General features: G+C 32.2%; 60 protein-coding genes (1 of these 60 running past the window's edge). 43 read left to right on the top strand and 17 right to left on the bottom strand.

Annotation, left to right across the window (positions count from 1 at the left end; translation table 11 throughout):
- The 5 genes from KLA_RS11710 to KLA_RS11690 all read left to right on the top strand — a co-directional run.
- Nucleotides 1–354, top strand: the 3' end of a protein-coding gene (locus tag KLA_RS11710) for a TonB-dependent receptor (protein WP_013620468.1). It extends 2472 nt beyond the left edge of the window; 354 of the gene's 2826 nt are visible here — the last part of the coding sequence; the start codon falls outside the window, past its left edge; its stop codon occupies nt 352–354.
- Between the two features lie 93 nt (nt 355–447).
- Entirely contained in the window at nt 448–2823 is a 2376-nt protein-coding gene (locus KLA_RS18250) for a hypothetical protein (protein WP_200868410.1), read from the top strand.
- A 202-nt stretch (nt 2824–3025) separates the two neighbouring features.
- Complete coding sequence (locus tag KLA_RS11700) at nt 3026–3337, top strand: T9SS type A sorting domain-containing protein (RefSeq protein ID WP_013620470.1); 312 nt, start codon at nt 3026–3028, stop codon at nt 3335–3337.
- 160 nt (nt 3338–3497) lie between these two features.
- On the top strand, nt 3498–3830 hold the full coding sequence (locus KLA_RS11695) for a T9SS type A sorting domain-containing protein (protein ID WP_013620471.1): 333 nt from the start codon (nt 3498–3500) through the stop codon (nt 3828–3830).
- A gap of 102 nt (nt 3831–3932) precedes the next feature.
- Complete coding sequence (locus tag KLA_RS11690; protein WP_034646127.1) at nt 3933–4910, top strand: acyltransferase; 978 nt, start codon at nt 3933–3935, stop codon at nt 4908–4910.
- A 1-nt stretch (nt 4911) separates the two neighbouring features.
- Here KLA_RS11690 and KLA_RS11685 read toward each other — a convergent pair whose 3' ends face one another.
- Nucleotides 4912–5451, bottom strand: coding sequence for a hypothetical protein (locus KLA_RS11685; protein ID WP_141103726.1), 540 nt, complete (start codon nt 5449–5451; stop codon nt 4912–4914).
- Nucleotides 5452–5503: 52 nt separating this feature from the next.
- The gene (locus KLA_RS11680; protein WP_034646072.1) at nt 5504–6067 is read right to left on the bottom strand and encodes a DNA-3-methyladenine glycosylase I; all 564 of its coding nucleotides are present in this window, start codon (nt 6065–6067) and stop codon (nt 5504–5506) included.
- 152 nt (nt 6068–6219) lie between these two features.
- On the opposite strand from KLA_RS11680, the gene KLA_RS11675 reads away from it, so the two are divergent.
- The 6 genes from KLA_RS11675 (at nt 6220) to KLA_RS11655 (ending at nt 13346) form a co-directional block, all read left to right on the top strand.
- Nucleotides 6220–6858, top strand: coding sequence for a hypothetical protein (locus KLA_RS11675; RefSeq protein ID WP_034646070.1), 639 nt, complete (start codon nt 6220–6222; stop codon nt 6856–6858).
- Between the two features lie 458 nt (nt 6859–7316).
- Entirely contained in the window at nt 7317–7925 is a 609-nt protein-coding gene (locus KLA_RS18105; RefSeq protein ID WP_161633465.1) for a sensor histidine kinase, read from the top strand.
- Nucleotides 7925–8629, top strand: coding sequence for a LytR/AlgR family response regulator transcription factor (locus KLA_RS11665; RefSeq protein ID WP_034646066.1), 705 nt, complete (start codon nt 7925–7927; stop codon nt 8627–8629). The genes KLA_RS18105 and KLA_RS11665 overlap by 1 nt, the downstream gene beginning before the upstream one ends.
- Nucleotides 8630–8757: 128 nt before the next feature.
- Nucleotides 8758–9660, top strand: a complete 903-nt coding sequence (locus KLA_RS18345) for a TonB-dependent receptor (protein ID WP_235183559.1) — start codon at nt 8758–8760, stop codon at nt 9658–9660.
- Nucleotides 9661–9987: 327 nt separating this feature from the next.
- On the top strand, nt 9988–11919 hold the full coding sequence (locus KLA_RS18340) for a hypothetical protein (protein WP_235183557.1): 1932 nt from the start codon (nt 9988–9990) through the stop codon (nt 11917–11919).
- Nucleotides 11920–11993: 74 nt separating this feature from the next.
- Nucleotides 11994–13346, top strand: coding sequence for an alkaline phosphatase family protein (locus tag KLA_RS11655; protein ID WP_034646064.1), 1353 nt, complete (start codon nt 11994–11996; stop codon nt 13344–13346).
- On the opposite strand, the gene KLA_RS11650 is transcribed toward KLA_RS11655, so the two are convergent.
- Nucleotides 13316–13900 carry a Crp/Fnr family transcriptional regulator gene (locus KLA_RS11650; RefSeq protein ID WP_235183555.1) on the bottom strand — a complete coding sequence of 195 codons (585 nt, stop codon included), beginning with the start codon at nt 13898–13900 and terminating at the stop codon, nt 13316–13318. The genes KLA_RS11655 and KLA_RS11650 overlap by 31 nt on opposite strands.
- 290 nt (nt 13901–14190) lie before the next feature.
- Between KLA_RS11650 and KLA_RS11645 the strand changes: the two genes are divergently transcribed.
- Entirely contained in the window at nt 14191–14820 is a 630-nt protein-coding gene (locus KLA_RS11645; RefSeq protein WP_034646060.1) for a thioredoxin family protein, read from the top strand.
- Here KLA_RS11645 and KLA_RS11640 read toward each other — a convergent pair.
- The 5 genes from KLA_RS11640 to KLA_RS11620 all read right to left on the bottom strand — a co-directional run bounded on the left by KLA_RS11640 (nt 14803) and on the right by KLA_RS11620 (nt 18290).
- Nucleotides 14803–15528: a hypothetical protein gene (locus KLA_RS11640; protein WP_013620479.1), complete on the bottom strand. Its 726-nt coding sequence runs from the start codon at nt 15526–15528 to the stop codon at nt 14803–14805. The genes KLA_RS11645 and KLA_RS11640 overlap by 18 nt on opposite strands.
- Before the next feature lie 62 nt (nt 15529–15590).
- A complete protein-coding gene (gene truB, locus KLA_RS11635) occupies nt 15591–16301 on the bottom strand; it encodes a tRNA pseudouridine(55) synthase TruB (RefSeq protein WP_034646058.1) in 711 nt (236 codons plus the stop codon).
- 10 nt (nt 16302–16311) lie between these two features.
- The gene (locus tag KLA_RS11630) at nt 16312–17097 is read right to left on the bottom strand and encodes an undecaprenyl-diphosphate phosphatase (protein ID WP_013620481.1); all 786 of its coding nucleotides are present in this window, start codon (nt 17095–17097) and stop codon (nt 16312–16314) included.
- Nucleotides 17098–17100: 3 nt separating this feature from the next.
- Nucleotides 17101–17367 (bottom strand): DUF3098 domain-containing protein, encoded by a 267-nt coding sequence (locus tag KLA_RS11625; RefSeq protein ID WP_013620482.1) that lies wholly within the window; start codon nt 17365–17367, stop codon nt 17101–17103.
- 44 nt (nt 17368–17411) lie between these two features.
- A complete protein-coding gene (locus KLA_RS11620) occupies nt 17412–18290 on the bottom strand; it encodes a cell division protein FtsX (RefSeq protein WP_034646055.1) in 879 nt (292 codons plus the stop codon).
- A 160-nt stretch (nt 18291–18450) separates the two neighbouring features.
- Here KLA_RS11620 and KLA_RS11615 point away from each other — a divergent pair, with 160 nt between their 5' ends.
- The 4 genes from KLA_RS11615 (at nt 18451) to KLA_RS11600 (ending at nt 24252) form a co-directional block, all read left to right on the top strand.
- Entirely contained in the window at nt 18451–19008 is a 558-nt protein-coding gene (locus KLA_RS11615; protein ID WP_034646053.1) for a porin family protein, read from the top strand.
- 125 nt (nt 19009–19133) lie between these two features.
- Nucleotides 19134–22199, top strand: a complete 3066-nt coding sequence (locus KLA_RS11610; protein ID WP_034646051.1) for a leucine--tRNA ligase — start codon at nt 19134–19136, stop codon at nt 22197–22199.
- Nucleotides 22200–22362: 163 nt separating this feature from the next.
- Nucleotides 22363–23463: an alanine dehydrogenase gene (gene ald, locus KLA_RS11605; protein WP_034646050.1), complete on the top strand. Its 1101-nt coding sequence runs from the start codon at nt 22363–22365 to the stop codon at nt 23461–23463.
- 90 nt (nt 23464–23553) lie between these two features.
- On the top strand, nt 23554–24252 hold the full coding sequence (locus tag KLA_RS11600) for a zinc metallopeptidase (protein ID WP_013620487.1): 699 nt from the start codon (nt 23554–23556) through the stop codon (nt 24250–24252).
- Nucleotides 24253–24396: 144 nt separating this feature from the next.
- Here KLA_RS11600 and KLA_RS11595 read toward each other — a convergent pair whose 3' ends face one another.
- The 6 genes from KLA_RS11595 to KLA_RS11570 form a co-directional block, all read right to left on the bottom strand.
- A complete protein-coding gene (locus KLA_RS11595; protein WP_034646048.1) occupies nt 24397–25374 on the bottom strand; it encodes a transporter in 978 nt (325 codons plus the stop codon).
- Between the two features lie 3 nt (nt 25375–25377).
- Nucleotides 25378–26406, bottom strand: a complete 1029-nt coding sequence (locus tag KLA_RS11590) for a cytochrome-c peroxidase (protein ID WP_034646045.1) — start codon at nt 26404–26406, stop codon at nt 25378–25380.
- Nucleotides 26407–26489: 83 nt separating this feature from the next.
- The gene (locus KLA_RS11585; RefSeq protein ID WP_034646044.1) at nt 26490–27320 is read right to left on the bottom strand and encodes an MbnP family protein; all 831 of its coding nucleotides are present in this window, start codon (nt 27318–27320) and stop codon (nt 26490–26492) included.
- A 236-nt stretch (nt 27321–27556) separates the two neighbouring features.
- Nucleotides 27557–27916, bottom strand: a complete 360-nt coding sequence (locus KLA_RS11580; RefSeq protein ID WP_141103727.1) for a hypothetical protein — start codon at nt 27914–27916, stop codon at nt 27557–27559.
- A 59-nt stretch (nt 27917–27975) separates the two neighbouring features.
- The gene (locus KLA_RS11575) at nt 27976–28446 is read right to left on the bottom strand and encodes an Lrp/AsnC ligand binding domain-containing protein (RefSeq protein WP_013620492.1); all 471 of its coding nucleotides are present in this window, start codon (nt 28444–28446) and stop codon (nt 27976–27978) included.
- A gap of 48 nt (nt 28447–28494) precedes the next feature.
- A complete protein-coding gene (locus KLA_RS11570) occupies nt 28495–29868 on the bottom strand; it encodes a saccharopine dehydrogenase family protein (protein ID WP_034646041.1) in 1374 nt (457 codons plus the stop codon).
- A gap of 79 nt (nt 29869–29947) precedes the next feature.
- Here KLA_RS11570 and KLA_RS11565 point away from each other — a divergent pair, with 79 nt between their 5' ends.
- From KLA_RS11565 to KLA_RS11485, 17 genes are all read left to right on the top strand, one after another.
- Nucleotides 29948–30334 (top strand): DUF423 domain-containing protein, encoded by a 387-nt coding sequence (locus KLA_RS11565; RefSeq protein WP_034646039.1) that lies wholly within the window; start codon nt 29948–29950, stop codon nt 30332–30334.
- Between the two features lie 68 nt (nt 30335–30402).
- Nucleotides 30403–32019, top strand: a complete 1617-nt coding sequence (gene pckA, locus KLA_RS11560) for a phosphoenolpyruvate carboxykinase (ATP) (protein ID WP_034646038.1) — start codon at nt 30403–30405, stop codon at nt 32017–32019.
- Nucleotides 32020–32305: 286 nt separating this feature from the next.
- Nucleotides 32306–32887, top strand: a complete 582-nt coding sequence (locus KLA_RS11555; RefSeq protein ID WP_034646035.1) for a Crp/Fnr family transcriptional regulator — start codon at nt 32306–32308, stop codon at nt 32885–32887.
- A gap of 68 nt (nt 32888–32955) precedes the next feature.
- On the top strand, nt 32956–33822 hold the full coding sequence (locus KLA_RS11550) for an alpha/beta hydrolase family protein (protein WP_013620496.1): 867 nt from the start codon (nt 32956–32958) through the stop codon (nt 33820–33822).
- 638 nt (nt 33823–34460) lie between these two features.
- On the top strand, nt 34461–35735 hold the full coding sequence (locus KLA_RS11545) for a hypothetical protein (protein WP_034646033.1): 1275 nt from the start codon (nt 34461–34463) through the stop codon (nt 35733–35735).
- A 288-nt stretch (nt 35736–36023) separates the two neighbouring features.
- Nucleotides 36024–36347, top strand: a complete 324-nt coding sequence (locus KLA_RS11540; protein WP_034646031.1) for a hypothetical protein — start codon at nt 36024–36026, stop codon at nt 36345–36347.
- 48 nt (nt 36348–36395) lie between these two features.
- Nucleotides 36396–36908: a helix-turn-helix domain-containing protein gene (locus tag KLA_RS11535; protein ID WP_034646029.1), complete on the top strand. Its 513-nt coding sequence runs from the start codon at nt 36396–36398 to the stop codon at nt 36906–36908.
- 85 nt (nt 36909–36993) lie between these two features.
- Entirely contained in the window at nt 36994–38166 is a 1173-nt protein-coding gene (locus tag KLA_RS11530; RefSeq protein WP_034646027.1) for an MFS transporter, read from the top strand.
- Between the two features lie 133 nt (nt 38167–38299).
- Complete coding sequence (locus KLA_RS11525) at nt 38300–38893, top strand: peroxiredoxin-like family protein (RefSeq protein ID WP_235183554.1); 594 nt, start codon at nt 38300–38302, stop codon at nt 38891–38893.
- A gap of 23 nt (nt 38894–38916) precedes the next feature.
- Nucleotides 38917–39306 carry a DoxX family protein gene (locus KLA_RS11520; protein ID WP_034646025.1) on the top strand — a complete coding sequence of 130 codons (390 nt, stop codon included), beginning with the start codon at nt 38917–38919 and terminating at the stop codon, nt 39304–39306.
- Between the two features lie 165 nt (nt 39307–39471).
- Complete coding sequence (locus KLA_RS11515) at nt 39472–40290, top strand: hypothetical protein (RefSeq protein ID WP_034646023.1); 819 nt, start codon at nt 39472–39474, stop codon at nt 40288–40290.
- 144 nt (nt 40291–40434) lie between these two features.
- Nucleotides 40435–41172 (top strand): hypothetical protein, encoded by a 738-nt coding sequence (locus KLA_RS11510; protein ID WP_034646021.1) that lies wholly within the window; start codon nt 40435–40437, stop codon nt 41170–41172.
- A gap of 145 nt (nt 41173–41317) precedes the next feature.
- A complete protein-coding gene (locus KLA_RS11505; RefSeq protein ID WP_034646019.1) occupies nt 41318–42046 on the top strand; it encodes a hypothetical protein in 729 nt (242 codons plus the stop codon).
- Nucleotides 42047–42083: 37 nt separating this feature from the next.
- Nucleotides 42084–42506 carry a hypothetical protein gene (locus KLA_RS11500; protein ID WP_034646017.1) on the top strand — a complete coding sequence of 141 codons (423 nt, stop codon included), beginning with the start codon at nt 42084–42086 and terminating at the stop codon, nt 42504–42506.
- 6 nt (nt 42507–42512) lie between these two features.
- Nucleotides 42513–43157 carry a hypothetical protein gene (locus KLA_RS11495; protein ID WP_034646015.1) on the top strand — a complete coding sequence of 215 codons (645 nt, stop codon included), beginning with the start codon at nt 42513–42515 and terminating at the stop codon, nt 43155–43157.
- 21 nt (nt 43158–43178) lie between these two features.
- Complete coding sequence (locus tag KLA_RS11490) at nt 43179–44693, top strand: hypothetical protein (RefSeq protein ID WP_034646013.1); 1515 nt, start codon at nt 43179–43181, stop codon at nt 44691–44693.
- Between the two features lie 186 nt (nt 44694–44879).
- A complete protein-coding gene (locus tag KLA_RS11485) occupies nt 44880–45458 on the top strand; it encodes a hypothetical protein (protein WP_034646011.1) in 579 nt (192 codons plus the stop codon).
- 49 nt (nt 45459–45507) lie between these two features.
- Here the strand turns inward: KLA_RS11485 and KLA_RS11480 are convergent, their stop codons facing one another.
- On the bottom strand, nt 45508–46044 hold the full coding sequence (locus KLA_RS11480; protein WP_235183553.1) for an MCP four helix bundle domain-containing protein: 537 nt from the start codon (nt 46042–46044) through the stop codon (nt 45508–45510).
- A gap of 407 nt (nt 46045–46451) precedes the next feature.
- Here KLA_RS11480 and KLA_RS11475 point away from each other — a divergent pair, with 407 nt between their 5' ends.
- From KLA_RS11475 to KLA_RS11460, 4 genes are all read left to right on the top strand, one after another.
- A complete protein-coding gene (locus tag KLA_RS11475; RefSeq protein ID WP_034646007.1) occupies nt 46452–46739 on the top strand; it encodes a hypothetical protein in 288 nt (95 codons plus the stop codon).
- Between the two features lie 100 nt (nt 46740–46839).
- Complete coding sequence (locus KLA_RS11470) at nt 46840–47679, top strand: hypothetical protein (protein ID WP_034646005.1); 840 nt, start codon at nt 46840–46842, stop codon at nt 47677–47679.
- A gap of 16 nt (nt 47680–47695) precedes the next feature.
- The gene (locus KLA_RS11465) at nt 47696–48073 is read left to right on the top strand and encodes a DUF2200 domain-containing protein (RefSeq protein WP_013620514.1); all 378 of its coding nucleotides are present in this window, start codon (nt 47696–47698) and stop codon (nt 48071–48073) included.
- 100 nt (nt 48074–48173) lie between these two features.
- On the top strand, nt 48174–48860 hold the full coding sequence (locus KLA_RS11460) for a GNAT family N-acetyltransferase (protein ID WP_034646003.1): 687 nt from the start codon (nt 48174–48176) through the stop codon (nt 48858–48860).
- Nucleotides 48861–48871: 11 nt separating this feature from the next.
- On the opposite strand, the gene KLA_RS11455 is transcribed toward KLA_RS11460, so the two are convergent.
- Nucleotides 48872–49246 carry a Fur family transcriptional regulator gene (locus KLA_RS11455; protein WP_034646001.1) on the bottom strand — a complete coding sequence of 125 codons (375 nt, stop codon included), beginning with the start codon at nt 49244–49246 and terminating at the stop codon, nt 48872–48874.
- An 82-nt stretch (nt 49247–49328) separates the two neighbouring features.
- Between KLA_RS11455 and KLA_RS11450 the strand changes: the two genes are divergently transcribed.
- The 5 genes from KLA_RS11450 to KLA_RS11430 all read left to right on the top strand — a co-directional run bounded on the left by KLA_RS11450 (nt 49329) and on the right by KLA_RS11430 (nt 53819).
- Nucleotides 49329–50330, top strand: coding sequence for an NAD(P)/FAD-dependent oxidoreductase (locus tag KLA_RS11450; protein WP_084470720.1), 1002 nt, complete (start codon nt 49329–49331; stop codon nt 50328–50330).
- 184 nt (nt 50331–50514) lie between these two features.
- Nucleotides 50515–51267 carry a hypothetical protein gene (locus KLA_RS11445; RefSeq protein WP_034645998.1) on the top strand — a complete coding sequence of 251 codons (753 nt, stop codon included), beginning with the start codon at nt 50515–50517 and terminating at the stop codon, nt 51265–51267.
- A 41-nt stretch (nt 51268–51308) separates the two neighbouring features.
- Nucleotides 51309–52352, top strand: a complete 1044-nt coding sequence (locus KLA_RS11440) for an ATP-grasp domain-containing protein (protein ID WP_034645995.1) — start codon at nt 51309–51311, stop codon at nt 52350–52352.
- A 60-nt stretch (nt 52353–52412) separates the two neighbouring features.
- Entirely contained in the window at nt 52413–52946 is a 534-nt protein-coding gene (locus tag KLA_RS11435; protein ID WP_034645993.1) for a DUF4269 domain-containing protein, read from the top strand.
- Between the two features lie 78 nt (nt 52947–53024).
- The gene (locus tag KLA_RS11430; RefSeq protein ID WP_013620521.1) at nt 53025–53819 is read left to right on the top strand and encodes a CPBP family intramembrane glutamic endopeptidase; all 795 of its coding nucleotides are present in this window, start codon (nt 53025–53027) and stop codon (nt 53817–53819) included.
- 7 nt (nt 53820–53826) lie between these two features.
- Here the strand turns inward: KLA_RS11430 and KLA_RS11425 are convergent, their stop codons facing one another.
- On the bottom strand, nt 53827–56127 hold the full coding sequence (locus tag KLA_RS11425; RefSeq protein WP_034645991.1) for a DNA topoisomerase 3: 2301 nt from the start codon (nt 56125–56127) through the stop codon (nt 53827–53829).
- 351 nt (nt 56128–56478) lie between these two features.
- Between KLA_RS11425 and KLA_RS11420 the strand changes: the two genes are divergently transcribed.
- Nucleotides 56479–57594: a P1 family peptidase gene (locus KLA_RS11420; RefSeq protein WP_051456097.1), complete on the top strand. Its 1116-nt coding sequence runs from the start codon at nt 56479–56481 to the stop codon at nt 57592–57594.
- Nucleotides 57595–57671 lie beyond the last annotated feature (77 nt).

Below are 57671 nucleotides of genomic sequence, written 5' to 3'. Positions count from 1 at the left end.
TCTAATGAGGAAGACGGCTTAACTGGAGCGTCTGATTTGTTACTAAACGGAGACATTAGCTTTTCTAAAGACTACAGTAAAAACAAAAACATTACAACTACAATTGCTTACAACTATTTTTCAGACAGAATATACGCTTTAGGAGTACAAGGAAAAGGCAACTTGGTTGATAAAGGTTTTGGTTCTTTAGATTTTATAGCAAAAGCACAACTAAATGAAAACATTAGAATTGGACTTTCTGCTAAAAATATATTAAACCCTTCTGTAGAAAGATTCCAAGACGAACAAGATGTTACAGTACTATCTTACAAAAGAGGTGCTAACGTAAAACTTTCTTTGTCATATAACTTTTAATTAATAGTATAGTTACACTTATATAAAACTGAGTTAACAACTGGTTAACAACCAAAGTCTTAATTCGCATTAAATTATTAAACAAACGGAAAAATGAAAAAAACTTTCTTAAAATTTATGATGATCGCTTCAGTTCTTGGAACTGTAATGGTATCATGTAGTAGTGATGACGACTCTGGCGACAAAAATACTTGCTCTGACGGCATACAAAATGGAGATGAAACAGGAGTTGACTGTGGAGGATCTTCTTGTCAACCATGTGCTTCTACAGCATTAGAAGGAGAAATTAGCGATGAATTAACCTTAGATGCTTCATTAGAATACGAATTAAAAGGTAAATTAGAAATATTAGATGGTGGTAAATTAACAATACCTGCTGGTACTGTAATTAAAGCTACTGGTGGTACAGCATCATATATAGCTGTTGCTCAAGGAGGTCAAATATTTATAAATGGTACAGCTAGTGATCCAGTAGTTATGACTTCTGGTGAAGCTTCTCCTGCTCCTGGTAACTGGGGTGGTTTAGTTGTTTGTGGTAAAGCGCCAACAAACAAAGGTACTGCTGTTACTTCTGAAGTTGCAGATTTAACTTATGGTGGTACTGTTACTGATGATAATTCTGGTGTTATAAAATACCTACGTATAGAATACACAGGTGCAACTTTTACTAATGATAAAGAATTTAACGGTTTATCTTTATTTGGTGTTGGTTCTGAGACTACTGTAGAGTATGTACAGTCTTACAACGGTAACGATGATGGTATTGAGTTCTTTGGTGGTACTGTTACTGGTAAATACTTAGTGTCTACTAACTCTGGTGATGACGGTATTGACTTTGCTGACGGATGGAATGGTAACGGAGAATTTTGGTATATCTCTGGAGCTGCTTTTGCTGGTATAGAAGGTTCTAACCTTGCAGAAGAGCCAGTTGGTGTAGATCCTGTAACTACAACTACATTAAGCAACATTACTGTTGTTGGTCCTGTTACAGAAGGTGCTCTTTACTACAAAGAAGGTGGCGGAAACTTCACAATAGATAACTTTTACACTGCTGGTACAGACTTAGGTGTTAAAGTTAAAAGTACAGATACTCCTGCAGCAACAAGAATTGAAGCTGAAGCTTTAAAAATTACTAACATGCAGTTTGCAAGTGTAGCAGATGGTTTTGAAAAAACAGATTACACTGGTGCTAACCAATCTTTTATATCTGAAGGTATTGCAACTGGTGCTGGTAATGGTGCTGCTGCTCCTGACTGGGCTGCTGGTTGGACAAGAGGTTTAGATAACAGCGGTGTTACAGAATCTAACTTAGAAGGTACAATTACTTCTGCTGTTTCTTTACAAGCAGACGTAAAATACTTACTTACTAGTAAATTAGAAATATTAGATGGTGGTGAGTTAACTATACCTGCTGGTACTGTTATTGAAGCTACAGGACAAACTAGCTCTTACATTGCAGTTGCTCAAGGTGGTAAAATATTTGTAAATGGTACTGCTACAGAGCCAGTAGTTATGACTTCTGGTGAGGCTTCTCCTGCTCCTGGTAACTGGGGTGGTTTAGTTGTTTGTGGTAAAGCTCCAACAAACAAAGGTACTGCTGTTACTTCTGAAGTTGCAGATTTAACTTATGGTGGTACTGTTGCAGATGATAATTCTGGTTCTATTACTTACTTACGTTTAGAGTACACTGGCGCAACTTTTACAAACTCTAAAGAGTTTAACGGCTTATCTTTATTTGGTGTTGGTTCTGGTACTACTGTAGAGTATGTACAGTCTTACAACGGTGGTGATGACGGTATTGAATTCTTTGGTGGTACTGTAACAGGTAAATACTTAGTGTCTACAAACTCTGGTGATGACGGTATTGAATTCTTTGGTGGTACTGTAACAGGTAAATACTTAGTGTCTACTAACTCTGGTGATGACGGTATTGACTTTGCTGACGGCTGGAATGGTAATGGAGATTTCTGGTATATCTCTGGAGCTGCTTTTGCTGGTTCTGGTGATGACGGTATTGACTTTGCTGACGGATGGAATGGTAACGGAGAATTTTGGTATATCTCTGGAGCTGCTTTTGCTGGCATAGAAGGTTCTAACCTTGCAGAAGAGCCAGTTGGTGTAGATCCTGTAACTACAACTACATTAAGCAACATTACTGTTGTTGGTCCTGTTACAGAAGGTGCACTTTACTACAAAGAAGGTGGTGGAAAATTCACAATTGATAACTTATACACTTCCGGAATTGATTTAGGAATTAAAGTTAAAAGTACAGATGCTCCTGCAGCAACAAGAATTGAAGCTGGTGATTTAGTTATTACTAACATCCAATTTGACGCTAAAGCAACTGGATTTGTTGAAACTGATTACACAGGTGCTAAGCAAGACTTCTACACAGAAGGTACTGCAACTGGTGCTGGTAATGGCGCTGCTACTCCTGACTGGGCTACTGGTTGGACAGTTGGTTTATAAGCCATAAAAACATACATTAAAATGAACCGCCTAAACTAAGTTTAGGCGGTTTTTTTTATACATTAAACAGTTGCAACAAATTATGATGTTTTTTCTTTCATTTGTTAAAGTTTTTTCTTTTTATCGAAAATGTTAAATTTATTGTAACGTAAAAAGTTTCAGTTTAGTATATTTGTAGTATATTTATTGCATACAGCTATATATGAAACACTTATACCTTGTCTTATTCTTTGTATTTTCTACGGTGGTTGCTTTTGGGCAAGATGCCAAGAATAGCTCTGATATAGAAGGTTTAAAGCTTTACCCAAACCCTGTAACTAGTGGAAAAATATACATTAGTACTAAGAAAAATGCCCCTAAAAAAATATTAATTTTTGATGTTTTAGGAAATAAAGCACTAGAAACTAAATTAATTGGCAAAGAGTTAAATTTATCTAATTTAGATGCAGGTGTATACGTAATTCGCGTTTTTGAAAAAGACAAAGTTGCAACTCGCAAACTAATTATAAAATAAGTACTTGCAGTTTATCCGAGCAACGTACTTTTTCAAAATTTATTTCTTAACAAACAAAAAAAGGTGATTTAACCTACAAATAATCCTTTTTCACAACAATAAATATTTTTAAGTATTTACTTAACATACATTTACAGAGCTAATCCCAAATCAGCAAAAAATGAAGAAAATCTACATTTTGTTTTTAATGACATTTTGCTTGCTAGTTTCTGCCCAAGAAAAGGTGGTTAACTTGCCTATGCAAAATAGCAATATTCCCCAAATTGCAGATTTTAAACTATATCCAAACCCGGTAGCAGACAGAACCGTTTACATTACAACTAAAGAAAACAAAGCTAAAGATATTGTTGTTTATAATATTTTTGGTGAAGTAGTTTTAAAACAACGGTTAATTGCTAAACAATTAAATATCTCTAAGTTAATTCCTGGGATGTATTTAATGCAAGTAACAGAAAATAAAAAAACAGTGACACGCAAATTAGTCGTGAAATAAAAATTAAGCCCAAACAACCACATAAAGGCCCTAACAATATGTTAGGGCTTTTTGTTTTTTACAACTAAGTAGTTGCTTACTTTTGCAGTATTATTTGCAACAATGAATACAGAAACTATTTTTAACATAAAAACTAAAGAGGATTTTAATACTGCTGCGCTAGCTGTATTTAATTTTCAGTATAAAAACAATTTAGTTTACAGTGAGTTTTGCAACCATTTAAATAAAAATAGTCACAACGTAAACCATTTTACAGATATTCCGTTTTTACCTATTCAGTTTTTTAAAACCAAAAAAGTACTTGTAAAAAACACTACGCCAGAAGTTACATTTAGCAGTAGTGGCACAACTGGCACTGTAACAAGCAAACATTATGTTTCTAACGTACAAGTGTATATAGATAGTTACTTAAAAGGTTTTAAATATTTTTACGGAGACATTAAAAAATATTGCGTTTTAGCGCTATTACCATCATATTTAGAGCGCAAAGGTTCTTCTTTAATTTATATGGCAGATGACCTTATTAAAAAAAGTGAACACCCAGATAGTGGCTTTTACTTACATAATATTAACGCTCTTGTTTCTAAATTAAAATTACTAGAAGAAAACGGCACACAAGTACTTTTAATTGGTGTTTCTTTTGCCTTGTTAGATATGGCAGAGCAATACAATTTACATCTTAAAAATACCATTATAATGGAAACTGGTGGTATGAAAGGTAGAAGAAAAGAACTAATTAGAGAAGAACTACACCAAGAGTTAAAAAATGGGTTTGGTGTTACAGAAATACATTCTGAGTACGGAATGACCGAGTTACTTTCTCAAGCTTATTCTAAAGGAAACGGTATTTTTAATACACCACCTTGGATGAAAATTTTAACTAGAGATCCAGAAGACCCATTAACACTCCAAAAGAATGGAAAAACAGGAGGGATAAATGTAATTGACTTAGCAAATGTAAACTCTTGCGCTTTTATTGCTACTCAAGATTTAGGTAAAGTACACACAAACCAAAGCTTTGAAATTATTGGTAGGTTTGACAATTCTGATATTAGAGGTTGTAATTTACTGGTTTTGTAAATTAATATAAAACCCTATCATAATTTGCTGGCAGCATATTTCTTTCTTTTACAAAAGATCCTGATGCCGTAAACCAGAATTCTTTTAGAACTTTTTTACCATCTTTTCTCCCCTTAACAATAAGTCTGTATTGCATATTAGGCTCCATTAAATTCATAAATGCACTTTTAAGTACAGAAGCTTCATCTTCCTTAGATTGTACTGGATATTGCTGATACATTCTTATAATTTTAAATTTATCATAAGAATACACCAATTGGTTATTTATAGCCGTAAAAGCTTCAAACGGAAAATCTACTTGCTTTATTCTAAACCCAATATTTTGTAAATCTCCATTGTTAGAATACTGCATTTGGTAGTGGAGCTTAACCTTTTTAAACTTGGTAGTATACACAACTTCTTGCGGACCAACTTCCTTGTAGTATTTTATTTTTTTAACATCATCACCTAGTTTTTCCTTAGTATATAAAACCTCTGGGAACTGAGATTTTAAAATTCTGTGTTCTCTTTCTATTTTATTTTGCGCTACAATTGTTATCACACAGAAAAAAAGTAGAACAACAGAGAAACCAATCTTTTTTAATCTAAACATACTACACTTCATTATATCTAAAACAACTAATTTCATGATCATTAACCATACCTGTTGCCTGCATAAACGCATAAACAACCGTACTACCTACAAATTTAAATCCTCTTTTTTTTAAGTCTTTACTTATAGCGTCAGACAAAGGCGTGTTTGCAGGCCCTTCTTTATAATTAGTTAACGCATTTTTTATTGGCTTGTTGTTTACAAAGCTCCATATGTAAGCACTAAAACTACCAAACTCTTTTTGTATTTTAATATAAGCAGCTGCATTGGTTATAGCAGAGTTCACTTTTAGCTTATTTCTAATAATACCTGCATCTTGTAACAAAGCATCTATTTTATCTTGTTTGTAATTTACAATTTTTTTATAATCGAAATTATCAAAGGCTTTTCTAAAATTTTCTCGCTTACGTAAAATTGTTATCCAACTTAACCCAGCCTGAAAAGTTTCTAAAATTAAAAACTCAAATAACAATTTATCATCCTTTACAGGAGTTCCCCACTCTTTGTCATGATATGCCTCATACAAATCATCTCCTACACACCAACCACATCTGTGTTTTTCCATAATTTTAATTAGTTATATACTCTAAAGGTATGTAAGTTTAGCAAAAGTTCTGTTATTTAATTTGTTTGGCATTAGTTAAGTCTTGTTTATCGAAACGAGTTGTTATTAATTGTATTTTCTTTTTATTTAGCATAAAATCTAAAACAACTATTATGCAAAGTAAAAAGTTTTTAATTATTTTATTATTGGTTTTATTCAACTCTTGCATTATAAAATCAATACATCCTTTTTATATTTCTCAAGCAATTACTTTTGAAAAATCTTTTATTGGAGTATGGAACGACACTAAGAATGGGAAATGGGAAATTACATCACTAAAGTCGGAATTTAAAAAAGATAAAGAACCTAAATCACAGGAAGACTTAAAAATATATAACCAATACAAAAATGGATATTTTATTAAGTATACTGAAAATAATAAAGAAGCATCATTTATTGGAATAACTTTTAAAATTAATAAGGAGCTTTTTATTGACTTTAATCTATTTGAATATAACAGTGAAAAATTAAATAGTCTCGCCAAACTTTCTGTAATTGAAACCCACACTTTAGCAAAAGTTGACATACAGAAAAATGGAACTGTTAATTTAAAATGGCTAGATGAAGATGTAATAACAGATCTTTTAGAAAAAGAACAATTACACCTTAAGTATGAAAAAATAGGTATTCAAGAAAATCTTATTTTAACAGGATCATCTGACCAGTTGTTCAAATTTTTAAAAAAATATTCGGAATCAGATATCAAAGACAAATGGAAAACTAGTAATGAATGTGTTCTTAAAAAAGAATAATGAGTATTTATAGCACCAATTTTACACGTATAAAGAATCACAACCCATTGTTATTTAATATAGTGGTTTGGGCTTTGTGCTATAGTGTATTGATTTTTATTTTCAGTAAAGGAAATTCACCTATAAAAATAGATTTTATTTACACCTTTGGATTTCTAGTATCAGTAGCTATTCCTAGCTTAATAAACTTATATCTGTTAATTCCTTTTTTTTTAAAAAAAGAAAAGTATCTCTATTTCTTTTTACTTTTTATACTTACTATATTTTTGTTTGCAAGACTTAACACTCTTTTTTTAGAATCTATATTAGATTACCTTTTTTCCTCTTATTTTTTTATTTCCTATGACACAAAAATAGGCGTTACTAGTATTTTCTTTATCTTACTAACAACCACAACATTATTAAAATTATCTGAAGATTGGTTTTATTTTAATAAACAACTAAATAAACGTTTGTTAATGAAAAACAATCATATACAAATGCAACTTACTTCATTAAGATCTCAAATTAATCCACATTTTCTATTTAATTCTTTAAATGTTATATACGCATTAGCTCTAGATAAAAAAGATGAAACGCAAGATGCTATAATACAATTATCTGATATTTTAAGATATGTTATTTATGACTCTAGTTCAAAAAAAAACTCTCTACAAGATGAAATTACATTACTTAAAAACTATATAAACTTTAATAAATTAAGAACCCAAAACATTAAAAATGTAGAATTGAATATAAGTGTAGAAGATAATAATTTTATGTTATATCCAATGTTGCTACTACCACTAGTAGAAAATAGCTTTAAACACAGCATTACAAAGAACACCAATAACTCATTTATTAACATACAACTTAAACAGGAAAAAGAAGTTTTTGAATTTTGTATTGAAAATAATAAATCAACAAAAGAAGAGTCTATACCTAACAAATATTCTGGTATTGGCTTAAAAAACATTAAAGACAGCTTAAAGTTAATTTATCCAGAGGAACATAAGTTTATTATAACTGAAAATGAAAAAACTTTTAAAGTAAGCTTATCACTAACCACGTCTAAACCAAAAACCTAATGAATATTAAATGTTTAATTATTGATGACGAACCATCCTCACAACAAGTTTTAAAAAAGTATATAAGTAATATAAATTTTTTAGAACTTATTAGCGTGTGTAATAATGCAAACCAGGCAATAAAAGAGCTAAAAATTAACTCTAACATAGACTTACTATTTTTAGATATTAATATGCCAATAATATCTGGATTAACTTTTTATAAATCATTACAAAACCCACCTAAAGTTATTTTTACAACAGCTTATTCTGATTATGCCATAGATGGTTTTGAGCTTAATGCCACAGACTACTTGCTAAAACCTTTTTCTTTTGATAGATTTTTAACCGCCGTTAACAAGCTAGATATTAAAAAAAACAAAATAGCAATTAATGATTTTATCATAATTAAATCTAACAAAGTATTACATAAAGTACTCCCTAACAATATTATTTTTATTGAAGCATCTGGAGACTATGTTAAAGTACATTTAGAAAAAGAATGCATTGTTACAAATATGACTTTCACAAATTTTATAGAGTCACTACCAACTAACTTATTTATAAGAACACATAAATCATTTGCCATTAATTTAGACGTAATTAAAAGTATATCTGGCAACCAAATTATTACAAATAACCACAAAATACCCATAGGGCAAAAATACAAATCTAGTTTTTTTGAGTTTTTAGAAAAAACCTCTAAATCATCTATTATAAGTTAGCTAAAAACCTTCCTATATTACCAAAATTTAAAGTTAAAGTTAAGTCTACCTTTAATGTTAAAAACTAACATTTTTCAGTTTGTTGCTGCCACTACTTTTGCAGCCAATTAAATAACAAACTATAAAAAATGGAAACAAAATACAAGAATTACTTACGGGTAATAGCTTTATTTATTTTACTAGGAACCTCACTTAACTCCTATGCACAAGCTACAAATGCAACTATTAAGGGCTCTGTAAAAGATAATATTGGAGCACCTCTTATGGGCGCAGAAATTGTGATAAAAGATATTTCTACAGGCTTTATCTCTGGTACATTAACAAATGAAAATGGCGATTTTAAATTTCAACAACTCCCATTAGGCGGACCATATAAGGTTACGGCAAAATACCTAGGTTTTTCAGAATCTGTTAGAGAAGGCATTATGCTTAATTTAAGTGATGCAGTTACTATTAATTTTGAACTACAAGAGTCTTCTACAACATTAAATGAAGTTGTAGTATCATCTAACAGTTTATCTAAAAGAATTGAACAAATTGGTGCTTCTACTAAAATTGGCGCAACGCAAATTAAAAAACTTGCTACAGAAGGAAGAAACTTTACTGGTTTAACTAGTTTATCTCCACTACAAGGTGGCGGAAGCTATAATTTAAGCGGACAAAGAGGAACTTCTACCAATGTAACTATTGATGGTACAAATGCAAGAAACCAACTAACTGCTGGCGACATTGGTAGCGGACCGTACACAATATCACAAGAAGCTATTAGAGAATTTGAAGTTTCTACTAATGATTATAATGTTACACAAGGTAGGCAAGCCGGAGGATCTATTTCTGCTGTAACCAAATCTGGCACTAATGAATTTAAAGGTAGTACTTTCTTTTACCACAGAGCAGATGGTCTACAAAGTAAATACAACATTCAAGGTCAAGAGCGTACTGCAGATTTTTACAATTCTCAGTATGGTGTTAGCTTAGGCGGACCAATAATTAAAGACAAGCTTCATTTTTTTGCTGTTTATGAAAGGTAAGATGCTGGGGAACCAAGATATATTGCTGATATACAAAGTACAGATGATGAAAACAGATTAGGCATAACACAAGACAATTTAGACCGCTATTTAAGTATTGGTAGAAACTCTTATGGCTTAGGTGACCAACAACAAATAGGTCAGTTTGACCGTGAAACAGAAGCAAATAACCTTTTTATTCGTTTAGATTGGCAAATAAATGATAAGCATAGACTTACACTACGTAACTTATACAACAAATGGGACAATCCTTTTAGTGTTAGTGATAACTCTAGTATAGAATTAGCAGAAACATATTCAGATTTTGCATCTAAAGAAAATAGTACTATGCTTTCTTTACGTTCTATGTTTAGCCCTACTGTAACTAATGAGTTTAAGTTTCAGTACCAGCACGCAGAAAGAGCTTATACACCTAGCTCACAACTGCCGTCATCTAATATACCAAGAGCAATAGTACAAGTAACTTCTGTTTTACCAAACGGTAACAACAGCACTAAAAGTGTACAGTTAGGTGGGCAACGTTATTCTCCTGAAACTAATGTAGAAAACCAAATACAGTTTACAAATACTACCTACATTAATACAGATAATGCAAACTTTACTTTTGGTACAGATAACATGATTACCTCATTAGAGACATTACTTTCTAACGAGCAAAATGGTCGTTTTTATTTTGATTCTTTAGATGATTTTGAGAATTTAACTCCTTCTAGATATGCTAGAGAAGTACCTTTACAAGGTTTACCAATTGTTAAACAAACCGTTTTAGATTTATCTTTATTTGCACAAGTAGATTTTGATATTACTCCAGATTTAAACTTGGTAGCCGGTGTACGTTGGGATGCCACTAAATTTTTAGATGCTGCAGAATACAATCCGGTAGTAGACCAAGAGCTAGGTATACGTACAAATGAAAAATTAGACGATTACAATAACATACAGCCTAGGTTTCAGCTTACATACAACTTAAAAGGAGAAAATAAAGATGTGTTTAAATTAGGAGGAGGCGTTTTTTCTGCTCAACCTCACTACTACGCACAAGTAAACAACATTCAAAATAGTGGTACACTTTTAGGCGCTATAGATGTTACTGGTAGCAATGTTCCTACGCCAGATTTTCCATCGTACAGAAACAACCCTAACACTGTACCCGGTGTACCTGCTGGTGTTACTCCTTTTTCTACAATAAATGCTGTGGGTAAAGATTTTGAAGTTCCAACAACATACAAAGCTAACTTAAGTTATACTCACTTTTTTGGCAGCAAATACAGCCTTGGTTTTAATGCTTTGTTTAGTCATACTAAAAACAACTACACATACCAAGAAGCCAATTTAGTTAAAGAACCTTATTTTGTTACAGAACAAGGAAGAGAGGTTTTTGTACCTGCAAATACAATTACAGAAAACGGATCTACAGACTGGAAAAACTCTAGAATATCTGACCAAGTTGGTAGAACTTTGGTAATGACTTCTGATGGTGTGTTAGACAATCTTGCTTTTGTATTAGAGGGTTCTGCGCAAATTGGTAAAGATGGTTACCTAAACGCAAGTGTTACTTTTAATAGATCTAAAGACAACTCATCTTACAACTGCTGTGTTGCCAACACCTCTACTTTTTTACCAGTATCTGGAGATCCTAGAGATTTAAATTATGGTTTTGCAGATAACCATTTTGATACTAAACTGGTTGTAAACGGTGCTACACCTACCTGGAAAGGTTTTACATTAGGCGCAAAAGTAATTGGCCAAGGAGGTACTAGATACACTTTTAAAGTAAACAGCAATACTAGTGCTAACGGTGACTTTAACTTAAGTAATGATGTTGCTTACATTTTTGATCCAAATGACCCAAGCACTCCTCAATCTATTATAGATAGCTATAACCAAATATTAAATGACCCAGAAACTCCAGATGGTTTTAAAGAATACCTTAAAGATAGTTATGGTGGTTTTGCTGAGCGTAACGGTGGAAAAAATCCTTTTTCTGCTGTAGTAGATTTAAGATTGCAAAAACGTTTTGAAACTAAAAACAAAAAACAAGGTTTAGAACTATCTATGGATATTTTCAACTTTGCTAATATGCTAAATAAAGATTGGGGACAGTCTCACAACTTTGGAAATAGAAATTTAATGAGAATAACTGGTTTTGATCAAACAAACCAAAACTATGATTATTCTGTACAAACTTCTAGCGGAACAGAACCTATAAACGGAACTCCTTGGAGATTACAATTAGGAGCTAGATATACCTTTAATTAAGAATTTTAATTTTTGTTTAATAGTGGAAGGGTTTGCTGATTAAATTAAGCAAACCCTTCATTTTAAAAAATGATATGAAAAAAATTATATACATACTAAGCCTTATAATTACCGCTCAAATTTGCGAGGCTCAAGAAAAACAAATCACAGAACATGTAATCTTAATTTCTGTAGATGGTTTTAGACCAGATTTTTATTTAGAAGAAAAATGGCCTGCTCCTAATTTAAAAAAAATGGCTAAAGAAGGGGTTTCTGCTAAAGGAGTTAGAGGTATTTTTCCTTCTGTAACATACCCATCACACACTACATTAATTACAGGTGCTTACCCAAAAGAACATGGTATTTACTACAATAGTCCTTTTGAAGACAAAGGGCAAACTGGCCGTTGGTACTGGGAAAACAACCTTATAAAAACAAAAACACTTTGGACCGCTGTTAAAGAAGCTAACAAAACAAGCGCTAGCTTTCTTTGGCCTGTGTCTGTAGGCGCAGATGTAAACTATAACATACCAGAATACTGGTATTTAAAAGGAGGCTACGGTAGCATTAAACCTATGCGTGATTTTGAAACTCCTAAAGGTTTTTTAGCTGAAATGGAAGAAGAAGTACTGGGAAAATTAAATAAGAATACATTTAATGGCGATTATTTAAATAGAGAAGATAGAATTGGAGAGATGGCTGCTTATACGCTTGAAAAATATAAGCCAAACTTTATTTCTATTCATTTGTTTGCTGTAGATCATTTTCAGCATGAGCAAGGCAGAGATGGCGAAAAAGTATACACTTCTATTGCAGCAGTAGATAGGGCTATTGGTAAAATTATGGAAGCCTCTAAAAGAGCAGGTATAGAAGATAAAACAACATTTATTATTACTGGCGATCACGGTTTTGTAGATATACATTCTGCATTAAACCCTAACATTTGGTTGGTTGAGGAAGGTTTAATGGAAGATAAAAAAGATAGAGGAAATTGGAAAGCTGCTTTTCATACATCCGGAGCTTCTGCTTTTTTAATGGTAAAGGATAAAAAAGACAAAAAAACTATTGAAAAAGTCCGCAATAAACTAAATAATTTACCTGATAATATTAAAAAATTATTTAGAGTGGTAAATAGAGAAGAACTAGATAAAATTGGTGCAGACCCAAATGCTGTATTAGCTTTAGCTCCAATACCTGGCATTGCAATGTCTTCTAGAACTAATGGCAACATACTATCTCCTAGAAGAGGAGGTACACACGGTTTTTTTCCAGATTTTAAAGAAATAGAAACTGGTTTTGTTGCTTTTGGAGCAGGTATTAACAAAGGTAAAACCATAGAAAAAATGGGATTAGAAGATGTGGCTCCTGTAATTAGCCAGTTACTTAAACTAAATTTTACCGCAAAAGACGGTATTCTTTACCCTGGAATTTTATCTAAAGTAAACTGATTATTTTTTAAAGCATTAGCAATAGTTTGTCGGGTGGCTCCAATAAGGTCACCCTTATCTTTTTGTGTTAGCAAACAATGTATATTGTGTACTTTACCTTTTACATCCAAAACATCTATAGTATAAACGGTTTTTAAAAAATTTAATTTACCTATTATAGAACGCTCATTTACTTTACATAATTTTTTTTCTGCTAAGCACCACCTCTTAGTTAAGTAAGCAAAAAACCATTCAGCTGCTTCTGGATTCCCCTTTACTTCATTTTTAAAAAAATTTAAATCATAACACCTAACTTTTACATCCACTAAGGTTTTAGCATACTCAGAAAACTGACCGTTTAGGTACTTTAAATTACCAAAAAAATCTCCCGTATGTATAATATCATAAGCATACTCACCTCCTTTTTCAGAATACCCCCCTAACTTAACAGCTCCTGAAACAATTTCATAAATATAATTTTCAACTATTGGTGGCTGGTATATGTAGGTATTTTTGTTGTAAATAATTTCGGTAACAAAATTTCCTAGCGTATCATCACCTATTTTTTTTTTCAAAAATTCATACAACAAAAATTTTTTTTGACTTCTAAAATCCGGACGTAAAACCTGCATAAAAATTTATTTATTTTTTAAAAAATCAAATCTATTTTTTCTATGTTAGAAATCTATTATTTAAAGTTTAAGTTTACTCTACTATGTTAAATAATTGTAACACAACACTGTTAAACTTATCCTAACAACATACATTGTAAGTTTTTATAATTTTCTACTACCAATATGACGATTATCATCTTATATAAATAGTTTACAACCTATTTTTGAAAAACAAAAGAACAAGTTTAGTTATGAGTACAACAAATACATTAAACAGCAGTGTAACATCGCTTATTACAGAAGCTATTTCTACTGCAAGCACATATACAGAGTACAGAGAACAAATGCGCAATTTAGTAGCTAACAACAAGTCTACAGGTGTGTTACATACAGATGCTTTAGCAAACTATACGATGCTAAATGACAAACGCATGAAGCGGTTAGATAAAACAACAAAGCTACCCGATGCTACTATTAGCAAAATAAAACAAGTAACTGCTAAAACAACGTGGTTGGTTTTAACAGAGAGTTGGTGCGGAGATGCTGCACAGTCTATGCCTGTAATGCAAAAATTTGCAGAACAGAATTCTAAGATTGATGTAAAAGTGATTCTTAGAGATGAAAATCTAGAGCTGATGAATCATTTTTTATACAACAACACATTATCTATACCTAGACTTATTGCTTTTAATGAAGATACACAAGAAGTTATAGGTGATTGGGGGCCAAGACCAAGTAAACTAACTAAAATTGTTGAAAATTTTAAAGCTAAAAACGGAAGTTTAACTCCGGAGTTTAAACAAGAGCTACAAGTGTGGTACAATAAAGATAAAGGAAATACTATTATTGAAGATCTTACACAATTACTTGCCTTGAAATAGGTAAGTAATTGTTCCTTTTTGGCGCTCCTTAGATGCGTTGCTAAATTTAGACTTTAATGCATATTCAATAGCATTATCTACCAAACAACCATTACTTGTACCAGAACTTTTTTTATTAAATTCTGCATCTATTACATTGCCTAAATTATCTACTACTATATTTATAACCACTTTACCTCCTTCTATACAAGTGTATGTTGGTGGTGGCAAATCATAAGCGCTTCTTTTTACTAATGAAAAAGAAATAGACGTTTTACGTTTTGCTAAGTTATGAGAAACCTCATCTTTTTTAGCGTCTTTTTCACCTAACTTTTGTTTGGCTTCTTTTCGTTTTTTTGCTAATTCTTTTAAACTGGCTGCGTAACCATTTTCAGAACTCACCAATTTAGAGTTAGGATCGCTTTCCGCATCAGACTTAGCCTCTTCCATTAACTCTTCAAGCGTTTTTAAAGGCTCTGGATTACCATAAGTTGGTTTTGCCTTTTCATTATACGCCATATGGCTTTTAATTTCTTGCTGCTGTGTAGGTTGTTGCTCTTCTTCTTTCTGCATCTCCTCTAACTCCTCATCTTCTTCTAGCATAGCTAATTCTACCACATACTCTTCCTTCTCCTTTGCTCCTAAATGTATATTGTATAAAGACAATATAACAATAGACATAGAAAAGAATGTGATTAAAAATGATAAGTATCTACTATCTTTAAACATATAACTTATAACCTTGTTTTTATAAAAATATTTTATTCTTAATCAAAAAAGGTGTTTTTTTACTACTCTTTTGGTTTAGGCATCCCCAATACTGTTGTATGAAAATCTGCTGGGGTTATTGCATTATCTACGTTAAAATCACCTATTTTGGTTCTTCTTAAAGCAGATAAATACCCACCACTTTGCAGTGCTTTACCAAAATCATTTGCTAAAGAGCGTATGTAGGTACCTTTACTACACACTACTCTAAACTCTATTTCTGGCAAATTAACTCTTGTAATTTCAAATTCAGTAATCTCTACCTCTCTAGATTTTACCTCTACAGCCTGCCCTTCTCTAGCGTACTCATACAAGCGTTTACCATCTTTTTTTAATGCTGAAAAAACTGGTGGCACTTGTTGTATTTTTCCAATAAAATTAGTTGTTGCTGCGTGTATTTTTTCTGTAGTTATATGTTCTGTTGGATAAATCTTTTCCACTGCGGTTTCCATATCATAAGACGGTGTGGTTGCCCCAACAGTTATGGTTCCTGTATACTCTTTTATTTGGCCTTGTAGTGTAGGTATTTTTTTGGTGAATTTACCTGTGCATATAATTAATAAACCCGTAGCTAGTGGATCTAAAGTACCAGCGTGACCAATTTTTATTTTCTTTAAATCAAATTTTCTGCGAATACCCCATTTTAAAGCGTTTACTGCCTGAAAAGATGACCAAGTTAACGGCTTATCTATAAGCAATATTTGTCCTTCTAAAAATTCTTCTTTAGTTGTCACGCTATAAAAATTAGATTATTATTAACGGGTGTACAAAGTAATGAATTGCTAATATAGCCAACCCAACTACAATACGGTAATAACCAAACATTTTAAAACCGTGTTTACTTAAATACCCTATAAATGTTTTTATGGCTAATAGTGCAACTAAAAAACCAACTACATTACCAATTATTAACAAGTTAATTTGCTCTCCTGTTAAGGTGTACCCTAGCTTATAAAAGTCGTAACTCTTTTTTAATGTTGCGCCTAACATTGTAGGTACTGCTAAAAAAAAACTAAACTCTGCCGCTACAGTTCTAGATAGTTTTTGAGACATACCACCCACTATACTTGCACCACTTCTACTAACTCCTGGTATCATAGCCAAGCACTGAAAAAAACCAATTTTTAATGCGGTTAAATACGTAATTTCTTTTTCTTCAGAGTCCGCAAACCAATGGTCTACTCGTAATAAAATAACACCACCTATTACTAAGGATATGGCTACTGTTAACGGGTTTTCTAGTAATGAGTCTATTACATCACTCAACAACAACCCTAAAACTACTGCAGGTATAAATGCTACCAATAGTTTTAAATAAAAATCTACACTCTGAAAAAAGCGCTTAAAGTAAAGTACAACTACAGATAGTATGGTTCCTAATTGTATTACTATGGTAAATAATTTTGTAAATTCTTCTTGGGCAATACCAAAAAAAGAAGAAACTATAATCATATGCCCTGTAGATGATACTGGTAAATACTCAGTTATACCTTCTACAATTGCTAAAATAATTGCTTGTAATATGTCCAAAATTTAGTTTTTCTTCTTGTGCGGATTTAACAAAATGGCATACACCTCTATGCCTAAACCTATTAGCACCAAAGTTGGTGCTAGGCGAATTCTTCTAAAATTATATATTTCAGGATTAAAAACATTAGGATCATCACTACCACCACCACTCATTAAAACAAAACCCAGTGTAAGAAAAACTAGGCCAATAGCCATAAAAATGTAATTCTTTTTCTGAAAAATAAATTCTTTTTTAGAGCTTTCTTCTGTGGTGCTATTATTTTTTTTCATTTTGTAAAAAATTTAATCCTTGTTTAATTTTTAACAGTGCAAATCTAATAATATAAATCGTCTGTCCTAAGATTTAAGAAACGTTGTGTAGCTAAAAATGTACTTATAAACGAAATTAAGACGCCTAAAACAAAAATAGCTGCAAAAAGCAACGCTAAAGTTGTTGGGTCTTTAAGCAGTGTTAACTCCGGAAAAAAATCGTTTACGTAATATATAGTCACCGCCAAACCTATCATTGCAATTAAGGCTCCCAACATACCCAATTTTATGTTTGTCCATAAAAATGGTCTACGTATAAAACGCTTTGTAGCCCCAACCATTTGCATTGTTTTTATAATAAAACGTTTAGAGTAAACAGACAGGCGTATAGAGCTGTTAATTAACAAAAATGCAATAAATGCAAATATTCCGCTAGCTACCAAAATCCATAAACTAATTTTTTTAACATTATCATTTAATAATGATATCAAAGGCTTATCATAACTAACCTCTTCTACATAGTCTTTTTCTTGTATGGCTTCTGCTATTTCTTCTATTTGCGTAGGAGATACAAAATCTGCTTTAAGTTGTACATCTATAGAGTTCTTTAAAGGATTATATCCTAAAAACTCTATAAAATTTTCACCAATAGCTTCTGTATGTTGTTCTGCAGCTTCCTCTTTAGACACAAATACTGCTTGCTTTGTATAGTCTGCCATAGCTAAACTTTTTTGCAATTGGTCTATTTCTACCTGTTTAGCCTCATCCTTCAAAAATACAGAAACCGTAATTTGCTCTTTAAAATGATCTGCCATTTTTTTGGTATTAAGCACCAACAAACCTAGCACACCTAGCAAAAACAACACTAAGGCTATACTAAGCACTACAGAAAAATAGGAGGAAATTAACTTCCTTTTTTGATAACGTTCAAAAGATTTACTCATAACTTATAACAATACGTAAAAATAGTAAAGTAATTTGTAATAATACATTTTAAAGGTATTTGTAATTAGTAATCTACAAAAAACAAGAATAAGCTTATTGTAAATTAACACTTTTTGGCATAGTAGTTGTAAAATCCTACAAAACAAAAAACATATAATTATGAAAAAAACTACCTTTTTACTTTTAGCAGCTCTTTTTGTTTATAGCAGTAATGCCATTGCTCAAAAAATAAATTATGGCGCAAAAGCAGGTTTAAATGTTTCTAATTTGTACGGCAACAATCAAGACAAAAATAGCCTTGTTACTTTTCACGCTGGTTTCTTTACTCAAATCGAAATTTCAGAAAAGCTAAATATTCAACCAGAGCTACTGTACTCTAGGCAAGGTGCAGATTTAAACAGTCTGTACAAAGCAAAATTAGACTACATATCTATTCCTATTCAATTTAAATACAACGTATTACCTAAGTTCTTTTTACAAGCCGGTCCACAGGTTTCTTTTTTAGTTTCTGATAAAGCTGTTTTTTATGACGACAATATTGGCACTTTAGATACAGATGCCAAAAGTGTAGATTTTGGTTTTAACACTGGTTTTGGACTTAATTTAGGTGCTGGTATTTTTACAGAAGCAAGGTATAATTTTGGCATTACTACAGTTGCAGAAAACCCAGATATTAAAAACGGCGTGCTACAAATTTCATTAGGCTATATCTTCTAAAAAATATCATTAAACACCTTGTTTTGCAGGGTGTTTAAGTTTTTACATACTAGTAAAAGCAATAGTAGGCTGTTTGGCTTGTAATTCTTAAATTTGCCCCATTCTAAATAGCAGAAGACAAGCATATGAACTACGATTTTAAAGAAATTGAAGCCAAATGGCAAAAATATTGGGCAGAAAACCAAACTTTTAAAGCAGAAAATAATTCTGATAAAGAAAAATTTTATGTTTTAGATATGTTCCCTTACCCGTCTGGTGCTGGGTTACACGTTGGCCACCCACTTGGGTATATTGCCAGTGATATTTATGCTCGTTACAAAAGACACCAAGGGTATAATGTTTTACACCCAATGGGGTACGATTCTTTTGGCTTACCAGCAGAACAGTATGCTATACAAACAGGGCAACACCCTGCAATTACTACCAAAACTAATATAAACAGGTACAGAGAACAACTAGATAAAATTGGTTTTTCTTTTGACTGGAGTCGTGAAGTACGTACCTCTAACCCTGATTATTACAAATGGACACAGTGGATCTTTATTCAGCTATTTAACTCTTGGTACAATAACAACACCAATAAGGCTGAAGATATTTCTACACTTGTTACTTTGTTTGAAAAAGAAGGAAACGCAACCGTAAATGCTGTTTCTGATGATGATATTAGTGTTTTTACTGCTGATGAATGGAACGCATTTGACACTAAAAAACAACAAGAAATTTTATTACAGTACAGGCTAACATACTTAGCAGAAACCGAAGTTAACTGGTGCCCTGCTTTGGGAACAGTATTGGCTAATGATGAAATTATAAACGGAGTATCAGAACGTGGCGGACATCCTGTTATTCGTAAAAAAATGACACAGTGGAGTATGCGTATTTCTGCTTACGCACAACGTTTGTTAGACGATTTAAATACCATAGACTGGCCACAACCTTTAAAAGACTCACAAACAAACTGGATTGGGAGGAGTCAAGGTGCATCTGTTACTTTTAATGTAAAAAATCATAAAGAGCAAATAGATGTTTTTACCACTCGCCCAGATACTATTTTTGGTGTTAGTTTTATGACTCTTGCTCCAGAACATGAGCTAGTAGCAACCATTACTACTCCAGAACAAAAAGCAGAAGTAGATGCTTACATACAAGCAACTGCAAAACGTAGTGAGCGCGAGCGTATGGCAGATGTAAAAACTATTTCTGGCGCATTTACGGGTGCCTATGCAGAACACCCTTTTACAAAAAAACCTATTCCTATTTGGATTGGAGATTACGTATTAGCGGGCTACGGTACCGGAGCAGTAATGGCTGTACCTTGTGGTGACCAACGCGATTATGATTTTGCTAAACATTTTAATATTCCTATTCCTAATGTTTTTGAAGGCGTAGATATATCTGAAGAAGCACACGCAGATAAAGACAAAACTATAATTACCAATTCAGATTTCCTAAACGGTTTACCGTACAAAAAAGCAATGAAACTAGCCATTTACGAGCTAGAAAAAATAGGACACGGTAAAGGTAAAATTAACTACCGCTTGCGAGATGCTGTTTTTAGCAGACAACGTTACTGGGGAGAACCTTTTCCTGTGTATTATGTAAATGGTATGCCACAAATGATAGACGCTAAACATTTACCTATTACCTTACCAGAGGTAGAAAAATACTTACCAACAGAAACTGGCGAACCACCACTAGGTAATGCTAACGTTTGGGCTTGGTGTACTAAAGAAAATAAAGTTGTAGACAATAGTAAAATTAACAATGAAACTATATTTCCGTTAGAGTTAAACACAATGCCAGGTTGGGCAGGTAGTAGTTTTTACTTTAACCGCTATATGGACCCTAATAATACAGATGCCATATTTTCTGATGATGCTATTAACTATTGGCAAGATGTAGATTTATATATTGGTGGTAGTGAGCACGCAACCGGTCACTTATTATATGCACGTTTTTGGCAGAAATTTTTGTTTGATAAAGGCGTTGTTCCTAAAAATGAGTTTGCTAAAAAACTGATTAACCAAGGAATGATTACAGGTACGAGTGCTTTTGTTTATAGAGTACTTCTTGGATTTTCAGGAGGAAAAGACTTTGGAAAAACAGAAATCGGAGAAAATTTAGATAAGGTATATTTATCATCAGCATTAATTAACGAGTTGCAACAAATATATTCAGAAAATAATTTAGATCAAGCTTTTGAAATCCCTATGAGAAGAGATGGTTTTTTAAATGATACTATTGATTTAAAAATTGAAAGCAAAGGTTTAAATTTATTTAGAGATTCTTTATTTCAGAAAACAAGTTTAAATACTGAAGAAATAACATTTGGATTAAAGTCAATTTTACCTATTCACGCAGATGTTTCTTTTGTAAATGCTTCTGATGAATTAAATATTGAAGCTTTTAAAAACTGGAGAGAAGAATATAAAGACGCTATTTTTATTGGAGAAAACGGTGAAGTTATTGATGGTGACAATGACAAATATATTGTTGGTCGTGAGGTAGAAAAAATGTCTAAATCCAAATACAATGTGGTTAGTCCAGATAGTATTTGTGAAGAATATGGCGCAGACAGCTTGCGTTTGTACGAGATGTTTTTAGGCCCACTAGAGCAATCTAAACCTTGGAACACTGCTGGTATTACAGGTACACACGGTTTCTTAAAAAAATTATGGCGTTTATATTTAGATGATAATGGCGCTAAATTTACAGATGCTGCACCAACAAAAGACAATTTAAAAACATTACACAAAACCATTAAAAAGGTTGCAGAAGACATAGAGAACTTTTCTTTTAACACATCTGTATCTACATTTATGATTTGCGTAAACGAGTTGTCTAGTCAAAAATGTACTAGCAAAGAAATTTTAGAAGCCTTAGCTATTTTAGTTTCTCCTTACGCTCCGCATATAGCAGAAGAGTTATGGCAGCAACTAGGACACAACACTTCTATTGCTACAGCTCCTTTTCCTAAGTTTGATGCATCACACCTTGTAGAAAGCAGTAAAGAATATCCTGTTTCTTTTAATGGTAAAATGCGATTTAAACTAGAGTTACCTTTAGACTTATCTAAAGATGAAATTGAAGCTACAGTAATGGCACACGAAAAAACTATTGCTCAATTACAAGGTCGCGAACCTAAAAAAATAATTATAGTTCCTGGAAAAATTATAAATATCGTGGGGTAATAACACAAAAAAATCAATTTAATTTTACATACACCCCTGTTTTTACAGGGGTGTTTTTATTAAAAGTGATTATTTTAACCTCACACCCCTTATTTTTATCGATTAATTAGAAATACTTTTAATAATTAATTTAATTTAGCACCAAAATCTAAAATAGTTAATTATGATTGTTGGTATTCCTCAAGAAATTAAAAATAACGAAAGCCGAGTTGGTATGACACCAGGTGGGGTTTTTGAATTGACAAAAAATAACCATACTGTTTATGTACAGTCTGGAGCTGGTTTAGGCAGTGGTTTTAGCAATGAAGATTACCAGCAAGCTGGCGCAGCTATTTTAGACACTATTGCTCAAGTGTACGCAATGAGTGATATGATTGTAAAGGTAAAAGAACCTATAGAAGAGGAATACAACCTTATAAGAGAAGGACAAATTTTATTTACATATTTTCATTTTGCATCTAGTGAAGCACTAACTAAAGCAATGATTAAGCAAAAAGCCATATGTATTGCTTACGAAACTGTTGAAGACAATGACGGCACTTTGCCACTACTAACTCCAATGTCTGAAGTTGCAGGAAGAATGGCAATACAACAAGGTGCAAAATACTTAGAGAAACCAGTTAAAGGTAGAGGTGTACTTTTAGGTGGCGTACCTGGTGTTGCTCCGGGTAAAGTTTTGGTTTTAGGCGCTGGTGTTGTTGGCGTACAAGCTGCTAAAATGGCAGCTGGTTTGGGCGCACACGTCACCATACTAGATGTAAACATGAAACGCTTACGTTATGTTAATGATGTAATGCCACCACACGTTACAACAGAATTTTCTAACGAGTTTAATATTAGAAAACACATAAAAACACATGATCTTATTATTGGCGGTGTGCTTTTAAAAGGTGCTAAAGCTCCAAACCTTATCACCAGAGATATGCTAAAAGAAATGAAACCAGGTACTGTAATAGTAGATGTTGCTGTAGACCAAGGAGGCTGTGTAGAAACTACCAAACCAACTACCCACCAAGATCCAATTTACATTATAGATGATGTTGTACACTACTCTGTAGCTAATATGCCAGGAGCTGTACCATACACATCTACAATGGCATTAACCAATGTAACACTGCCATACACCTTAAAACTAGCCAACTTAGGGTGGCAAGCAGCTTGTGAACAAGATGCCTCTTTACACAAAGGTTTAAACATTGTATCAGGAAAAATAGTTTACAATGAAATTATTGAAGCTTTTGGCTGGGAAGAAGCATTAGCATAAATACAAACAACTGTCAGTAAAATAAACCTCGCTAAATTTGGCGAGGTTTTTGCTTTTTAATTGTTATATTTATTTTTTAAAACACAAACTATGTATACATATTATATTATTATAGGTGCAGTTGCTTTAGTGAGCTGGATTGTTAGCAACAGGCTAAAAAGCAAATTTAAAAAGTACTCTAAAGTACAATTGCGCAACGGTATGAGTGGCGCAGAAATAGCAGAAAAAATGTTGGCAGATAATGGTATTAGAGACGTAAAAGTTATCTCTACCCCTGGTATGCTTACAGACCATTATAACCCAGCAAACAAAACCGTAAACCTTAGTGAAGGTGTTTACAACCAACGTAATGCTGCTGCTGCTGCAGTTGCTGCACACGAATGCGGACACGCTGTGCAACACGCTACAGCTTACCAATGGCTAACAATGCGTTCTAAATTAGTGCCAGTTGTTAGTGTAACATCAAGTATGTCTCAATGGGTAGTTTATGGTGGTGTTGTTCTAATGGCGGTATCTGGTGTTGCTGGCGGTGTAGGATTTTGGATAGCAGTTGCCGGTTTGGTAATGATGGGCTTTGCCACATTGTTTAGTTTTGTTACTTTACCAGTAGAATACGATGCTAGTAACCGTGCATTAGCTTGGTTAAAAAACAAAAATATGCTTAGCCAAGAAGAATATGCTGGCGCAGAAGACGCATTAAAATGGGCTGCCAGAACATATCTTGTAGCTGCTTTAGGTGCTTTAGCATCATTAGTGTATTGGGCTTACCAAGTATTTGGACGAGATTAATTTTTATAAAAAATACAAAAAGCAAAAAGGGTGTCTACTTAAAGACACCCTTTTTTATTGGACATAATGACGTTCTAAAAAATTCCCCCAAACCATTAGAACTAACTGTAGTTAGCGTTATACATTACGCCCAATTATGCGTTGCTAAATGTTTATGTTTAGGTACAAAGACAATCTATTTTTTACCTCAACCTTACCATTATTTAAATCTTGATCTATTGGCAACATTGTAGTTACCCCTAACGAGTATGTTTTGTAACTAGCCTCTACACTAAATTTTCCAAAAAAAACATTACCTCCTGTGTTTAACACTGTTAATCCGTAAGACTCATCTTCATCATAATTTTCTCCACTAACACCAACTGCAGGCGTTAATGCAAAATCATTAGACAAGTAATATGTTTTATAAGTATTTAAACCATAGTTTAACTGATTACCAAACTGATAATCTTTAGTGTTTTTTGTTTTAAACGTATAATTTACCATTGCAGACATCCCCCAATTGTTATGTGTAAGTCCGTAATTAACTGCAGTAACATAATCCCAACTTCCGGTTCCTAATTGAAAACTAGTGTTTACACTTCCGGTATTATTAGCCCTATCAAAACTACCGGTTGGCATTTTTACTCCACCACCAACTTGTAAAGAGTGCTGCGGACCAACAACCATAATACTATCTTGCTTTGCTAAAATTTTATAAAACCCCAGCAATGTAATATCTCCCAAACCATCAATATTTTGAGAAGACTCATTTGCAAACTCTCTATTATGAAAATGATAAGGAACTATAGCGTTAACTAAAAAACGCTTACCCAAAGGTATTCTACCCCAAGCCTGTAATGTATTAAAGTTTTCATCTATCCAAGGTGAATTGTTAAATATACCATCTCTAGACCTGTAACTTTGAGATATGTAACGCACACCTGCAAAATTGGTGTCTAAACCAGTACCAAACCCCATACTACCACCATTACCACTACAGCCACAAGTATCGCAAAAGTCTTCAAAAACGTAATGCTTTGTTGTTGCTGTTGCTGGCAAACTGTCTGTTGGTTCTGTTTTATGCATTGCAAACGCATTACACGCAACCAATAGACACGTTATTATTGTTAAATTTTTCATATTCTATTTTTCTGAAAATCGTTCGTCCGTTAAAAAAGTATTATCTGTAAGGGTGTTTAAAAAGGCAATAATTGCCACCCTTTCCTCTGCTGTTGTAGCAATACCCAATCTCTCACCACTACGCAATAAAGGATCTAAGGTTTGCGAGTCTACAACTCCACTATCATAAAAAGCAAGTACCGCCTCTAAAGACCCAAATCTACCATCATGCATATACGGTGCAGTAACCGCAATATTTCTAAGGCTGGGCACTTTAAACTTATAATTGTCCTCTGCAAAACCAGTTACTACACTCCTACCTAAATCATTTAATTTGGTATTGGGTTGCAAACCATTATTTCTAAAACTACCATCAGAAAATAATGCTGTAGCGTGACAACTAGCACATTTTTGCTCAAAAAGTACCAAACCTTGCTGTTCTATCTCTGTTAGTTGCACTTGGTTATTTATGTACTTATCATACTTAGCATCTGCAGAAATCATAGTGACCATAAACTGTGACAACGCTAACAAAAAATTTTCAGAATTTACCTCACCATCTTCAAAAGCCGCAGCAAAAAGTGCTTTGTAGTCCGGTTTATTTTTCAGCTTTGCTATCACATTTTCTAAGGTCTCATCCATTTCTACCTCTGTAGTAATAGGAATTACAGGAAAAAGATCTAAATGACCCGTTGCACCATCCCAAGCAAAATTTTCTAAAAAAGCCATATTTTGTACAGGAGGTGTATTTCTTGTCCCTTCTAAATCGTTTACGCCATGACTAAATGTATGTCCGTGATGAGTAAACGCATATTTTTGTTCATGACAAGTACCACATGAAACCGTACCTGTAGAAGACACTGCACCTTCATAAAACAATTTACGGCCAAGTTCTATTCCGTTTTTTGTTAACGGATTGTGAGCTAAATTATAAGTTACTTCAGGGAAATGAGCAGGCACCTCTAACTCTACCGGAATATTAGTATACCCATCATCATCACTCTGGCAACTTACAAAAGCCATTACAACCAAAAAGAAGCTAATTTTTTTCATTACAACTAAAAAAAGAAATAATAGGTGCCACAAGCCCAGCTAAAACCAAAACTAAAACCAGGCCTGCAACACACAATTATTAATTAGTGACTGCTGTTACCAGCTTCGTTGTTGTGTACATGATCTATTTTAAATGCTAACGGCACATTAGTTGCCACTTTCACTGCACCTTCGCCACCCATTATAGCATTGTCATATGCCTCTAAACTTACAACCTCAGTAGCTGTTAAAAGTTGATTTGCATCTGTAATAATATGTACTTCTGGAGCCATTACTTCATTTACAATAATTGCAGAACCAGAAGGCACCTCTATAGTAGTTTCTGTATAGTTTGTAACCTCATCACTAGCTCTACCTAAGTGTACCCAGAACTGCTCATCTGTAGTTGTGTTAGATGTGTAAGTACCTTCAAAATTAATGTACTTGTAACCTGCTGCCCAAGACCACGTCATGTCATACTCACCAGCAGCATCCCAAAACTCTCCTGCTCCGCTTAATCCCTGGTTGTACTTTTCTTTATCTACACCAATACCAAATTTAACAGCTGTGTATGTACCTGCTGGCACATCTTCTAAAACTACTTTTGTATTGTCTGCCAACTCATCATTAGAATCTTCACTAATAATAAAGTAGCTACTTTCTTTTGGGTAAGTGTACTCCATACCATCCTCATCTATTAAAACAATATTACTTACTATGTAATTTAAACGAGATACGGTTAAGGCCTCACCATTAGCATTTTCTGTATTAGCATTACCTATTATTAAATTGTTTCCTGCAAAACCATTATCAAATTCTAGTGTAACTTGTCCTGGGTTAACATTGTCCATTTCTCCGTCATCATCAGATGAGCAAGATGCCAATGCAATTAAACTAAAACTTATTACTATCGATTTTAAAAATTTTGTTTTCATTTTAAATTTTTACTATTTCCTTATTTTTTATGTGATTTTATTAGATGTTTAGCTTATAAAAAAGAATTAAAATAAAGGCGTGAATACTTAAGAAAAGAATCACCTGAATTATTTTTTTAATAAAATAAACTGAGACGTTGTTAAGCTATAGGCTGATTAAAAAACAGCACAACAAATGATGATTTTTCAATAAAAACTGAAAAAGCAACACAAACAATAAGCTTAACTAATAAAATTTAAGAAATAGGAGGACGTAAAAGGCTAAAAACCGATTTAAAATGATAGTTACTCTCTGCAGAAAGTATTTTTGATTTTTTTTGAGGTGAAATTTGTGTGCTTACAAAAACATCTTGGTTATTTTGATGAAATAACAACTGAAATTCTGACTTTACAACAGCCTGCTCATTGTGTTCTTCTTGCGTAGATTTTTCTATAGATTTCATTAACGCACATTTACCATTACATTCTAGTTCTGGTTTATCTTGGTTAATACACAGTACTTTAGAAATATAGTCATAATTAACCACATACTCCATAAACGGAAATATTGGCTTTAAGCAAATAACAATTGCAATTATGAGTAAGGTCTGTTTCACGCCGCAAATTTACAATTAAAAAAAATTAAACCTAGAACATTTGTCATAAATAGCTACAATTATATTTGTATTTGCCTATCTATTTGCTGGTTTAAAGAAATAAAAGTTTCGGTTCTAGAAACACCTTGTATTTGCTGTATTTCTTTATTTAAAACATGCATAAGATGCTCATTATCTTTACACAACACTTTTATTAAAATAGACCAGTTGCCTGTAGTATAGTGGCACTCTAAAACCTCTGGAATTTTCTCTAGCTCCTTAACAGCCTTTGGGTTGCTCATTGCCTTATCTAAAAAAATACCAATGTATGCCATTGTAGTATACCCTAAAACTTTTGGGTTAATAACAAACTTAGAACCAGACATTAGTCCAGATGTTTCTAACTTACGTAAACGTTGATGGATAGCTGCACCAGAAATTCCTATTTTACGAGCAATTTCTAAAATAGGCTTACGAGCATCTTGCATAAGATACCTTATAATTTTTTTGTCTATTCCGTCAATTTTTATTCTATCGTTATCAAATTTCATAAGTTTAGCTATAAATTAACTGTAAATATACTTAAATAGCGTTAAATGTTAACTATGTAGTTTAGCAGAATTGTATCCTTTATATTCTGTGTTATACTCTTTAAATACAATCCCAAAATTCTGTAATTCTTTTAAAATAGGGTCATACACCTCTTTGGTAATAGGTATTTGTACACCGTAAGTTTTTATTTTGTTATTTAAAATTAACAGAGCTGCCATTGCTACCGGTAAACCAACAGTTTTTGCCATAGCTGTATGCGTTTGGTTTTTACCCAAAGCAACCATATTAGAATCTATTTGCTTGTTTTCTCCGTTAAGGCTGTACCCAAATTTATGGTACATCACAATCATATCTTTATCATCCTTATCTAGTGTCCAGCTTTGTTCTAAAATTTGCTGTAGTATTTGTGCTGGCGTCCCATTTTTAAGTGTTATAAATTTGGTGTCGTCAAAAAGATGTAGTTCTAACAACTTGCCCCACATTACATCATCTTGATCTATTTTTAAGTAATGGCGTAGTTTTAGCTCTACAGAATCTGTTGGTGAGTACGGTAAAAATAAATTTGTAAATGCCCTGTAGCTCATATTCTCAGAGTTTTCAATAGTATAGCTATCATCTGTCATTCCTAATTCTACAAGCATATTCCACGCCTTAGAAAAACCAACGCGGCGCATAGTGCCTCTGTATAAGGTAAGCACATCTTGCAAACCATACGCTTCTCTGTATTTTAAAGAATCTCTGTTTGCATACCCCTCAAACCTACCAAAACCTTCTACATTAAAAAACTCTGTTCTTCTAAACAGTTTATTATAAGGTATATATTTATAGGTGCCTTCTTGTATAAATTTTGCCGCACCACCTTGCCCAGCAACCACTACGTTTCTTGGGTTCCAAGTAAATTTATAGTTCCACAAATTAGTATCGCTCTCCGGCGCAACCAAACCACCTGTAAAAGACTCAAACAACAACATTTTACCTCCTTTTTCTCTAATACTGTCTATTACTTGCATAGCACTCATATGGTCTATACCAGGATCTAGGCCAATCTCGTTCATAAAAACAAGCTTGTTGTCTTTTACCTGTTTATTTAAACCAAGTAACTCATCACTAACATAAGATGCTGTAACCAAATGTTTTTTAAAACTAACACAATCTTTAGCTACTTGTATGTGTAAACTTGCTGGCAACATAGATATTACTAAGGTTGCCTTTTGTACCAGTTTTTGTCTTTCTTCTATATTAAAAATATCTAAACCAACTACACTACAAGCCTGATGATTTGCTATATGTGGCGCTATATTTTGTGGTTGTAAATCTGCAATAGTAATATGTAAGCTTTCTTCAGCAGCTTTTTCTAGTAAATAATCTAATAAATAAGCGGTAGATTTTCCGGCACCTAATACAAGTATTTGTCTTAACATATGTTTTATTACTTTTGGTTGTGATACTGATACAATGATCAGTTTTGTTACATTTATAAATTTACAAACGTTTTTTGTTATGAACAAAACAATTTTAAGTGCTGGAGTATTTTTTGGCTTTACTGCAGTAATTTTTGGAGCCTTTGGTGCACACGGATTAGAGAATTTGGTAGATGCTAAAGCAATAGCATCATACAAAACAGGAACACAATACCAAATGTACCACGCACTTTTATTGTTGATTTTAGGTGTACTACCAAAACTTACAGAAAAGCATAAAAAGCAAATTTTTTACGTTTTGGTAATAGGTATTTTTCTGTTTAGTTTTTCTATATATATTTTAAGTATTGATACAATTTTAGGATTTAATGCAAAATCTATAGCACTTGCAACTCCAATTGGTGGATTATTTTTAATAATTGGATGGTTTTTATTGGGTTATCGTATTTTTAAACATTTTAACTAAACATTTGACAATTAAACTATATAACTGCAAAATTTTTTTAGCTTTGCATTAACAAAAAAACTAAAACTATGAGCACTTATAGTCCAGACACGAAAACGATTTCGTTGGAGGAATATGGTATTACAAGCACTGACATTAATTATCAATTATCTCCGTCAGAATTGCACAAAATAACTTTAGATAAAGGTATGGGTAAAGAAGCTTCTTCTGGAGCTTTAGCAATTAATACTGGCGAATTTACAGGTAGATCTCCTATGGATAGATTTATTGTAAAGGATGATGTAACTGCTGACAAAGTTTGGTGGGGAGATATTAACATTCCTTTTGCACCAGATAAATTTGATGCACTTTATGATAAAGTGATTGATTATCTAAACGAAAAAGAACTTTATGTAAGAGATGCTTATGCATGCGCTGATAAAGATTACAAGTTAAACATTAGAGTTATTAACGAGTACCCTTGGTCTAATATGTTTGCTTACAACATGTTTTTAAGACCAACTGTAGAAGAGCTAAATGGCTTTGACCCAGAATGGACTGTTGTTAATGCCCCAGGTTTTATGGCAGACCCAGAAGTAGATGGTACACGCCAACACAATTTTGCAATTTTAAACTTTACAAGAAAAATTGCTTTAATTGGTGGTACTGGTTACACAGGAGAAATTAAAAAAGGTATTTTTTCTGCGTTAAACTTTATTTTACCTGTTTACAAAGACACATTGCCTATGCATTGTTCTGCAAACGTTGGTAAAGATGGTGACACTGCTATTTTCTTTGGATTATCGGGTACAGGTAAAACTACCCTGTCTGCAGATCCTAACAGAAAATTAATTGGTGACGATGAGCACGGTTGGACTAATGAAAACTCTGTTTTTAATTTTGAAGGTGGTTGTTACGCTAAAGTAATTAACCTATCTGCAGAAAACGAACCAGAAATATTTGGTGCCATTAAAAAAGGTGCTATTCTAGAAAATATTGTAATGGATGATAAGGGCGCTGTAGATTTTGCAGACACCTCTATTACTCAAAATACAAGAGTTAGTTACCCTATTTATAATATAGAAAACATACAAGAACCATCTATAGGTACTAACCCTAAAAACATATTCTTTTTAACAGCAGATGCTTTTGGTGTACTGCCTCCAATATCTAAGTTAACTCCTGCACAAGCTGCGTACCATTTTATATCTGGTTACACAGCAAAAGTTGCAGGTACAGAAGCTGGTGTTGTAGAGCCGGTACCATCTTTTTCTGCTTGTTTTGGTGCACCATTTATGCCATTACACCCAACTAAATATGCAGAAATGCTAAGTGCAAAAATGCAAGAAGCTGGGGTTAATGTATGGTTGGTTAATACTGGCTGGACAGGCGGACCTTACGGTGTTGGTACACGTATGAAATTAAAGTACACACGTGCTATGATTAATGCAGTATTAAATGGTGACTTAGGTTTATACTCTTATGACAAATACCACATACACTCTGTATTTGGTGTTGCACAACCTAGAGAGTGTCCTGGTGTACCTACAGAAGTACTTAGCCCAAGAACAACTTGGAATAATGATGAAGAGTACTACAAAACAGCTTTTAAATTATCTAACGCGTTCCGCGAAAACTTTAAAAAGTTTGAAGCCTACGCTAATGAAGAAATTAGAAGAGGTGGCCCACAACGCTACGCATTTTAAATACAACACTGTACCTAATACAGCTTAATAATTTTAATTACAGATCCAGAGGAGCTAGCTTCTCTGGATTTTTTGTATTTAAAAGCATACGTTTTATCAGCTATACTAAAAAAGTGCTTTATCACTTATTTACATTTTTAAAATAAAAAAATAATTATAAATTGTAGGAAAATTAAACGCTTAAAACTTAAATGTGCGTTTATACAGCCGTATTGGAGGAATAAACGCAATACATTGAGGTTATTGAGTAGTTAGCCACAAGCTAAAGAAACAACCGAACTCAAAATTGAATAACATCGAAAAAACGGAAATTATATACACCCACTTTGAAAAGTTTATTACACTTTCAGAAAAGTTAAAATCTGAACTTTCAAAACGAATAAAACCGATTGAATTTAAAAAAGGAGAACTTGTTTTAGATGCAAACAATATTTCTAAAAAAAGTTATTTCATTAGTAAAGGTATTTTAAGAACTTATTTTATTAAAGATGGAAAAGAAATCAGCGAATATTTTTCAGGAATAGATGAATGGGTTAATTCACCAAGAAGCTTTACACAAAGAGAAAAAGACATCTACTATATTGATGCAATTGAAAATACCGAAGCTTATTTTATAAATGTAAACGACCTTGTATATCTTTTTGATAATTTTCCAGAAATGGAACGTTATGCTCGTTTATCAATGGGGACAGTTTTTGGTCATTTTATGGAGCGTATTACCTCAATGAGATTTACTTCTGCTAAAGAAAAATACAATCACTTTCAAGAAACTTACTCTAAGATTTATCATCGTATTCCTTTAGGAATGGTTGCCTCTTATTTAGGAATAACGCAAGAAACATTAAGTAGAATTAGGGCTAAAAAGTAATTATTTGATTTAGGTCAAAAGTTCTAATAATTTAAATCACGAACTTTAACTCTAAATTAAAACTCATAATGAAGAAAAGAACGAAAAGAATATTATTAATCCTTACGCTAGCTTTAATCTCAGGAATAGTTTACATATTTACGTATATACCGAATTTATCAAAACAACATGGAGTTGTTGAAACTCTATTATATTTAGGAGATTCTGAAAATCAACCTTTAATTGTAGCTTTTGGTGGTGCAGAAGGTGGAATTGATTGGCATAGAAACCATATGAAAAGTAAGAGAGACAGTCTTATTCAAAAAGGTTATGCGATTTTAGCTATTGGATATTTCAATTCAGAAGGAACACCGAAAAATCTCGACAGAATTTCACTTGATGCAATTTCAGATACGATAATCAACATTGCCAAAAAAAATTCTAAAATTAATGAATCAAAAATTGCACTTATTGGAGGTTCTCGTGGTGGAGAATTAGTCTTAAATTTAGCTAGTAGATTTGACCATTTCAATGCTGTTATTGCAATGTCAACATCGAATGTAAGCTTCCCTGCAATTACTTGGTCTGCAAACACTTCTTCTTGGACTTTCAAAGGAAAAGACGTTCCTTATGTCCCAGCACCTTTAAAAACAATCTCACCTGCATTAAAAGGAGATTTATTTACTGCTCATAAAATGATGCTTGAAGACAAAAAAGCTTTAAAAAAAGCTGAAATTGAAGTTGAAAATATTAACGGAGCTATATTGATATTATCAGGTAAAACCGATGACCAATGGCCAGCTTCAGAAATGTCTGACCAATTAATCCAAAGACTGAAAAACAAAAAATTTAAGCATTACAATAAACATATAGCAATAGATGGTGGGCACATAGCACCTTTGGAACATTTTAATCTTGTATATGATTTTTTAGACAAGCATTTACCAACTGAATAATAAAAGCCAGTGGCTAACAAGGTATAAAAAACATAGGGTAGTTTAGGCTTACCAAAAGGTCTGTGTCTATTTATAAAGTCGCCAAATATAAAATTTGGTATTTTCAACAAAAAAGATAAAAGCAAAATATTATATTTGGCTTAGTACCAAACCGAAACGTATCGCTTATCAACTGCCCTACGTTTCTTATACTGAACGTTGGCATTAATTAAAAAATACATCTGCTGTACTCAAGAAATTACCCCTATTTTAATATTAATTGTTTTTAACATCATCAAACCAATGTTCAAAAAAAATTACTCATTCTTTCAACTATTATTTTTATAACGGGATGTTCTAATAACGATATTGAAAAAAAAATAATTGATGGGAAAACTTACTACATTATAGATTCTAAAGAAGATTTAATATGGTTATCTAACCCTAATTTATTTTTAAAATTTGATACATCTTCATCACAAAACAAACTTGATGATGAGGATAAATTAAGGTTTAAGTGGAGTGCTAATTACCTACAAACCAATAACATTGACTTAAAAACTAAAAAAGAAGAAAATACTCTTGGATTTACGCCTATTGGTTCCAAAAGGATTCCTTTTTCCGGAACTTATAATGGAAAAGGCTACAGTATTTCTAACTTGTATATTAATAGACCAGAACAAGACCAAGTAGGCTTATTTTCTGCATTAGAAAATTGTACTTTAGATAGTATTAATTTAGTTAATATTTCCATTACTGGTAAAACTAGTGTTGGGGGTTTAGCTGGTAAAGACCATAAATCTTTAATTAGTAATTCTCATGTTAATGGAACCCTAAAATCTGAAGATTTCTTTTTGGGGGGATTAATTGGTGAAAAAAAAAGTGGAAAAATAACTTACTCTTCTTTTAAAGGAAAACTAGAAGCTAATAAGAGTTACGTTGGTGGTCTAGTCGGAGATTTGCAAGAAGCAATTATTACCAATTCTAATTCCATTGGTGAAGTTATAGGTTGGCGAAATATAGGAGGGATTGCGGGTAGAAATTCAGGAGATTACGACTATGATAATGGATCAAGTCAAAATGAAATAGGTCCAGGTTCTATAAATAATTGCTTTTCTTCAGCAACTATAAAAGGTAAGAGAGAAATAGGAGGTATTGTAGGTCAAAGCTCGATTGGTTCTATATTTTATTGTTACTTTAATGGGAGTGTTTTTGGAAATTATGCTACTGGAGGCATTATAGGAAATGATACTTCTAGCTTAGTTTTTAATTGTTACAATAGCGGGTCAATTAATTGTACTGAAGAATATGCTGGTGGAATTGTTGGTGAAATGAGAGATATTTATCATGAATATGATTCATTTATAGACCTAACATACTCAACAGGAAATATAAAAGGTAAAAAATTTGTTGGAGGCATTGTTGGTTCTATAAAAGGCAATATTAATAATTCGTATGCTACAGGTGATGTTATTGGAGAAAAAAATGTTGGAGGTGTTGTAGGTGAATTAAATTTTAATGGGCTAATATCAAACACAAGTGCTATTGGAAAAATAACTGGAAAAGAAAATGTGGGAGGAATAGCAGGAGTAATTTCTGGAATGCTTGAGTTTAGTGAAAATGATGAAGTATTTTTTAAAACATTAGCAAATGAATTAAAAAACAGTTTAGGCAACGTTGGAGCTCAAGTAACAACAAAAAATGCAGGTAACAAAAGCTATGCTATAGTTAAAAACTGTTATTGGAATAAATTACTAACAAATCAAAATAGTGGTATTGGTAAAATACGTTATTCCAAAAACAACAAAAGGTTTATAAATGGCACTAAATCACTAACAAAAGCTGATTTTTTAAAAGAAGTTAGTTCTCTGAAAGCTCTAGGCTATAAATATGAAGCACTTTATTTGGAGATTGAAAAAAAATGCAAATATTAGTGGTTTTTATCCTTTTTAAAATTGACAGAAAATCGCGACTCAAAAAACAGGTCATAGAAATAATAACTAAAGATAACAATACCTATAAACAATACGGGCTTAGGTGTTTAACCCAAAGGTCTGTGTTTAATTATAAAGTCGCTAAATACTAAACGTTATCGTCTAGTTTATCACCTTTACTAATTTCCTATAGTTAGTTTTTAATTTGGTGTGTATTCACTAAATTAGGCAATTAATCCGGCTAACAAAACAAACCTGTACAGCAATGTAAACAGCATACTTACAATTATGAAAACCTATCTAAACATTGCAGACTTATTAAAAGACTTAAACGTAAAAAGTGAGTCTATACATCCTGGTTTTCATATTTTTAAATTTAACGAGACCAGCAAAATTGCCGCTGATGCACTCAATCCACATTTAAAAACATTTTTTACTATAGATTTTTATGCAGATAACCTATCTAAACGGCAAATAGGAACCACAAAGGTTGAAGACTTAACCAATTCAATAGCTTTTAATTCGCCTTTACAATTATTTTCGGTACACACCTCCAATGGTATACCAGGTGAAGAAGGTTATTCCTTGCTTTTTGGGGCTGATTTCTTTTAACCTAAAAAACATCAATACGAAATTCAGCACGAGTTTCCTTATTTTAAATTGAACTCTAATCCGGCTTATAAATTATCACAGTTAGATTTACCTTTAATTAAAAACCTGTTTGATACCATTTATGAAGAATTTAAAAAGGACGATTCCCATAAAGTAGAAATAGTACGCTCTTACGTGCTGGTACTTTTGCTTCAAATAAAACGTGTGGTGGGTAATGCTACAGAATTGGTGCAATTAAAACGTTACCAAGAAATTACAGCCAATTTTGAAGAATTAATCCTTAGAGAAACTTCAAAATATAAAACCATTGCAGAATATGCAGATCAATTAAACATTACTCCCATTTACTTGTCTGAATGTGTAAAAAAAGCAACAGGAGTAACGGCTAAAAAAATCTTATCTAACTATATGACCTTACGCGCTAAGGCTTTGTTACAGCAAACTACCAGCTCAGTTGCCCAAATTGCGTATGAAATGGGTTTTGATGAGCCTACCAATTTTATCAAGTTTTTTAAAAACAACGAAGGCATTACACCTGCCGCTTTTAGAAAACTACCTTAAAAAGTATCATTTTCTCTAAAATACTCACCTTATACAGGGTTTTGTTCTGCTCTAATTTTGTCCCATAACAAATTAGAAGAGTATAATGAACACCATACAAACAAAACCTTTAAGCAATAAGTTGTTATTTATAATGGCAACTGCCATTGCGGCAACGGCAGCTAATTTATATTACAATCAGCCTTTAATTCCGTCTATTGGAGAATCATTAAGACTTAGCGAAAGTGTGCTAGGTTTTATACCCTCTGCATCGCAAATTGGGTATGCAATGGCTATATTTTTTATTTCCCCTTTGGGTGATGTAATGAACAGAAAAACAGTGATAAGAAACTTATCTATCACTTTGGTTATAGCATTACTGGGCGTGTATTTTGCTCCAAATTTTGGCATTTTAGTGGCAGCTACTTTTGTGGTAGGTTTGGGAGCCAATATTACGCAACAATTGCTGCCACTGGGTTCGTCTTTAGCTACACCAGAGAATAAAGGCAAAGTAGTGGCTACATTAATGACGGGTTTAACCACAGGTATATTATTGTCTAGAACTTTAAGCGGATTTATAGCTGAGCATTTTGGTTGGCGCAGTGTGTTTTTAACTGCTGCCGTTATTGCCGCTATAATAGGTGTTGTGCTACACGTTTACTTACCATCAAACAAACCTACGGCAAAACTAAAATACAACCAGTTACTGGCATCAATGTTCACCTTGGTAAAAACCAAACCACTTTTACGCGAAGCCGCTTTTGTAGGTGCACTTTGGTTTGCTGCCTTTAACGCTATGTGGGCAACTATTGCTATACACGTTATGGAAGAACCTTTTTCGTTATCGGTACAGCAAGTAGGTCTGTTAGGGTTTGTTGGTGCTGCCGGAATTTTTGGCGCTAAAATAGCGGGCAAATGGGCAGATAAAATTGGAGCTAGAAAGGTAATGACCGTTTCCATTAGTTTGGTGTTGGTAAGTTTTGTGGTGCTTGCATTAGGGCAAAATAATATGGTGGTGCTTTGTATTGGTATTGTACTGCTAGATTTGGGCGTGTTTGGTTCTCAAATACCAAACCAGGTGCGTGTTTTTTCGGTAGATGTAAATGCACAAAGTAGAGCCAATGCCATTTATATGCTTTTTTATTACATAGGGGCATCTGCAGGTTCTGCATTGGGTGTATCTGTAATTAGCAAGTTTGGCTGGACAGGACTTACCATTTTTGGATTTGCTTTAGCTGCAATTGCCCTTCTTTTTCATATTTCAAAAAAATCAAAATAAAAAACCAATTGAAATTGCAATACGCTTTCAATTGATAATAAACACATTCACTTTTTAAAAATTATACAAATGAATACAGAACATACAAATTTACAAGACGCTTTAAGTGCAAAACAAGCAGCTTGGGAATCCAATGCTTCCAAGGAACAAAAAAGAAATGACAACTGAAAACCTTGAGGCTATTGTAGCTACCCAATTTTTAGAAAATGCGGTAAACGTTGGAGATAAAGTAATCAATTTTACATTAAAAAATGCCTTGGGAGAATGCACCAACTTACAGTCGGTTTTAGACAACGGACCTGTGATTTTAACGTGGTACAGAGGTGGTTGGTGTCCGTACTGTAACATTACCTTACAGTACTTGCAAAACAGTCTGCCAGAATTTAAAAAATATGGTGCAAATCTTTTGGCTTTAACTCCAGAATTGCCAGACAAATCTCTTAGCACATCTGAAAAGTACGATTTACAATTTGAAGTTTTAAGCGATGTGGGAAACAAGATTGCCAAACAATACGGACTGGTGTATAAACTAACCGATGCGCTATCTGAAATATACCAGAACAAATTGGGCTTAAAAAATTACAATGGCGATGACAGTAGCGAACTACCTATTACAGCTACTTATGTTATAGATGCAAAAGGTATTGTGCAATATGCTTTTCTTGATGCTGATTACCGTAAAAGAGCAGAAATTTCAGAAATCATAGACGTATTAAAAACACTTTAGTTGAACTATAAATAGAAACTAAAATGGCACTAAATATTATTACAATAGGATTAAAATTACTGAGCGCTTATGCTATGCTTACATTTGCCCTTCCTAAACTACGTGGCTTAGCGGTAAGCGTAAAATCATTTACACAATTTGGCGAAGTTTTAGGTATAAGTGGCAAAGGCTTTATGCACTTTACCGGTACATTAGAATTGCTAACTGCATTGGTGTTATTGGCTTCTGTTTTTTTAAGTGAAAAAGCAGGGAACATTACTACAATAACGGGCTATATTTTGCTATTTGGTACTATGGCTGGAGCGTTGGTTACCGAATATTTTATAAGAGAAACTCCTGTGCCTATGTTGGTAAGCCTAGCTATTACGTTACTGCTTATTGCAGTTTCCCAACTGATTATAAAGTTTATATAAGAAGATTATTTATATACGTTTTTACATTTCTAAAATAAAAAATAGTTATAAATTGTAGGAAAATTTAACGCTTAAAACTAAAATGTGCATTTATACAGCCGTATTGGAGGAATAAACGCAATACATTGAGGTTATTGAGTAGTTGGCTGCAAGTTAAAAAATGATATGGGAAGACATAAAATGACAAAAGGTATTTGTAATATCTGCGGGATAAAAACTAATTTATCCTATGAACATGTGCCTCCTAAAGCTGCTTTTAATAAAAACACTAAATATGTTTCAATAAAGTTCGAAGATTACATTCAGTCTCGAAATTTAATGAAAGAAATCCCTAAAGGGAAGACGAAACAAGGCGGAATAGGATATAATTCATTTTGTGAAAAATGCAATAATTTTTTTGGAGCTAATTATGTAAATGCATATGTAAAATGGGTTAATGCGGGAGTTCAGTTGTTAGCTGATTCTGAGTTCGCTTCTTGTTATTTTGAAATTAAAAATATCGAACCGCTCTCAATTTTGAAACAAATAATTTCTATGTTTTTGGCTATAAATGATAATTCATTTAGTAATGATTTCAAAGAACTCTCTGAATTCGTAATTAATAAAGAAAGTAAAATTTTACCTGAAAAGTTTCAAATTTACACATATCTAACTCGAGCAGAAAGACTAAGGTATATGAAATACTCAGCTATAGGTGATTTAAATACCAGACAAACTGTATTATGCTCAGAAATGGCATACCCTCCTTTTGGTTATGTTTTAACAATCGACAGCAAAATAAATAAGAAATATCTGCGAAATATAACTGAGTTTAAAAACTATGATTTTAATGAAAATAAAGACTTTATAATGTCTTTGGCTCAATTGCCCACTTATACTATTTACTCTTTAGACTACAGAAGTAAGGATAAGCTCAATAATGACATTGAAAAAGCGAATAATCTTATGGATAACATTGATAAATTTAGAAAAGAAAATAGTTAAACCAGCAGCCAACAAGGTGTATAATTAATTGCGTCTGAATTTCCTTACCGGAAATTCAATCTTATTAATTATCTTTCCGAAATATCGGAAAATGACTCGCATCCTTTTCCGCAAAAAATCATACACAAATACGTTAGCAAACATATGAAACAAGCATTTTTTTTAATAGTCATCTCATTGCTTTTTTTATGTAGCTGCTCGAGTTTGAGTAGCGCTAAAAAAATTGGGGCCTTTGAGAAAACTCTCGGAGCGGACAACTCAAAAGTACTTTCTGATTATGTTCAGGCTTTCGAAACTCAAATACTAAAGAAAAAATATCCTACTCTAACAACTAATAAAGCCTATTCAGAACTATTATCTGAAAACCCCTACTCTATCGCATCGATGAAGCTTTACGAACTATTTACTGACTACAATTTGGATGAATACTTTGAAAGTCAATTGTGGCATGAAATATACGCGCCCGTTGACTCGGTTTTGATTGATAGTATAATTCTTAGAACAAAAAGTCAGTATGTTTATTTAAGTGAAAATGGGAAAAGAGTAATTGGAGAAGTTGGAGGTAGTTTTAAACCTAATATGGACATAGATTCTATTGTAAAAATAGAATTTGGAATTTGTCATTTTAATAATCAAGGTAAATATTGGCGCGCTATTGAGTCCATACAAAATGGAGTTCCATTTTTAGAGGAATTTTATGATACAAAAAATAAAGTAAGCCATATTAGTATTGGTCTATTTGATGATATGGTTAATCGGCACAAATTGGATTTAAACGATTATCTAGTTAGAAGAATAATAGCAGTTGAGCTAGGTAAATTTATTAATGACGCAAGAGTACCAAAAAAAAATACCCTTGCTAACATTGGCTATATCAAATAGGGCATAAAGTGCTATATTTAAAAACTTGGGCGTATTTTCGAAGTTCGCCAAATATAAAAATTCGGCTCTGTGTTAATCCTAAAAATTAGTGTCTTTTTACACGCTACGTTTTGTACACTAGTCCGTTAAGCACAATTAGAAAAAAATGAAAGTTGTAATCATCATTGGAATAGTTTTACTGGTTTTAGTTTCTGTCTGGTATGCCAAAAAAACTGGAATAAATTCTGAATTTCATAATAAACAAAAAGCGTTAGCTGTTTCTAACATCCTAGATAAACCCTTAGATTTTGGATATAAAATGGTTTGGATTGCTGTAAAAACAAATCAGAAAAAAAGACTTGCAGAAATTATTAAATTGAAAAAAACTAAACAAGCAAATTGGAAAAGCGGAATTGAAACCGCTTATGAAGATGGAATTTATATTACTCCACAAATTGGAGAATGGACTTTAATTACCGGAAACGGATTGGTAAATAAAAGAGATGATAAAGAAAATATGGCTGCTGTAGAAACCCTCTTAAATTATTTAAGTACGGAGTTTGGAGAAGCTCATTTTTTTGGCACCAACCGAGTTGTGGAGTACCATAGTTGGATGAAATCTAAGAATGGAAAAATGGAACAAATTTATTCGTATCTTGGAGAAAGTATGGAAAACATTAAAGTTTTTGGTGAACCGACTAAAGCAGAAGAAGGACTAAAATTATTCAACTCACTATCCGAGGACGCAAAAAATGAAGCATATTTTGAGCGTGAGGACTTGACTTATGCAGATGAAATGTTAGTTATGGAGATTGCCGAAAAATGGAGTGTAAACCCTACTAAATTATCTACACGAACCGACATAAAAAAAGAATTAGGACTAGCTGGTAAGTAATTGCTATAACTAAAAAAAACCATTGCACACGCCTTTAATGCTAGTGTTTATTATCATATTTTTTAAATTTAAAAAATATAATTATTACGAAAAACCTATTAAAACATTACCAATTCTACTACTATTTGTAACCTTTAGTGCGTTTAACACTAATGAAAAAATTTCTGAGACAAAGCCAAACGGACTAAAAATTGAAATTATATTTAACAGTAATTTACAGCCTGATAATTTAATTAGCATAAAGAAAAAATTAGCTTCTAACGGAATTACTCTTACTTACAAATCGTTTGATTTTAATGAGAATAACGAATTAATAGCCATTTCATATGATGTTGACTGTAATGATGGATTTAAAGGCGGAGGTGAAAAGAAAAATATTACCAGTAAAACCAAATGGGACTTTTTTAGAGATTATGCTGAAGATGCAGAAAGTCCGTTTGGAATAGACACTTTAAAATAGAAATTTATGAAAATAAAATTTACATCAATTTTAATTCTAATTACTCTTATTTCTTCATCTAGTTATGCCCAAAAAACAAAGAAGTTTAAAATGACCAAAGAAGTAAAGGAATTAGTAAAATTAGGTAAAGATTCTATTATTAAGCTTGCATTGCCTTTGGTGGATAAAAATGTAAGATTAGAAAACTTTTCTAAAACTAGCGTACAAAGCAATGGTAAAGAGCTTTACGTTATTTTTTACAATCCTGTTATGTACTTGCCTATAAACACCGTTTTTTATGATAATGCTAGCGTAAACTTAACTACAGCATCTGGTTCTAAAAGTACCGTTGCAAACCCACTGGACTTTAATAATCAAAAAAACATACCCTATTATGTACAAACAGAATCTATCAAAAAAAATATAGCGTTTGTATGTAATGCTATAGACTCCTTTAATTATTCAGATATAGCCGAGTTTAATGGTACAATGCGCATTTTAGAAAAAGAAGACTATTATGACATTAGTGTTGTGTCTGAAACGCAAGAATCTTGGTATAAAATTAAAAAAGTGACTGGTAAAATGTTTGATGAAGGTCACGCTCACCTAGAACCACCGTTAATTATAACGGATGAAGAAAACTCGTTTAAAGAAGTGCTTTTTAAGGAGTAAAAATGACACACAGAATTAAAAATGAATAAATTACTCTTACTATTTTTATTGTTTTTTCATTTTGCCATAGTTGCTCAAAACCAAGAATCTGTTTATAAAGAGATAGAAAAATCTATTTCTGAGGGCAATATTCTATTTCATCACATAGATACTAGTTTTACCTCCAACGAACTTGTAAATACAACTATAACCCAAGAAAAGGATATAAACAATTCTGAAAATGACATCTATTTTGTAAACAACAAGTACTACATCACCATTACCTCATCTGGAAAAAAAACTTTAGGTACTTATAAGTTTAAAGTACTTCACAAAATCCCTGTAATTATTCTTTTTGGCAGATCTGGTGCTCAGGATACAAACTACAAGGCTTTAGTTGTAAAACAGAATAATAATAAATATAAAGTTGATTGGAATCACAATAAGAATTACACATATACCCAAATAAGAAAAGCCCGCAAAGACTCTCTTATTTTAATTGATAACGAAATAGTTAGCGACATTAATTATCACAACCCAAATATTAGTTTTGATCTCCTTAACGCCAAAATAGGCGTTACTCTAAATGGAAAAAAAATTATTGATAATGTATGTGACTCCCTTAAAATTAATGGCGGTATAGCTGCCGTTTTCAACTCTGGCCAAACATCACTATATAATTTAAAAGGGAAATTACTGTGTAAAAATATAAAGTCATTTTATCCCTATTCAACTATATATCATCAAATTATAGATACAAAAAATGAAATGTATTTTATAGACACTTTAGGTTCAAAATATGATAAACCTACTAAGCAAAGGACTATTTGGGGTAATGATAGTGATTCAAATACGAATACAACATATTACGCTTATAAAAATAAAATTCTTAAAGTCAAGCATAAATCTTTTAGCCTATCAAAATACACAGAACTAAGCCGTAAAAAGCTTGACATTTTTGATAACTCTTCTCAATCTATTATGACAATGAGTATGCTAGAAGACGATTTTAAAAATATAAATCAGGATAAAAAATATTTAAAACTTAAAGAAATAGAGAATCTTGTTCGTAAAAAAAGGATTGAAGATTTATTTTTATTAAAAAAAGTATTTAAAGCTGACAAATACAGAGAAAAACTAAGCTATTACCTACTATCAGATATTACAACTACGACAATACAGCTACCTAAGGAATTTAAAAAAATAAGGTTTGTTAATAATAAAACAACAGAAATTAGTGCTGAAGATTATTGGTATTATAACGGTTTTTACAAACCACTTAAACCAAGTTATATTATTGTAAAAAAGAAAAAATTATTTGGAGTTTGGGACATAAAAGAAGAAAATACTATTCTTTTTAATTACAAAAACATTACCCCAAAAAAAGGAACTCACCTACTTTTAGAAAAAAATAATTTAGTTACGTACTACCCTTATATTGGTTTAACTTCAAAATATGAATATTTGAGTAATTACATAGAATATTACGCTAGGTTTAAATACCCTAATGGTAAAAAAGGATGGGTAAGCAGAAAAGGAATAGAGTATTACGATTAAAAAACAATAGGGCATCATAAATTAAAAAATCACTTAAACAATACCTCCTAAATTTCTTATTTCCCATACAACTATTCTATTAAAAAGGCGTTAGTTACTACTGTAGTGTATATACATTGCACTTAAACCAAACTGTAAAAAAAGAATATTTCTGCTTTTATAAAAACCAAAAAACCACCAAAAATTATGGGCTACATTAAATTAATCTTATTTGCTATTATGCTAGTTGTAGGTATTATAAGTATCATTAGCTATTACCAAGGCAAAGGAGATATGAAAAAGACACAAGCCAGTATTTTAGAAAACTTAAGCCATGATAGAGTCCTCACACAAAAAGAGACAGACACTTTAAAAAAACTATATAAGATTAAATTAGAACATAATACGCCTGTATATTCTATATCTGGTACTGTTGGCTATATTGTTTTTGAAACCAATGGTCAAGGTCAAAAAGAATGGCAAATTGGCGGTGTTATAATTGCTAATAAGTCTGCTAAAATTTTAGCTAAAAAAAATATTGCGCTTGAGCAGTTTATTGTAAACGATAAAGATGTAAATCCTAAAATAGAGGCGCTTAACAAAGAGTTAGAAGCCAATACAATAACTGAAGAAGAAGCTAACGCTAAAGCTAATATCATTTTTGAAAAGTATACAAACAACACTATAGAATTTGTAATAGCCAACCCATCTAAAAAAGAAAAACCTGTATACGTATTAAGTTACAAGAGTAATACTATGACTACTCCCGTTAATTTGCTAACGTAGTTTAGCAAAACAACCTATATAAACACTTCTATTTCAGCTACGGTATAACTCACTTCTTTTCTTTGGGGTTATACATTACAACAATCTGAATAATAATTGCTAAAAAAACAAGCATATAAATTTCTATTTGTGTAAATAGCTCTACCGAATCTACTGCACGTTTACTAATAGACATTTGCCTGCTACCCTCATTTAACTGTATTTTAGATAAATCACTAAGGTTAGTTTTTAAACTATTTATAGCGCTATTTACTTTAGATGTACTGTTATAACTAGAGTTTATAAACTTAGTTTCTGCATTTTGCAACACCTTAACGTTACTTTTAAAGTCGTTAAATACGGTTGCCTCCTTAGAAGTTAATTTTGTTTCTTCAAATCTAGAAATTAACGATTGTAAATTATCGTTTACTTTTAAATTACGGTTTTCATAAAAAGTACTATCCAATGTTTTAACCGCAACCTCTTTTTCTTGTACCAACTTTAACTTTTCAAAAATTAAATCGTTGGCTATTAATCTGTCTTCATAAATGGTTACAACAGAGTCTCTAACCCGCACAAAATTGTTTTTGTCAATTAAGTTTGTCATTATAATTAAGACAAAAATCATTAAAATTCCTAGAATCCATTTAAACTTGGCATAAAATCCCATTTTAGTTATTATTTACTGTATAAACTCTACGTGGTGGGTGTGTTAAGTTTATCTTACAAAATAAAAATACTAAAAATTAATATATATATCAACACTCAAATTAGACTTGTATAATTTATTTGCAAAAAATAACAGTCCTCAAATGCAAAAGCTGCATATAGTTAAACCAATAAAGCAAAGTAGTACTTAGTAACATATTATAAAGCCTAATTTTTTACTTAGATATTTAGCAATAATAGCAGCAACAAAAGGACTCCAAAAAAAATAATAAAAAAGGTATTTAGTGTAACATATAAATGTTATTTTTATTTTAAACGCTAATTTTATTGTTTTAACAAATTAATATGAATACAAAAAAGCTATTAATTATTTCTTTTCTGTTCTCTTTAATTGGCAGTATAGTAATTTTTATAAAATTAAGCTATTTTTTTTGGAAGTCAGATTTAGACTACTTAATATCCGCAGGTATAGTTATACTTGCAATTGCAGGTTTACTAGCTTTGTATACTTGTATACTATCTTCTATACACTTATACAATACTAATAAATTTAATTGGACTTGGGCATTAAGTACAATGCTGGCAATTTTTAACATCATTATATTTACCTATTATTTTCTACAAAAAAAATAAACAACTTCAACCAACAAAAAGTAAGATTTCTTGATATATGAAAAAACTTATACCCCTTATATTTTTAATCACAACTATTTGTAATGCACAACAAACAAAAATGAAAGAAAACCATAAGAACCATTTAGAAAAATTAAACTTAGCTGGAAAAGTAAAAAGCATAAAAGAGTTTACACAAAATAAAAATAATAGCGAATCTCCTCTTTTGAACATAGAAAAAGAGTTTAATGAAAATGGATTTTTATTAAAGGAAACCGTATTTTCTGGAGAAAAAATATACAGCATAACAACATACGATTATCTAAATAATAAATTAGACACCGAAACTGAAAAAATACTTGGATCTAGCGGCTATACAACGGTAAAAAAATATTTTTATAAAGAAAATGAGGTAGAAACCAAAACTTATGAAGATGATGAATTGGTAGAATCATCTATTACAAAAACGGACAAGAACAATAATATTATTTTTACAAAAAATAATAACCATTTATTTAATACCTATTGCGAGAAAAACTACGAGCATAATCAAAAAAACCAATTAACAACAGTAACAGAAAATTGCTATAACCAAGACGGCAAAAATTACAGTAATACCATTACTTATACTTACGCAGATGGTTTAGTTACAAAAATGAAGCATACAAACACGGTTGCAAATGATAACGTAGGGTTTGTTGAACATTATACTTATGACGGTTCTAAAAAATGTACAGAAATAGAGGTTTATGTAAACAATGTTTTAGAAAGCAAGCAGACTATGGCCTACCAAAACGGATTGTTACATGAACATCGTTTTTTTGAAAAAGGAAAAGAAACCAAATTTATAAGTTATGCTTATGACAACTTAAAAAATAGTAGTTCTAAAACTGTTAGCGAGATAGGATCGCTAGCAACCATTACTAAAGAGTACACTTACCAAATAACCTATTACAAATAGTAACCTAAATTAAATTATGAAAGTTACCACCAAAAAAAATGAACAAGTCGCAAATATGATTTTTGCTTCTATTTATCCTCACTATTTAAGTAGAATAGAAAAAAACGGGCGAACAAAAGAAGAGTTAGACCAAGTAATAGAATGGTTTACTGGTTTTAACGCTACTACCTTACAAAACCTTATTGATGAAAAAGTAACGTTTAAAGCTTTTTTTGACAAAGCTAAAATTCACCCTAATGAACATTTAATTAAAGGTGTTGTTTGTGGTTACCGTATAGAAGAAATAGAAGAAGAGTTTAAACTATACAAACAATGCAGGCAAATGGAAAAACTAATTGATGAATTGGCAAAAGGGCGTAAAATGGAGAAGATTTTACGAAAAGAAAAAAAATAACTTATACCTTTAGTTTTTGTTTTAATTTCTTTGAAATTACTACAGTACAAACAAGTTTACCTATTTATAAAAACTTTATTTTTCACGTAACTTTTATTTTATGTCTACGCTAGAGCATCAACTAAAAAACCCTGTTTGGTCTTCTTTACAAGAAACACATAAAAAATTTGCGGTTGAGTTTAACAACGTACAATTTTACAATTCTGAAGTTTGCACTTTTGGGACTTTTTTTGATGAAAACAATACTGCAGAAGCTGCTAATGAGTACATAAAAACGTCTGATAGTTTTTTTTATGTCTCAGAAAATTTAACTCCTGTGATAGATGAAACCAAAGTAGAATTCACTAAAAAAATTGATGGATGCCAAATGGTTTTAGACTCCCTAACCAATGTTAATATAACTGAAGAAATAGTACTACTAGACGAAACTTTTAGTGAAGAAATTTATGATTTAGTTTGGTTGGTTATGCCTGGTTACTACAGAAAAAGAACCTTTGAAATGGGCAAGTACTTTGGTATATTTAAAAACGGTAAACTGGTTTCTATAGCTGGCCAACGTTTACAAAGTAACCTTTTTATAGAGGTTAGCGCTGTTGTTACACATCCTAATTACACCAGAAGAGGATTAGCAAAACAGTTAATTGCACACAACACTAAAGAAATTTTAAAAGAAAACAAAACACCCATTTTACATACCAATAAAGGAAACCCCGCTATAGCGCTATATCAAAAATTAGGATATACTTTAACAAGAGATATGAACTGGTGGTTGTACACTAAAAAATAAACTACCACACATTACACACAATTGCAACAAGTACCTGTTAAAATACAATTTGTACTGCTAACACTATATCCTTTTGGGGTGGTATATTCTACAGGTATTTGCAAACATTCTATAGTATCACAACGTACACACCTAAAATGAAAATGAGGCTTTACCTCCTCCTCGTTTTCGCATTTTTTACAAATAGCAAAATATTGTTTGCCATCTTCTGCAACAATTTTATGCACCAAACCATCTTCGCAAAACCTATTTAATACCCTGTAAATTGTAGCCCTGTTTATAGCAATATCTAACTGCTTCTCTATAGCATCTTGGCTAAGTGCTTTTTTTGAGCCAGACAGTAATTTTAAAACCGCTTCTTTAGCTGGTGTATTTCTTCTATTCATTTTATTGCGATTAATTCGCAATAATACAAAAATTTATCTATATTTGTTATTAATTGCAACAATGTTGCATTAATGTAAAATTATGATCAGGAGAGCTGTTATTAAGACTTTTGCAATTTCTGGTATTGCCATTACGGTGCAAAATCCTTTATGGAACTTTTCTAAATACGTGTATAAAATGAATAAAACAGATTTTGATGTTGTAATTATTGGCGGAAGCTACGCAGGTTTGTCTGCTGCTATGGCCTTAGGTAGATCGTTAAAAAAAACGTTAGTTATTGATGCTGGCAAACCTTGCAATGCACAAACGCCACACGCTCACAATTTTTTGAGCCAAGATGGTAGTAAGCCTGGTGAAATTTTAAAAATTGGAAAAGAACAACTAGCAGCCTACAACAGTGTTACTTACCACAACGGATTTGTGGTTAACGCTAAAAAAACCAATGCTATTTTTAGTGTAACTACAGACAATGAAAAAGTATTTACTGCTAAAAAAATAATTATTGCCACAGGTATTAAAGACCTATTGCCCAATATACAAGGCTTTTCTTCTTGTTGGGGCATATCTGTAATACATTGCCCATACTGCCATGGTTATGAGTACAAAAATAAAAAAACAGCTATAATTGCTAACGGAGATAGGGCTTTTCATTTGGCATCATTAGTAAATAACTTAACTAATAACAGTACAATTATTACTATGGGCAAAAATAATTTTAGTGATGAAGAACTTAAAAAACTAAAACAACATAATATTAAAATTAACGAAAAAGAGATTGAAACCATTGTGCATGCAAACGGTCAGTTAGAAAAAATTGAATTTAAAGACGGTAGCTCTGAAAATTATGATTGTGCTTATGCAGATGTACCTTTTAAACAAAGCACTAATATTGCAGAACAACTAGGCTGTAAACTTACAGAAAACGGACATATTGAGGTAAACCCTATGCAAAAAACTACAGTAGATGGTGTGTATGCTTGCGGAGACAACAGCTCTAGACTACGTGCTTTATCTAGTGCAGTTTATACTGGTAACTTAGCGGGCGCAATGCTAAATAACGAATTAACTCAAGAAAATTTTTAAATGTAGTAAAAAACCAGGCAACAAAATGGTCTACAATTGCGTCTATTAAGTAAACATACAATACCATAAAATTTGTAATGGCCAACCCATCTAAAAAGGAAAAACCTGTTTACTTATTAAGTTACAAGAGTAATGACATAATTAGTCCCTTTAATTTGCTAACTTAGTTTAGCAAAACTAACCTATGAAAACATTTTTAATTTTTATTTTATCCATAAGTACAATGGGGTCTTTTGCTCAAAAAAAAGACTCACTAATTTCTGCTTTTGGAATTAATTTAAAACTGTATAAAAATAGAAATACAAACACTTTTGAGGTACATAAGAATGATGAAAAAGTGATTTTTAAAAACCTAAAAATAGCTGTACGTTTAAATGGCTTTTTACAAGTTTTAGATGAAAAAAATAATATGTTTTACATTAATGAAGAAGGCTCCAAAGTAGAAGAAGCTAACTTAATAATAGAAGTTTGTGGTACAGTACCAAATTACACGTATGAAATTATAAAAAGAGACAATACATATATTGTAACAGAACTTGTAGGCTATGATGGCGAAGAAAACCTTGCTGCCAAAGAAATTGGAAGTATAAGTGCTGCTGGAATTGACAAAATTAATTTCTCAAATGGAACAAAAAAAGTAACGTTTGATGCTAACGAATCTATGTTTTACGCCACAGAAACATTCTTAAATGCTGTACTAATTAGCAAAGGCAAAAAAAAAGGTGTTTTATATAACAATACCGTAAATTATTATGATGCCGTAACCGCTGCTAATGGCATTTTAAAAGTACAGACAAACAATAAAGTTGGGTACTATAACATTACAGAAGTTAAATACAAAGACTTAGCACCTTTTGTTAACGGACTGGCTAAATTTACAACCACCAACAATAAAACAGGTTATATAGACGCTAACGGGAACGAGTATTACAATTAAATCTGCTAAAAAGTAACTCTAAAATTGTACCTTAGATTACTATGATTGCTATTTTATATCAAAAAAATCTTCCTCCTATAAGAGACGGAATACAAAAACCAATGAAACCAGATGGATACTCAGACAGTGGTGCTGATATTGCTTGTGAACTACACAACAACAGTATAAAAATTAGTACTCCTGTAGATAACCCATCTATAGAGAACAATTTAGATTGGGTTTTTCCTGATACTGAAGAAGGTATACAAAATGCCATAAATAAAGGCGCTACCGTTTTTTGGTTAAACACCATATTGTACAAAACGCACCCTATAGAAAAGTTTTTTAACTTAAATAATTACTTTGTTGGGCAATTACCTAGCGTGGTAGATATTTACGATGATAAATGGACAACCAATAAGTTGTTAAAAGAAAACGGAATTTTAATTCCAGAAACAACCTTAATAACAGAAGGTGATACCATTAATTACAAAGGTGATTTCCCCATAGTTGTTAAGCCTATTAGAGGAAGAGGTAGCCAAGGTGTTTCTCTGGTTAAAAACGAAAAAGAATTAAATGCAAAATTGTCTAGTTTATTTTTAAGCAAACAGTATGGAACATCTGTTTATTTAGAACAATTTTTAAGCGGACAAGAAATAACCATTACAGTAATGCCGTCTGGTAGTTACATTATAAATAATAATAAAAAACAATTTACTACGGCCTGGTGCCTACCTCCTGTTAAACGCTTTAACCACCAAAACGGAATTGCACCATACAACGGAACTGTTGCTGTTATTAAAAATAGTGCACTATTAGATAACAGTGAACGTAATTCTAACCAAATTATAGCTGTTTGTAAGCAGTGTGAAAAAGTGGCCGAATTGCTACACATTAAAGCCCCCATACGAATAGATTGTAGAGCAGATGAAAAAGGAAATTACTATTTATTTGATGTAAATATGAAGCCTAATATGACAGGACCATCTAGACCACAAAGAAAAAACCAAGATAGCTTGTCTTCATTAGCCGCTAGAGGTATTGGTTGGAATTATTTTGATTTGCTAAAAAATATGTTAAATCAAAAATGGACAGCTAATTTATAGCTGAAGAGCTAAAAAATAATAAAATTCCTAATTTAAAAACAGTACATTAAGCATAAAGGTTTGGCAAAAAACTTTAAAAACATAGCATATCTTAACCACGGAAACCAACGGCAAAAACTGGCTTTTTATGAGTTAAACCACTATAAAATTCTAGAAAAACTTAAAAAATACAATCCTATTTTAACTGGCACAATACCAATTGAGATTGATATTGCAGAAAGTGATTTAGATATTATCTGCGAATGTAAAAATCACGCTGAGTTTTTGGCATACCTACAACAAGAGTTTTCTACTTTTAAAAACTTTAAGGTACACACTACTTTACAAAACAACATTGCTGCCACTATTGCCGAGTTTAAAACGGAGCATTTTTTAGTTGAAATATTTGGTCAAGATATTCCAACTACCAAGCAAAATGCTTACCGACATATGGTTGTAGAACATCATATTTTACAAAAAAAAGGAGCTGACTTTAAGCAACAAATAAGAGAATTAAAAGTTAACGGCATAAAAACCGAACCCGCTTTTGCTAAATTACTGGGCTTAAAAGGAGATCCGTATGTAGCATTATTAGAGCTTGAAGAAAAAGATTGATAAAATACCATCTATTCAAGCAACGTTACAAGCATAATTAGCGTCTATTAAGTAAACAAACCAACTAAGACCAAAATTATGACCAAAAAACAGTTCTGGAATCAGCTTTTACTTTTTGTTACGGCTTTACTTTTAATTTTAATTGCAAGAGAGTCCTTATCATACCTTTTTATTCAAAAAAACATTGAATCCTATGCCATACACACACTTTTAAATATTTGTGCCAATTTAATTTTAATTGTTGTTTCGTACTTTTTTATTCAAAAAAATAAGCTCGGTAAATTAGCAGGACTCCAAAAAGGGAACGTAAACAAATGGTATCTGCTGTTATTTCCGCTTTTGTATTTAGTGTTATTAAATGTATTAATTATAGATGTTGTAGACATACAAACATTGTTGCCTAACGTTTTCTTATTTTTGTTTTACTCTATATCTATAGGGTTTGCAGAAGAGTTAAGCATTAGAGGCTTTTTACAGTCGCACCTTATAAATTACTTAGGCAACAGCCGTAAAAACACTATTATTTCTGTGTTTTTAGCTGCCTTATTTTTTGGTGCTATACATTTATTAAATTTTGATACCGGAATTTATGGCGAGTTAGCACAGCTTATTTACGCTACTTTTATTGGGGTAATGTTTGGTTTTTTACTTGTGATAACAAAAAGATTATACCCCTTAATTATAGTACACGCAATAATAGATTTTGTAGCAGATTTAGATGTGGTAGGTATGCCTATTAAAGAAAAAATTAGCGAATTAATGTCCTTAGAGACTGCTGCACTTATTACAGTATTAGCTTTGCCTTGCTTTATTTACGGCTTGTTTTTAATGAAAAAATACAAGCTTACAGCAACTACTATTCATAATGCTTAAAAAAGCATTACTTTTTAGATAATAATGCATACACCAACTCTTTGGTTAGGGCTTTGCCTGCTGCTTTTTCTCTTAAAACACTAAAAGGATACTTAAAGTTACAACCCGTTTTGTACGCACTACAACCATAGGCTGTTTTACCTTTTAGTACAGTTCCTGTTTTGCATTGCGGACACGGCATTGGATCTGTAACTGTAGTTTGTTTTTGTTTTGGTGCTACTTTTTTTTCTTCTAACACCAACTCAAAATCATCATTAAAACGCAACAAACCTTCTTTGGTTCCGTGCTCGGTTTTAAAACCTTTTAGGTTAACAGTACAACCTTTATCTAATAATCGTAAATACTGTTTTTCAGATATTTTTTTATCCATATACACAAAAGGCAATACCATTTTACACCCTGTTTTATAGGCGCTACAACCGTAAGCAGTTTTGCCCTTTAACAACACACCTTGTTTGCATTTAGGGCACGTTTTACCTTGTACAGAGGTAATTTTCTTTTCTTTTACAGGTTTTGCAGCTTTTTCTGTGGCTGCATGCGAAATTTTAATGTGTTTTTGTTCAATACGGACTTCATACACCAAATCGTCAATCATTTTTTTCATGTTGTTGATAAAAACACCTGCATGAAAATTCCCGCTTTCAATTTGTTTTAATTGTTTTTCCCACATACCCGTAAGCTCGGCAGAGGTTAACAATTTATTTTTTATAATGCCTATAAGTTGTATGCCTGTTTGGGTTGGTAGCAATTGCTTTTTTTTACGCTCTATGTATTTGCGCCTAAAAAGTGTTTCTATAATATTTGCTCTGGTAGACGGTCTTCCTATACCGTTTTCCTTCATTAACTCTCGCATTTCATCATCATCTACCTGCTTGCCTGCGGTTTCCATAGCACGTAGTAAACTAGCCTCTGTGTATTGCTTTGGTGGTTTGGTTTCTTTTTCTAAAAACGAAGGTTCATGCGGTCCTTTTTCTCCTTTTTCAAAAGATGGTAAAATACCTTTCTCTGGCTTATTTTTAGCATCCGGATTTTCAAAAACAACACGCCAGCCCTTTTTTAAAATTTCTTTACCAGTTGTTTTAAAAGGCACTGTGTCTGTTTTACCTAATACCGTTGTATTTGCCACCTCACAATCTGGATAAAAAACAGCAATAAAACGTTTGGTAATAATATCATACACCAACTGTTGGTTGTGCTGTAAATTTATTTGCACACCAGTAGGTATAATAGCGTGGTGGTCTGTTACTTTTTTATCGTTAAAAACCTTGGCAGATTTTCTAATTTTACCCGCCAAAACAACTTGCGTAAGATTTTGGTAATTGGTTAACTTTTGTAAAATTCCGGCTACTTTTGGGTAAATATCATTAGGTAAAAAGGTAGTATCTACCCTTGGGTAGGTTACCACTTTTTGCTCGTATAATTTTTGTACTATTTTTAAAGTTTCATCTGCAGAAAAACCAAATTTTGTATTGCAATACACCTGCAAGCCAGTAAGGTCAAACAACTTAGGCGCATATTCCTTGCCCTTTTTTTTGGTGGTAGACACAATTTCAAAATCGTTTTCTTTTACTTTTGCAGCAAAAGCCTCTCCTTCTTCTTTCTTTAAAAACCTTCCTTTTTCGCAATTAAACAGTGTGTCTCTGTACAATGTTTGTAGCTCCCAATACGGTTGTGGCTTAAAATTTTCTATTTCATGGTACCTATTCACAATCATAGCTAAAGTAGGTGTTTGCACACGCCCTACAGATAACATTTGCTTGTAACCACCGTGTTTTACGGTGTACAAACGTGTAGCGTTAATACCCAAAAGCCAATCTCCTATGGCTCTAGAAAAACCTGCGTAGTATAAATTGTCATATTTGGTAGCAGGTTGTAGTTTTTGAAACCCTTCCTTTATTGCCTCTGTTGTTAAAGACGATATCCATAAGCGTTGCACCTCTCCTTTGTACGCTGCTTGGTCTATAACCCAACGCTGTATAAGTTCTCCTTCTTGCCCAGCATCACCACAGTTAATTACTACAGTAGCTTGGTCAAATAATTTTTTTACAATTTTAAACTGTTTTTGTATGCCAGACTCTTGTACTACTTTGGTTTTAAACTTATTGGGCAGCATTGGCAAGTTGTTAAGGTCCCAACTTTTCCAGTGTGGTTTATAGTCGTTAGGCTCACAAAGTGTGCATAAATGGCCAAAAGTATAGGTTACTGCATAGCCATTACCCATAAAATACCCATCATGCTTTGTATTAGCACCTAATACAGTAGCAATTTCACGGGCAACACTTGGTTTTTCTGCAATACAAACTTTCATAACAAGGCGTAAAAATAGGATTTTATTGGTGGAAGTATTTATAGTTGGTGCATAAAAAAATTAACAAAAAAAAGTAGTAGTAAAAATTTTGTGCATAACGTATGTAAAAAATAACCAACCATACTAAAAAATATACCAATTACACATTTCCGTAATTGTAGTATAAAAAATAGTTTTACATTGTAGGAAAATTAAACAACAAAAAATAAACTAGTAAGCTAAATGTGCGTTTACTCACCCATATTGGCGGAATAAACGCAATAAATTGAGTTTATATATAGTTGTACCTCATTAAAAAATAAGATTGTGAAAAACATTATTACTTTAATAATCCTAACTCTTTCAATCTCAATGTATGCTCAAAAACCAAGAGCGAGAGATTTAGGGATTCAATTTGAGGGGATTACAGGAAAATATAATGCAATAACTGATGTTAAAGGTGTATCAGTTGGACATTCTACCATTATTTCAGGAAACGGAAAGAATGAATTAGGAAAAGGACCAATCCGAACTGGAGTGACTGCAATATTCCCTAGTGGAAAAAAGAAAAAACCCTTGTATGCAAACTGGTATAGCCTAAATGGAAACGGAGAAATGACTGGAACAACTTGGATTACTGAATCAGGATTTTTAGAAACACCAATAATGCTAACCAATACATTTAGTGTCGGAAAGGTTAGACAAGCAACTTTAAAATGGATGGTAGATTCTTCTTGGAGTAAAGAAGATTGGTGGTGGGCATTTCCTGTTGTAGCAGAAACTTATGACGGATTTTTAAACGACATCTACGGGTTTCAAATACAAGAAAAAAATGTTTTAGAAGCTATTAACAATACTACTACAAATAAAGTAGAAGAAGGAAATGTTGGAGGAGGAACTGGGATGATGAGCTTTGGTTTTAAAGGAGGAATTGGAACTTCTTCTCGAGTTTTAAAATTTCCAGATACAACATATACTGTTGGAGTTTTAGTTCAATCAAATTTTGGAGATAAAAGAAGATTTAGAATTGATGGAGTTCCTATTGGAAAAGAATTAAAAGACACTTTAAATCCTAAATACAAAGCACCACCAAAGTCAAGAAGAAAAAATGGAGATGGTTCAATAATCGTAGTTGTTGCAACTGATGTCCCGTTACTTCCTTATCAGTTAAAAAGAATTTCTAAACGAGTGCCAATAGGAATTGGGAAATTAGGCGGAATTGGAGCAAATGGTTCTGGAGATATTTTTATCGCATTTTCAACAGCAAATCAGGAAGCATATATTAGAGAAGGAAAAACTACCGTTGAGACAGTATCTAATGACTGGATGAATGATATTTTTGATGCTACAATTCAAGCAGTTGAAGAAGCTATAATTAATGCTATGGTTTCTGCTGAAACAATGGAAGGAATTAACGGAAACAAAGTTTATGCTCTACCACACGACAAATTAATTGAGTTAATGAAAAAATATAATCGAATAAAATAACGAGGCACAACAATGGCTAAAATTAATACGGGTTTTGGTGCTTAACCCAAAGTTTAGTGTATTTTTATAAAGTCCGC

This window comes from Cellulophaga geojensis KL-A, from assembly GCF_000568425.1.
Taxonomy (GTDB): domain Bacteria; phylum Bacteroidota; class Bacteroidia; order Flavobacteriales; family Flavobacteriaceae; genus Cellulophaga; species Cellulophaga lytica.
The sequence above is the reverse complement of the archived record's forward strand: the minus strand, read 5'-3'. Positions and strand labels throughout refer to the sequence as shown.

Excerpts from the sequence above, each read along its gene's own strand:
- KLA_RS18250 (WP_200868410.1), top strand. The coding sequence starts at position 448 with ATGAAAAAAACTTTCTTAAAATTTATGATGATCGCTTCAGTTCTTGGA.
- KLA_RS11700 (WP_013620470.1), top strand. The coding sequence starts at position 3,026 with ATGAAACACTTATACCTTGTCTTATTCTTTGTATTTTCTACGGTGGTT.
- KLA_RS11695 (WP_013620471.1), top strand. The coding sequence starts at position 3,498 with ATGAAGAAAATCTACATTTTGTTTTTAATGACATTTTGCTTGCTAGTT.
- KLA_RS11690 (WP_034646127.1), top strand. The coding sequence starts at position 3,933 with ATGAATACAGAAACTATTTTTAACATAAAAACTAAAGAGGATTTTAAT.
- KLA_RS11680 (WP_034646072.1), bottom strand. The coding sequence starts at position 6,067 with ATGGAAAAACACAGATGTGGTTGGTGTGTAGGAGATGATTTGTATGAG.
- KLA_RS11675 (WP_034646070.1), top strand. The coding sequence starts at position 6,220 with ATGCAAAGTAAAAAGTTTTTAATTATTTTATTATTGGTTTTATTCAAC.
- KLA_RS18105 (WP_161633465.1), top strand. The coding sequence starts at position 7,317 with ATGAAAAACAATCATATACAAATGCAACTTACTTCATTAAGATCTCAA.
- KLA_RS11665 (WP_034646066.1), top strand. The coding sequence starts at position 7,925 with ATGAATATTAAATGTTTAATTATTGATGACGAACCATCCTCACAACAA.
- KLA_RS18345 (WP_235183559.1), top strand. The coding sequence starts at position 8,758 with ATGGAAACAAAATACAAGAATTACTTACGGGTAATAGCTTTATTTATT.
- KLA_RS18340 (WP_235183557.1), top strand. The coding sequence starts at position 9,988 with ATGCTTTCTTTACGTTCTATGTTTAGCCCTACTGTAACTAATGAGTTT.
- KLA_RS11655 (WP_034646064.1), top strand. The coding sequence starts at position 11,994 with ATGAAAAAAATTATATACATACTAAGCCTTATAATTACCGCTCAAATT.
- KLA_RS11645 (WP_034646060.1), top strand. The coding sequence starts at position 14,191 with ATGAGTACAACAAATACATTAAACAGCAGTGTAACATCGCTTATTACA.
- KLA_RS11640 (WP_013620479.1), bottom strand. The coding sequence starts at position 15,528 with ATGTTTAAAGATAGTAGATACTTATCATTTTTAATCACATTCTTTTCT.
- KLA_RS11625 (WP_013620482.1), bottom strand. The coding sequence starts at position 17,367 with ATGAAAAAAAATAATAGCACCACAGAAGAAAGCTCTAAAAAAGAATTT.
- KLA_RS11620 (WP_034646055.1), bottom strand. The coding sequence starts at position 18,290 with ATGAGTAAATCTTTTGAACGTTATCAAAAAAGGAAGTTAATTTCCTCC.
- KLA_RS11615 (WP_034646053.1), top strand. The coding sequence starts at position 18,451 with ATGAAAAAAACTACCTTTTTACTTTTAGCAGCTCTTTTTGTTTATAGC.
- KLA_RS11610 (WP_034646051.1), top strand. The coding sequence starts at position 19,134 with ATGAACTACGATTTTAAAGAAATTGAAGCCAAATGGCAAAAATATTGG.
- ald (WP_034646050.1), top strand. The coding sequence starts at position 22,363 with ATGATTGTTGGTATTCCTCAAGAAATTAAAAATAACGAAAGCCGAGTT.
- KLA_RS11600 (WP_013620487.1), top strand. The coding sequence starts at position 23,554 with ATGTATACATATTATATTATTATAGGTGCAGTTGCTTTAGTGAGCTGG.
- KLA_RS11595 (WP_034646048.1), bottom strand. The coding sequence starts at position 25,374 with ATGAAAAATTTAACAATAATAACGTGTCTATTGGTTGCGTGTAATGCG.
- KLA_RS11590 (WP_034646045.1), bottom strand. The coding sequence starts at position 26,406 with ATGAAAAAAATTAGCTTCTTTTTGGTTGTAATGGCTTTTGTAAGTTGC.
- KLA_RS11585 (WP_034646044.1), bottom strand. The coding sequence starts at position 27,320 with ATGAAAACAAAATTTTTAAAATCGATAGTAATAAGTTTTAGTTTAATT.
- KLA_RS11575 (WP_013620492.1), bottom strand. The coding sequence starts at position 28,446 with ATGAAATTTGATAACGATAGAATAAAAATTGACGGAATAGACAAAAAA.
- KLA_RS11570 (WP_034646041.1), bottom strand. The coding sequence starts at position 29,868 with ATGTTAAGACAAATACTTGTATTAGGTGCCGGAAAATCTACCGCTTAT.
- KLA_RS11565 (WP_034646039.1), top strand. The coding sequence starts at position 29,948 with ATGAACAAAACAATTTTAAGTGCTGGAGTATTTTTTGGCTTTACTGCA.
- pckA (WP_034646038.1), top strand. The coding sequence starts at position 30,403 with ATGAGCACTTATAGTCCAGACACGAAAACGATTTCGTTGGAGGAATAT.
- KLA_RS11550 (WP_013620496.1), top strand. The coding sequence starts at position 32,956 with ATGAAGAAAAGAACGAAAAGAATATTATTAATCCTTACGCTAGCTTTA.
- KLA_RS11540 (WP_034646031.1), top strand. The coding sequence starts at position 36,024 with ATGAAAACCTATCTAAACATTGCAGACTTATTAAAAGACTTAAACGTA.
- KLA_RS11530 (WP_034646027.1), top strand. The coding sequence starts at position 36,994 with ATGAACACCATACAAACAAAACCTTTAAGCAATAAGTTGTTATTTATA.
- KLA_RS11525 (WP_235183554.1), top strand. The coding sequence starts at position 38,300 with ATGCTTCCAAGGAACAAAAAAGAAATGACAACTGAAAACCTTGAGGCT.
- KLA_RS11520 (WP_034646025.1), top strand. The coding sequence starts at position 38,917 with ATGGCACTAAATATTATTACAATAGGATTAAAATTACTGAGCGCTTAT.
- KLA_RS11515 (WP_034646023.1), top strand. The coding sequence starts at position 39,472 with ATGGGAAGACATAAAATGACAAAAGGTATTTGTAATATCTGCGGGATA.
- KLA_RS11510 (WP_034646021.1), top strand. The coding sequence starts at position 40,435 with ATGAAACAAGCATTTTTTTTAATAGTCATCTCATTGCTTTTTTTATGT.
- KLA_RS11505 (WP_034646019.1), top strand. The coding sequence starts at position 41,318 with ATGAAAGTTGTAATCATCATTGGAATAGTTTTACTGGTTTTAGTTTCT.
- KLA_RS11500 (WP_034646017.1), top strand. The coding sequence starts at position 42,084 with ATGCTAGTGTTTATTATCATATTTTTTAAATTTAAAAAATATAATTAT.
- KLA_RS11495 (WP_034646015.1), top strand. The coding sequence starts at position 42,513 with ATGAAAATAAAATTTACATCAATTTTAATTCTAATTACTCTTATTTCT.
- KLA_RS11490 (WP_034646013.1), top strand. The coding sequence starts at position 43,179 with ATGAATAAATTACTCTTACTATTTTTATTGTTTTTTCATTTTGCCATA.
- KLA_RS11485 (WP_034646011.1), top strand. The coding sequence starts at position 44,880 with ATGGGCTACATTAAATTAATCTTATTTGCTATTATGCTAGTTGTAGGT.
- KLA_RS11480 (WP_235183553.1), bottom strand. The coding sequence starts at position 46,044 with ATGACAAACTTAATTGACAAAAACAATTTTGTGCGGGTTAGAGACTCT.
- KLA_RS11475 (WP_034646007.1), top strand. The coding sequence starts at position 46,452 with ATGAATACAAAAAAGCTATTAATTATTTCTTTTCTGTTCTCTTTAATT.
- KLA_RS11470 (WP_034646005.1), top strand. The coding sequence starts at position 46,840 with ATGAAAGAAAACCATAAGAACCATTTAGAAAAATTAAACTTAGCTGGA.
- KLA_RS11465 (WP_013620514.1), top strand. The coding sequence starts at position 47,696 with ATGAAAGTTACCACCAAAAAAAATGAACAAGTCGCAAATATGATTTTT.
- KLA_RS11460 (WP_034646003.1), top strand. The coding sequence starts at position 48,174 with ATGTCTACGCTAGAGCATCAACTAAAAAACCCTGTTTGGTCTTCTTTA.
- KLA_RS11455 (WP_034646001.1), bottom strand. The coding sequence starts at position 49,246 with ATGAATAGAAGAAATACACCAGCTAAAGAAGCGGTTTTAAAATTACTG.
- KLA_RS11450 (WP_084470720.1), top strand. The coding sequence starts at position 49,329 with ATGATCAGGAGAGCTGTTATTAAGACTTTTGCAATTTCTGGTATTGCC.
- KLA_RS11445 (WP_034645998.1), top strand. The coding sequence starts at position 50,515 with ATGAAAACATTTTTAATTTTTATTTTATCCATAAGTACAATGGGGTCT.
- KLA_RS11440 (WP_034645995.1), top strand. The coding sequence starts at position 51,309 with ATGATTGCTATTTTATATCAAAAAAATCTTCCTCCTATAAGAGACGGA.
- KLA_RS11430 (WP_013620521.1), top strand. The coding sequence starts at position 53,025 with ATGACCAAAAAACAGTTCTGGAATCAGCTTTTACTTTTTGTTACGGCT.
- KLA_RS11425 (WP_034645991.1), bottom strand. The coding sequence starts at position 56,127 with ATGAAAGTTTGTATTGCAGAAAAACCAAGTGTTGCCCGTGAAATTGCT.
- KLA_RS11420 (WP_051456097.1), top strand. The coding sequence starts at position 56,479 with ATGTATGCTCAAAAACCAAGAGCGAGAGATTTAGGGATTCAATTTGAG.